This window comes from Rothia sp. HMSC071F11, from assembly GCF_001809115.1.
Taxonomy (GTDB): Bacteria; Actinomycetota; Actinomycetes; order Actinomycetales; family Micrococcaceae; genus Rothia; species Rothia dentocariosa.
Genome location: NZ_KV795741.1, coordinates 141,236 through 191,383 on the forward strand (window position 1 = coordinate 141,236; position 50,148 = coordinate 191,383).

Annotated in this window: 47 protein-coding genes; 27 read left to right on the plus strand and 20 right to left on the minus strand. The window is 53.2% G+C overall.

Features of this window, described 5'->3' with window-relative positions; all coding sequences use genetic code 11:
- From HMPREF2554_RS03670 to HMPREF2554_RS03685, 4 genes are all read right to left on the minus strand, one after another.
- Positions 1-568, minus strand: a 568-nt coding sequence (locus HMPREF2554_RS03670) for a uracil phosphoribosyltransferase (RefSeq protein WP_070554040.1), incomplete at its 3' end; no start/stop codon positions are given.
- An 11-nt stretch (positions 569-579) separates the two neighbouring features.
- The gene (locus HMPREF2554_RS03675) at positions 580-1,296 is read right to left on the minus strand and encodes a hypothetical protein (RefSeq protein ID WP_013397569.1); all 717 of its coding nucleotides are present in this window, start codon (positions 1,294-1,296) and stop codon (positions 580-582) included.
- Between the two features lie 10 nt (positions 1,297-1,306).
- Positions 1,307-1,999, minus strand: a complete 693-nt coding sequence (locus HMPREF2554_RS03680) for a hypothetical protein (RefSeq protein ID WP_013397568.1) — start codon at positions 1,997-1,999, stop codon at positions 1,307-1,309.
- A gap of 730 nt (positions 2,000-2,729) precedes the next feature.
- Complete coding sequence (locus HMPREF2554_RS03685) at positions 2,730-3,218, minus strand: hypothetical protein (protein WP_070554042.1); 489 nt, start codon at positions 3,216-3,218, stop codon at positions 2,730-2,732.
- Between the two features lie 209 nt (positions 3,219-3,427).
- Between HMPREF2554_RS03685 and HMPREF2554_RS03690 the strand changes: the two genes are divergently transcribed.
- The 3 genes from HMPREF2554_RS03690 to HMPREF2554_RS03700 all read left to right on the plus strand — a co-directional run bounded on the left by HMPREF2554_RS03690 (position 3,428) and on the right by HMPREF2554_RS03700 (position 5,239).
- A complete protein-coding gene (locus HMPREF2554_RS03690) occupies positions 3,428-3,859 on the plus strand; it encodes a MarR family winged helix-turn-helix transcriptional regulator (RefSeq protein ID WP_013397566.1) in 432 nt (143 codons plus the stop codon).
- Between the two features lie 28 nt (positions 3,860-3,887).
- Positions 3,888-4,241: a hypothetical protein gene (locus HMPREF2554_RS03695; protein ID WP_013397565.1), complete on the plus strand. Its 354-nt coding sequence runs from the start codon at positions 3,888-3,890 to the stop codon at positions 4,239-4,241.
- A 257-nt stretch (positions 4,242-4,498) separates the two neighbouring features.
- On the plus strand, positions 4,499-5,239 hold the full coding sequence (locus HMPREF2554_RS03700; protein ID WP_004005214.1) for an SDR family NAD(P)-dependent oxidoreductase: 741 nt from the start codon (positions 4,499-4,501) through the stop codon (positions 5,237-5,239).
- Between the two features lie 169 nt (positions 5,240-5,408).
- On the opposite strand, the gene HMPREF2554_RS03705 is transcribed toward HMPREF2554_RS03700, so the two are convergent.
- Positions 5,409-5,756 (minus strand): winged helix-turn-helix transcriptional regulator, encoded by a 348-nt coding sequence (locus HMPREF2554_RS03705; RefSeq protein WP_004005213.1) that lies wholly within the window; start codon positions 5,754-5,756, stop codon positions 5,409-5,411.
- 128 nt (positions 5,757-5,884) lie between these two features.
- Between HMPREF2554_RS03705 and HMPREF2554_RS03710 the strand changes: the two genes are divergently transcribed.
- The 4 genes from HMPREF2554_RS03710 (at position 5,885) to HMPREF2554_RS03725 (ending at position 8,900) form a co-directional block, all read left to right on the plus strand.
- Positions 5,885-6,523 carry a nitroreductase family protein gene (locus HMPREF2554_RS03710; RefSeq protein WP_070554044.1) on the plus strand — a complete coding sequence of 213 codons (639 nt, stop codon included), beginning with the start codon at positions 5,885-5,887 and terminating at the stop codon, positions 6,521-6,523.
- A 169-nt stretch (positions 6,524-6,692) separates the two neighbouring features.
- Entirely contained in the window at positions 6,693-7,397 is a 705-nt protein-coding gene (locus HMPREF2554_RS03715) for an aspartate/glutamate racemase family protein (RefSeq protein ID WP_070554046.1), read from the plus strand.
- Positions 7,398-7,433: 36 nt separating this feature from the next.
- Positions 7,434-7,904, plus strand: coding sequence for a methyltransferase family protein (locus tag HMPREF2554_RS03720; protein ID WP_070554048.1), 471 nt, complete (start codon positions 7,434-7,436; stop codon positions 7,902-7,904).
- Positions 7,905-8,054: 150 nt separating this feature from the next.
- Positions 8,055-8,900: an alpha/beta fold hydrolase gene (locus HMPREF2554_RS03725; RefSeq protein WP_070554050.1), complete on the plus strand. Its 846-nt coding sequence runs from the start codon at positions 8,055-8,057 to the stop codon at positions 8,898-8,900.
- Between the two features lie 215 nt (positions 8,901-9,115).
- Here the strand turns inward: HMPREF2554_RS03725 and HMPREF2554_RS03730 are convergent, their stop codons facing one another.
- The 3 genes from HMPREF2554_RS03730 to HMPREF2554_RS03740 all read right to left on the minus strand — a co-directional run bounded on the left by HMPREF2554_RS03730 (position 9,116) and on the right by HMPREF2554_RS03740 (position 13,866).
- Positions 9,116-10,948, minus strand: coding sequence for a glycoside hydrolase family 13 protein (locus tag HMPREF2554_RS03730; RefSeq protein ID WP_070554053.1), 1,833 nt, complete (start codon positions 10,946-10,948; stop codon positions 9,116-9,118).
- A gap of 131 nt (positions 10,949-11,079) precedes the next feature.
- A complete protein-coding gene (locus tag HMPREF2554_RS03735; RefSeq protein WP_070554055.1) occupies positions 11,080-12,888 on the minus strand; it encodes a glycoside hydrolase family 13 protein in 1,809 nt (602 codons plus the stop codon).
- Positions 12,889-12,972: 84 nt separating this feature from the next.
- Positions 12,973-13,866, minus strand: a complete 894-nt coding sequence (locus HMPREF2554_RS03740) for an endonuclease/exonuclease/phosphatase family protein (protein WP_070554056.1) — start codon at positions 13,864-13,866, stop codon at positions 12,973-12,975.
- Positions 13,867-14,222: 356 nt separating this feature from the next.
- Here HMPREF2554_RS03740 and HMPREF2554_RS03745 point away from each other — a divergent pair, with 356 nt between their 5' ends.
- The 5 genes from HMPREF2554_RS03745 to HMPREF2554_RS03765 all read left to right on the plus strand — a co-directional run bounded on the left by HMPREF2554_RS03745 (position 14,223) and on the right by HMPREF2554_RS03765 (position 21,613).
- Positions 14,223-15,866 (plus strand): alpha-glucoside-specific PTS transporter subunit IIBC, encoded by a 1,644-nt coding sequence (locus HMPREF2554_RS03745; protein ID WP_004005202.1) that lies wholly within the window; start codon positions 14,223-14,225, stop codon positions 15,864-15,866.
- A gap of 95 nt (positions 15,867-15,961) precedes the next feature.
- Positions 15,962-16,861, plus strand: coding sequence for a MurR/RpiR family transcriptional regulator (locus HMPREF2554_RS03750; protein WP_004005201.1), 900 nt, complete (start codon positions 15,962-15,964; stop codon positions 16,859-16,861).
- Positions 16,862-16,864: 3 nt separating this feature from the next.
- A complete protein-coding gene (locus HMPREF2554_RS03755) occupies positions 16,865-17,320 on the plus strand; it encodes a hypothetical protein (protein WP_013397556.1) in 456 nt (151 codons plus the stop codon).
- A 143-nt stretch (positions 17,321-17,463) separates the two neighbouring features.
- The gene (locus HMPREF2554_RS03760) at positions 17,464-21,291 is read left to right on the plus strand and encodes a DEAD/DEAH box helicase (protein ID WP_013397555.1); all 3,828 of its coding nucleotides are present in this window, start codon (positions 17,464-17,466) and stop codon (positions 21,289-21,291) included.
- A gap of 46 nt (positions 21,292-21,337) precedes the next feature.
- Positions 21,338-21,613: a hypothetical protein gene (locus HMPREF2554_RS03765; protein WP_013397554.1), complete on the plus strand. Its 276-nt coding sequence runs from the start codon at positions 21,338-21,340 to the stop codon at positions 21,611-21,613.
- 36 nt (positions 21,614-21,649) lie between these two features.
- Here HMPREF2554_RS03765 and HMPREF2554_RS03770 read toward each other — a convergent pair whose 3' ends face one another.
- On the minus strand, positions 21,650-21,856 hold the full coding sequence (locus HMPREF2554_RS03770; protein WP_004005195.1) for an FmdB family zinc ribbon protein: 207 nt from the start codon (positions 21,854-21,856) through the stop codon (positions 21,650-21,652).
- Positions 21,857-22,007: 151 nt separating this feature from the next.
- Positions 22,008-22,691: a 5-formyltetrahydrofolate cyclo-ligase gene (locus HMPREF2554_RS03775; RefSeq protein WP_013397553.1), complete on the minus strand. Its 684-nt coding sequence runs from the start codon at positions 22,689-22,691 to the stop codon at positions 22,008-22,010.
- Between the two features lie 188 nt (positions 22,692-22,879).
- Here HMPREF2554_RS03775 and galU point away from each other — a divergent pair, with 188 nt between their 5' ends.
- From galU to HMPREF2554_RS03810, 7 genes are all read left to right on the plus strand, one after another.
- Entirely contained in the window at positions 22,880-23,785 is a 906-nt protein-coding gene (gene galU / locus HMPREF2554_RS03780) for a UTP--glucose-1-phosphate uridylyltransferase GalU (protein WP_041321840.1), read from the plus strand.
- Between the two features lie 282 nt (positions 23,786-24,067).
- Positions 24,068-26,371 (plus strand): hypothetical protein, encoded by a 2,304-nt coding sequence (locus HMPREF2554_RS03785; RefSeq protein WP_013397551.1) that lies wholly within the window; start codon positions 24,068-24,070, stop codon positions 26,369-26,371.
- Between the two features lie 491 nt (positions 26,372-26,862).
- On the plus strand, positions 26,863-27,333 hold the full coding sequence (locus tag HMPREF2554_RS03790; RefSeq protein ID WP_013397550.1) for a DedA family protein: 471 nt from the start codon (positions 26,863-26,865) through the stop codon (positions 27,331-27,333).
- Between the two features lie 66 nt (positions 27,334-27,399).
- Positions 27,400-28,389 carry a LysR substrate-binding domain-containing protein gene (locus tag HMPREF2554_RS03795; protein WP_013397549.1) on the plus strand — a complete coding sequence of 330 codons (990 nt, stop codon included), beginning with the start codon at positions 27,400-27,402 and terminating at the stop codon, positions 28,387-28,389.
- Between the two features lie 30 nt (positions 28,390-28,419).
- The gene (locus HMPREF2554_RS03800; protein ID WP_004005189.1) at positions 28,420-28,911 is read left to right on the plus strand and encodes an NUDIX hydrolase; all 492 of its coding nucleotides are present in this window, start codon (positions 28,420-28,422) and stop codon (positions 28,909-28,911) included.
- On the plus strand, positions 28,911-30,023 hold the full coding sequence (locus tag HMPREF2554_RS03805; RefSeq protein WP_239652910.1) for a glycine betaine ABC transporter substrate-binding protein: 1,113 nt from the start codon (positions 28,911-28,913) through the stop codon (positions 30,021-30,023). The genes HMPREF2554_RS03800 and HMPREF2554_RS03805 overlap by 1 nt, the downstream gene beginning before the upstream one ends.
- A 7-nt stretch (positions 30,024-30,030) precedes the next feature.
- Complete coding sequence (locus HMPREF2554_RS03810; protein WP_013397547.1) at positions 30,031-31,254, plus strand: pyridoxal phosphate-dependent aminotransferase; 1,224 nt, start codon at positions 30,031-30,033, stop codon at positions 31,252-31,254.
- Between the two features lie 113 nt (positions 31,255-31,367).
- Here the strand turns inward: HMPREF2554_RS03810 and HMPREF2554_RS03815 are convergent, their stop codons facing one another.
- Both HMPREF2554_RS03815 and xseA read right to left on the minus strand, forming a co-directional pair.
- Complete coding sequence (locus tag HMPREF2554_RS03815; RefSeq protein WP_004005186.1) at positions 31,368-31,649, minus strand: exodeoxyribonuclease VII small subunit; 282 nt, start codon at positions 31,647-31,649, stop codon at positions 31,368-31,370.
- 22 nt (positions 31,650-31,671) lie between these two features.
- The gene (gene xseA / locus HMPREF2554_RS03820; protein ID WP_041321839.1) at positions 31,672-32,982 is read right to left on the minus strand and encodes an exodeoxyribonuclease VII large subunit; all 1,311 of its coding nucleotides are present in this window, start codon (positions 32,980-32,982) and stop codon (positions 31,672-31,674) included.
- A gap of 128 nt (positions 32,983-33,110) precedes the next feature.
- On the opposite strand from xseA, the gene HMPREF2554_RS03825 reads away from it, so the two are divergent.
- Both HMPREF2554_RS03825 and HMPREF2554_RS03830 read left to right on the plus strand, forming a co-directional pair.
- Entirely contained in the window at positions 33,111-34,355 is a 1,245-nt protein-coding gene (locus tag HMPREF2554_RS03825; protein WP_070554057.1) for an MFS transporter, read from the plus strand.
- 27 nt (positions 34,356-34,382) lie between these two features.
- Positions 34,383-35,468, plus strand: coding sequence for a 4-hydroxy-3-methylbut-2-enyl diphosphate reductase (locus HMPREF2554_RS03830; protein WP_070554059.1), 1,086 nt, complete (start codon positions 34,383-34,385; stop codon positions 35,466-35,468).
- Positions 35,469-35,582: 114 nt separating this feature from the next.
- On the opposite strand, the gene HMPREF2554_RS03835 is transcribed toward HMPREF2554_RS03830, so the two are convergent.
- The 4 genes from HMPREF2554_RS03835 to HMPREF2554_RS03850 all read right to left on the minus strand — a co-directional run bounded on the left by HMPREF2554_RS03835 (position 35,583) and on the right by HMPREF2554_RS03850 (position 39,246).
- Positions 35,583-36,215 (minus strand): response regulator transcription factor, encoded by a 633-nt coding sequence (locus HMPREF2554_RS03835; RefSeq protein ID WP_070554060.1) that lies wholly within the window; start codon positions 36,213-36,215, stop codon positions 35,583-35,585.
- Positions 36,208-37,434 carry a sensor histidine kinase gene (locus tag HMPREF2554_RS03840; protein ID WP_070554062.1) on the minus strand — a complete coding sequence of 409 codons (1,227 nt, stop codon included), beginning with the start codon at positions 37,432-37,434 and terminating at the stop codon, positions 36,208-36,210. The genes HMPREF2554_RS03835 and HMPREF2554_RS03840 overlap by 8 nt, the downstream gene beginning before the upstream one ends.
- A 112-nt stretch (positions 37,435-37,546) precedes the next feature.
- The gene (locus HMPREF2554_RS03845) at positions 37,547-38,308 is read right to left on the minus strand and encodes an ABC transporter permease (protein WP_070554064.1); all 762 of its coding nucleotides are present in this window, start codon (positions 38,306-38,308) and stop codon (positions 37,547-37,549) included.
- A 2-nt stretch (positions 38,309-38,310) separates the two neighbouring features.
- A complete protein-coding gene (locus HMPREF2554_RS03850; RefSeq protein WP_070554066.1) occupies positions 38,311-39,246 on the minus strand; it encodes an ABC transporter ATP-binding protein in 936 nt (311 codons plus the stop codon).
- Between the two features lie 340 nt (positions 39,247-39,586).
- On the opposite strand from HMPREF2554_RS03850, the gene ychF reads away from it, so the two are divergent.
- The 3 genes from ychF to HMPREF2554_RS03865 are packed head-to-tail and all read left to right on the plus strand — an operon-like array spanning position 39,587 to position 42,971.
- Positions 39,587-40,672 (plus strand): redox-regulated ATPase YchF, encoded by a 1,086-nt coding sequence (gene ychF / locus HMPREF2554_RS03855; RefSeq protein ID WP_070554069.1) that lies wholly within the window; start codon positions 39,587-39,589, stop codon positions 40,670-40,672.
- 33 nt (positions 40,673-40,705) lie between these two features.
- The gene (locus tag HMPREF2554_RS03860; protein WP_210396010.1) at positions 40,706-41,461 is read left to right on the plus strand and encodes a type II restriction-modification system restriction endonuclease; all 756 of its coding nucleotides are present in this window, start codon (positions 40,706-40,708) and stop codon (positions 41,459-41,461) included.
- The gene (locus tag HMPREF2554_RS03865; protein ID WP_070554071.1) at positions 41,451-42,971 is read left to right on the plus strand and encodes a hypothetical protein; all 1,521 of its coding nucleotides are present in this window, start codon (positions 41,451-41,453) and stop codon (positions 42,969-42,971) included. Before HMPREF2554_RS03860 ends, HMPREF2554_RS03865 begins: the two co-directional genes overlap by 11 nt.
- 50 nt (positions 42,972-43,021) lie before the next feature.
- Here HMPREF2554_RS03865 and HMPREF2554_RS03870 read toward each other — a convergent pair whose 3' ends face one another.
- Both HMPREF2554_RS03870 and HMPREF2554_RS03875 read right to left on the minus strand, forming a co-directional pair.
- Entirely contained in the window at positions 43,022-43,732 is a 711-nt protein-coding gene (locus HMPREF2554_RS03870) for a toll/interleukin-1 receptor domain-containing protein (protein WP_070554074.1), read from the minus strand.
- Between the two features lie 227 nt (positions 43,733-43,959).
- Positions 43,960-44,700, minus strand: a complete 741-nt coding sequence (locus HMPREF2554_RS03875; RefSeq protein WP_070554077.1) for a TIGR02391 family protein — start codon at positions 44,698-44,700, stop codon at positions 43,960-43,962.
- Between the two features lie 159 nt (positions 44,701-44,859).
- Here HMPREF2554_RS03875 and HMPREF2554_RS03880 point away from each other — a divergent pair, with 159 nt between their 5' ends.
- Complete coding sequence (locus tag HMPREF2554_RS03880; protein ID WP_070554078.1) at positions 44,860-45,561, plus strand: type 1 glutamine amidotransferase domain-containing protein; 702 nt, start codon at positions 44,860-44,862, stop codon at positions 45,559-45,561.
- 196 nt (positions 45,562-45,757) lie between these two features.
- On the opposite strand, the gene HMPREF2554_RS03885 is transcribed toward HMPREF2554_RS03880, so the two are convergent.
- Entirely contained in the window at positions 45,758-47,248 is a 1,491-nt protein-coding gene (locus tag HMPREF2554_RS03885) for an ATP-dependent nuclease (protein ID WP_070554079.1), read from the minus strand.
- A 471-nt stretch (positions 47,249-47,719) separates the two neighbouring features.
- Here HMPREF2554_RS03885 and HMPREF2554_RS03890 point away from each other — a divergent pair, with 471 nt between their 5' ends.
- Positions 47,720-48,481: a nuclear transport factor 2 family protein gene (locus HMPREF2554_RS03890; protein WP_070554083.1), complete on the plus strand. Its 762-nt coding sequence runs from the start codon at positions 47,720-47,722 to the stop codon at positions 48,479-48,481.
- 175 nt (positions 48,482-48,656) lie between these two features.
- On the opposite strand, the gene HMPREF2554_RS03895 is transcribed toward HMPREF2554_RS03890, so the two are convergent.
- Positions 48,657-48,869, minus strand: coding sequence for a TOBE domain-containing protein (locus HMPREF2554_RS03895; RefSeq protein ID WP_048751923.1), 213 nt, complete (start codon positions 48,867-48,869; stop codon positions 48,657-48,659).
- Positions 48,870-49,257: 388 nt separating this feature from the next.
- Here HMPREF2554_RS03895 and HMPREF2554_RS03900 point away from each other — a divergent pair, with 388 nt between their 5' ends.
- The gene (locus tag HMPREF2554_RS03900) at positions 49,258-50,025 is read left to right on the plus strand and encodes a protein RtoA (Ratio-A) (protein ID WP_246825991.1); all 768 of its coding nucleotides are present in this window, start codon (positions 49,258-49,260) and stop codon (positions 50,023-50,025) included.
- The last annotated feature ends 123 nt before the right edge of the window (positions 50,026-50,148 follow it).

The window sequence follows — 50,148 nt, forward strand, 5'->3', positions numbered from 1 at the left end:
CTAGCATAAACGGCACATAGGTAACCTCGGAGATTGGGGCAACAATAAGGCCGTAAATATTGGCGCCTCGTATCCACCGAAACTTGACTGATCTCCTAAACCGCATAAACGCGACAACCTGCAAGAAAATGTGGATCATGTAGGGCAGTGCAACAACGGTAGCAATAGCTACAATGGCAAATATAAGATCGCTAAATTCATCGCGTTCAGACACCATAATATAAATGGCTGCTTGGATAAAAATAAACAATAGGACAAGTACAGGAATAATAATCAGAACATTCCTGATAGCCTGTGCTATGAGAAGACTTTTGCGGGTGTTGGGGTCTATATCGAACTGTTTTGGTACGCGCTCATGAGATTCTTCCTTTTTCTTGGTCCCCTGAGGTTCCGAGCCAGCCTGAGGCTCCAAGGACATCTTACCCTCAATACCTTCTAAGCCGTATAGCTGTGTATATTTGGGATCTTGATGGGCATTCTCCGGATTATTGCCCGATGCACTTTGCTTTTCCACGGGAGGCTGCGGATCATTATTATCAGTGGCTGAAAAATTCTTATCGGTGCTCATTGCTGTTCACCCTAATCTTTCTTCTGCGACCTAACATTAACGCGCTGCCAAGGAATTTCTACAATCGGATCTTCATGGTGCTTCTTCAGGGTTTTTAAATCATCCGTTTCGTATATTGCATTCTTGAAACCGGATAAAGTATTATCTGGCGTTGGGCGTTTATCAGTATCCATATTTTTATTATGAGAGGATAGTTTTTTCTTTTTCCAGTTATATATAATCACTGCAATAATAGTGAAAACGCTTATAATCGCCTCAAGAGCGCAGGCACCTAGCAACCACCGTAATGGTTGAATATCGGCACTTGTTACATTTGGAGCCGACATCTCAATCACGAACCATGTATAAAAAGCAGCAATAGGCGCAACAACGAGCAAACTATAGATGTTCGTCCCTAAAAACCATGCGGTTTTGGTTCCCCGAATCATCTTTATACATGCCACAATTTGCAGCAGAATATAAACGATAAAGGGCGAAAAAAGGATGAGTAGAAGAAGAAATCCTTCAAAATCATCAAAATCACTGGCAAGGAGGGAAAATACCACACTCTGGAGAATCATGGTTTCGAGAATTAGCCTAATAATCTGCACAGTTATAAAGCTAGAAAGAAGCAAGTTCCGCTTCTCAGTCGAATCTGCCTCAGATTCTTTCTCTATTTCATGAACGTTTTGAGCCTGGCCTATAGCAAACTCATCATTAACTATCGGAAAATTCTTATCGGTGCTCATGGCGCTCACCCTAATCTTTCTTCTGCGACCTAACGTTAATGTGCTGCCGAGGAACCTTTGCATCCGATTTATCATGGTGATTCTTCAGGGGTTTTAAACCACCATCCGTTTCGTATGCCCCGGAGTTAGAACCTTCCAGAACATCGTCAGATATTCGAGGCTTAGTGACAGTAATCCTTTTGCCTTGAAAATCACGAAGATCATTCCTCTTGATTACGTTCATCACGACGATCATGACGATGCTGATAACAGCTTCAAGAACGCAGGCACCTAGCGACCACCATAATAGTCCAATATCAGCACCTGTTATGTTTGGAGCTGCCACCTGCAGCTCCATCATGAACCACGTATAGAAAGCACCAATAGGCGCAACAATCATCAGGCTATAAATGTTGATTCCTACAACCCAAGCGATCCGAGTTTCTTTCTTTGCCCGTGACCATGCCACAGCCTGCAAAATAAAATGCAAACCAAAAGGCAGGAAAAGAAGGAAACCTCCAAGACCAATAGTGAGCAAAGGGAGTAATGGCAGTACTAATATAAATTCAATGACAGTCCTTATGGTCTGCACAGCTATAAGACTAGGAGGAAACGAGGTCTGCTTCTTGGTCGAATCTGCCTTAGGTTCTTTCTTTATCTCATGAACATCTTGAGCCTGGAGCGTTCCATGCTCAGGTTTTGGAAGGTTCTTATTAGTAGTCATGGCTTCACCCTAAGCTTCTAGCCTGGGTATTCCGTGGAAGCTCCCTGAATATTCTCAAAAAACAATACTTTTTATTTTTTATAAAATAAAAAATGATATTTATCTAAAATAGAGTTTCTAATGCTTTATGGAGGATTATTTATTAGGGCTCCTTTAGATGACAGTAAAAACAGTGGTTCCTACCCCTGCTATACGTATGATGGTGAAAGAAGCGACCAGCCACCAATCACATGCAGGTGGAAACCGTTGCTTTCTTGCCGTCACTGGACTGACCACTGCATAATTCGCAACCGCCCTCAATCGCTTAGTCATACTCTGACTTGGGATACCCCCAAGCAGCTCTCGCCGTCCTTTGTTGACCATGGTGCATCTGAAGAGTATGTTTGTCGGATAAATTAGATCTAATAGTGCTAAAAGCCGCCTGGTATATTCTGGTCTTTCAGGATGCACCGGGTCTTTATATTCTTTGTAAAGGCAGTAACTGTGGTCTATACGTTAACCAGGGTAATCCACCGATCAGGTCGCAAACTTCGGGAGCGCAGATCTTCTTCGGGGTCCGTGCTCCCGCTATAAACTTCCGCTCCCGCTAAGAGAATGCGCCATCATGAAAACACTTTGAGGATAGGGTCGAGAGAATAATTTGAAGCCTGGTGTTTGGAATGTTTGTCGGCATTATTCTCTGCCTATGTCATCGATAATTCCAAACAAACTATTTCCCATATATATATGTTTAGAGATAGTCTGCGCCATCGAGTATTTTGCCGAAGAAATTGAAAACCTTCTCGGCAAACTTTTCGCCGCCATCCGGTTGTTCAGGATTCTTGCGGGAGAGCTTGAAAAGCTTAATTGTTCCCAAGATAGGGAGTGCCGCAAGTGATACTGCCGCAAGAAAGGCAAGAAGTGTGATAATTAGGTTAATAATAAAAATACTAGTAACATGCAGCAGATTAGCGCTAACAGCTACTCCGAGGATAATAAAGATAAGCGCCCAAGGAATCGTAGCTACAAAGCATATCCATGCAACTACACGCAACAAACTTTTGCGGAACCCGCGCGGATTTTCTGGGGCTGAGAACCCATATGCACGATATTTTTCATATGTGTTGGAGAAATTCTGGAACTCAGGCGAAGAGTCTTTAGATGTAGTTTTTTGAGGGGTGTTATTTCGAGTATATTCCGCGGGATGAGTAGTTCTACTGGGGTTTCGGGACGTGCTCATAGTATTTTATATCTTTCATACAATGATGATTTGAATACGGTATAAATAATGTACCAACACGTTCTGAATATATCCTCAATGTACTCTGAGAAATTGCTGATGATAGAAGATAGGCTGTGCTTTTTGCCTTGGTAGCATCTCGCATCAGGCATTGACAACCAGTTGTCATATTTGTAAACTGGTTGCCAAAATTGCCGCTGGAGGAAAAAATGGATGCTTCATTGCTCAGCGAACTCGTGGTGCAGATCTTCCGTGTGAACGGAACACTCACCGCATGGGGAGACCGGTTCGCCGCCGAAAGTGGTCTCACAACTGCGCGCTGGCAAGTATTAGGTGCAATCTCAATGTCGAAAGAACCGAGTACTTCACCGCAAATCGCCGAACGCATGGGAATAACTCGGCAGGGCGTGCAAAAGCAGCTCAACCTCCTGCGGGATGAGGGGCTGGTGATGTCCGTCGAAAACCCTGCGCATAAACGTTCCCCACGGTATTCCTTGACCGAACACGGCGAGCAGAAATTAGCGGAAATCCGAAAACGCTGGCGCCAACAGGTCGAACAATGGAGTGGGTCATATCAGCATGAATCTGTTATTGCCGCTCTTGAGACGCTAGAGGTTTTATCTCAGCATCTTAAGGAATAATACGAAAAGCTACCGGCGGAGGTTTACTATGAATCCCGTTTTGCTAACTATAAATACTATTTCTGCACTCGTAACAATCGCTAGCGCGGTATTGGCTCTGTGCCGCCCCGGGCTTATGGTTCACGCTTCTTCCGTTGACGCTAATACTCGTTTCTACGTATACATGTATGCTGTGCGCGCCATACCAGCCGGAATAGCCGTTCTTATTGCACCCTTCTATTTTCGAGGCGGTGCCGTGGTCCTGCTTCTTGCGACTTTTGCGGTCATACAGGCGGGCGATGCCTTCATCGGCTGGACACGCAAAGAATGGGGCATGGTATTCTTCCCCTCACTCAGCGCGGCAGCCCACACGGTCGTCGCTTTTTCGGTTCCGGGCATATAGGGATAGACCTCAATGAAGGGAAGGATTGTTCGCAGGATATGTGCCCCCCGTGTGCACCGGCTCAGCCAGCGGTACTGGGACGCGGAGCTGTGCATAACAGAAAAAACCTGCTCCGAATGTCCTCTGCCACTCGGTCCTTCTAAGTAAAAACTCTAGGTATTTCTGTCCTCAATCTGTAGTGTTAAAAAGAGCGTTGTATTCCCAAGTACTTCGTGGATTTAGTCATCGAGTAAACATAAAAAACGAGGAGGAACCCCATGAAACGCTTTGAAAACAAGACCATTCTGATTACCGGCGCGAGCAGCGGTATTGGTTTGGCGGGCGCAAAACGCCTGATCGAAGAGGGCGCGCACGTTATCTTTACGGGTCGTACCGAAAGTCATGTGCAGGCTGCAGCAGCCGAGTTGGGCGATCATGCTACCGCCGTTCTGGATGATGTTTCGGACGGCAACACTTTGGAGCGCATCATGCCCGTGGTGGAGCGTGCTGGTGCGTTGGATGGTGTGTGGCTCAATGCCGCATACGCAGCCGGAGGTCCTTTAGAAGAGATGGATCAGGCGACTCTCGATCAGATATTTAAGGTGAATGTGGTGGCACCGATGATCCAAATGGGCGCGCTTTCTCCATATGTGAAAGACGGCGGGTCGGTGCTAGTGACGTCTTCGACGGCGGCTTATGAGGGAGCACCTATAGTCTCTGCCTATGCCGCAACAAAAGCTGCTATTCTGGCGGCGGCGCGCGGGTGGGCCTCCGAGCTTGCACCGCGCAATATTCGGGTGAATAGCCTGGTTCCCGGGCCGATTACGAGCAACCTGAGGTCGGTTCTTCCCGATGAGATGCGTGCCCAATTCGAGGAACGGCTTGCCGAGGCAGTGCTCCTCAAGCGTGTGGGCGATGCGCGTGAAGCCGCCGCGGTCGCGCTATTCCTGCTCTCTGATGAGGCCAGCTATGTGACGGGTAGCTCGTATACGGTAGACGGCGGTCTGATCATGCAGTAGCGCTCTGTTGTTCGGCGGTGCGTGAATACGCGCATAGCTGTCTAGCCCCAGGTAAGCGCTAAAAAGTGCCTTTATGCGAATAAAATGTTTTCTAACGCATTATTCACATAAAGGCATTTTTTGATCGAAAAGTGCGACGAAGATTTTAAGCTAATGAATGTCTATATTTTTACTCAGTTATGCGCGATATGCAGGGTTTCACAATACCTTGATGCCTAGAGTCGTATTCCCATCCCCAATCGCACATGAGTTGTAGCACCGGTAGAAATGTTTGCCCTTCCGTGCTTAGCGTGTATTCCACTCTTGGCGGTACTTCCGCATATACGGTGCGTTCGATGAGTTTATCCTCTTCAAGCTGACGGAGCTGCTCAGTTAGTACTTTGGAACTGATCCCTTCAAGTAGCAGAAGCAGATCGCGGGTGCGTTTTGCCCCACCGCTCAGATGGTAGAGAATGAGGCACTTATATTTGCCTCCAACTAGATTCATTGCCATCTCTATTGCAGAAATTTTTTTCATTAAAAACCTACCGTAAATACTTAAAACTTACCTAAAAGTATGTATAGAACTTATAAGTAAGTTATGTTTTAATGCATTTTTGTACATTATACTGAATTTTGTAATCACCCGAAGAGAAAATGTTACCCATGACTTTGCAAGACCTTATACGTGACCGTCGCTCTACTCGATATTTTGACCCGGCCTGCCTGATAAGCCACGAGGAAATATACCGTCTTATTAATCGTGCTAACCAGGCTCCCAGCAGTAATAATTCGCAGCCGTGGCGGGTTGTGATCGTAACCAAGCAGCATTTACGCGAAAAGCTGTTGCCTATTGCGTATAACCAGCAGCAGATTATGACTGCATCGGCCGTGTTGATTCTGCTGGGTGATCGGCAAGCATACTATGCGGATAATTTGAGTCGAATACATCATGAAGAATATATTGCTGGATGCTTCTCCCAAGAAATCTGTGAGGCTCTGACCCAAGCCGCTATTGAATTTTATGAGCCGCGTAGCGAGCAGGAAATACAGAAATTTTTAGGTTTAGACTGCGGGCTCTGGGCGATGACTTTTATGTTGGCGGCGCAGGAAGTCGGGTGGAATACGGTACCTATGACGGGATATCAGCGTGCAGAATTGCGTGAGATGCTGCGCCTGCCAAGCCGATATCTTGACAATATGATGATTGCTGTAGGCTCCGGAACACGAGAAGGACATCGCACTTTACGGCATGAGGCGGAGCGCGTAACGGTGTGGAATGCCCCTCCCTCAGGGCAACCTTAAGATCTCCGATTTGCCGCCCCGTATATGGTGGGATGCCGCTTTTCTATTCAGAAGTATCTTGCACATTCTATATGCATTTTGAATGCAAAACCTTCTCTATAGACGGGGTTACAGGGCTCACCCTACAATGAGGAATACCCACCAGAAGACAATAAAAGGAGCGTGCACCGTGAAAACCCTAGGCATTATCGGCGGCATGAGCCCTGAGAGCACCGCCCTGTATTACCGAATCATTAACCGTGAAGTCAACCGCCGCCTCGGAGGCAACCACAGCGCCGACATTGTGATGCACAGTGTAGATTTTGAGGAAGTCGTGCGTCTGCAAAAAAGCGGTGACTGGGAAGCCGCCGGGGCTCTACTGGCGGCAAGCGCCACAAAACTTGAGGGTGCGGGTGCGCAGCTGCTGCTGGTGGCCACGAACACCATGCACAAGGTTGCCCCCGCGATAGAGCGCGCCACCACCGTACCGCTACTGCACGTAGTTGACGCCACCGCCACCGCCATCCAAAGGCAGGGGCTGCAGAGGGTGGGGCTGCTGGGCACAACCTTCACCATGAGCGACGGGTTCTACACCGAGCGCATGGCGGCGCAAGGAATCCAGACGATCGTACCAACCGAACCGGAACAAGCAGAGACTAGCCGCATCATCTTTGAGCAGCTGTGCCTGGGTCGTGTGGAGCCTGAAGCCGTGCAGTATCTTCAGCAGGTCATTACAAGGCTGAAGGAACAGAGCGCCCAAGGCGTGATTCTGGGGTGCACCGAACTCTGCCTGGCGGTGGAAGCGGACAAGACCCCGCTGCCGGTCTTTGACAGCACCACCATTCACGCACTCGCGGCAGTAGAGGCAGTGTTAACGCTGCCGCTTACCGCATAAACCCCGCTTCTTGACCGAAATAAATAACTGTTCCCTATGAAAAGACTAGCTGCAGCCCTTGAACATAAAGTTCCGCCGCCACTTATAGGGGCACTGTGCGCCTCACTGATGTGGCTCATCTGCGGGATGCCGCCGCTGACAGGCAGACCACCACTGCTGCTGGTGCCTGCCCTTGCACTGGTTGTACTCGGCCTAACGGTAGACGCGGCGGGGGTGCTGTCATTTAGACGTGCCCGCACCACAGTAAACCCGTTCGCCCCTGAACGCACCGTAAACATTGTCTCCTCCGGAATATACCGTTTAAGCCGCAACCCCATGTACTTGGGCATGGCCTGCATACTTACCGGGTGGGCGGTGTGGCTGTGGCAGGTGCAGGCTGTGCTCGGGGTGGTGCTTTTCGTCGTCTGGATAACGCGTTTCCAGATTATTCCCGAAGAGCGGGTTCTCACCCAGAATTTCGGTACAGAATACCGGCAGTACCGCCAGCGGGTGCGGCGCTGGGTATAGCCCAGCACCTGCCAAAACTGTGTATGGCTGGCTTACGTACATACATCCTGCCAACCGAAACCCTGAATGGTTCGGGGACTCACTATCGTATGTGTGTCTTTTCAGGATAGACTTAATAGCGGTGGGATCTCATGAAAGACGGTGATATGCATGAATCGTATCTCAACCCATTTTCTCGATCTTGAGGGCATTAAAACCGCGTACTACAGTACGGAGGGTGAAGGCACGCCTATCGTGCTCCTTCATGGTGGCGGGGTGGATCATGCCATGCTCTCCTGGAAAACGATCATGCAGACCTGGACCGGGTCTCAGCCTTTAGTTGCCCTGGATCTGCCAGGGTACGGAAACAGCGATAAACCCGAATTAGAGTACTCGCTGAGTTTCTACACAGGCTTCCTCAATGCCTTCCTGGATACTTTGAACGCTCAAAATGTTACCTTGTGTGGCCTTTCAATGGGCGGCGCCATTGCTTTGCAATATGCGCTGCGGTATCCGGAGTATATTGGCAAGCTGGTGCTGGTAGCGCCTTGGGGTGTGTCCGCTTCAGCACCGTATTCACTTATGGGACGGTTGCTGGTGCGTTTGCCGCTCAATCAGGCGGCATATAAAACCTTGCAGAACAGGTGGCTGGCAAAGAACATTATTGCCGGGTCACTGATTGGAAATCGCGAGAAAATTACCCCCGAAATTCTGGATGAGGTGCAAACCGCCGCCCATTCGAAAGATGCGGCACGAGTTTTTCAATCATTTCAGATCAGTGAGCTGTGGGGAGAATATCCGGTCGGGCACCTGATACCGCTTCTGCCACAGATCAAGGTGCCAACCCTATTTATTCAAGGGGATAAGGACCCCGGCGTCAAAGTCGGTGATGTGAAGCAGGCAGCCGCTTCTATGCCGAATACACGGGTCGAAATTTTTGAGCATCATAAGCATTGGGTTCAGAAAGAGAGCCCCGAACGGTTTGTGGATATAGTGCGCGACTTCGTCGAATCGTAACTCTTGTCATACTGAACGAACAGTATAAAAATGAACTCCGGGAAGCGCTTTGAGAACAAGATTTTCTGGTGATCGGCGGGAGCAGCAGTATCGGCTGGACATGCGCAAAACGTCTTTGAACTCTGAATAATGCAGCTTTGGGCGTATTACAAGACCCTAGAGGGTAGGTAATACGCCCAAAGCTGCGTTATTCGGATTGGGAGGGGAGAAGAATTCTACTTCACGATGCGGTAGACCTTCGCTTCGTAGGGGCGTAGGGTGGTGCTCGCATCGGTCAGGGCGCCGGCGTCATCCCGGTAGTTGGAGTGCACCAGTTCGACGGACGCTCCGGCTGCACGCGCATCATCCAGCAGCGAGAAGGTGCGCTCCACCGAATCAGACGTGAAGTTAGAAACCACGAGCAGAGACTGGTTCGCGTCGGTGCCGTCCGGACCGCCGGTACGAGTGTAGGCGTACACCTGCTCATCCTCGGCATGAGGAACCTCAACCGAATCTACGGGCGCGAACGACCCGTACACCATCAAATCTTTGAGCTCACCGCGGCGCAGCTTCGCCAATTCCTGATAGTGGTAGAACACCGAATCCTGATCGTCCAGGGCAGCCTGCGCATTAATCTGCGGGTAGTTCGGGTTCACCTTCAGCCACGGCTCGACTCCCGCGTTCGTGAAACCACCGTTCGCCGAGTCGTCCCATTGCATTGGAGTGCGGGCGTTATCACGACCCTTAATGTAGATAGCGCGCATCGCATCCTCGTGGCTGAGCCGCTGATGATCCACGTGCATATCCTCGTAGAAACGAATCGAATCGCCGTCGCGGTAGTCGTCGATCGACTCGAACCGCACGTTGGTCATCCCCAGTTCCTCACCCTGATAAATATAGGGGGTTCCCTGCATAAAATGTAGGGTGGTTGCCAACTGCTTCGCTGAAAGCACCCGAAATTCGGGGGAATCGTTGCCGAACCGTGAGACCACGCGCGGCTGATCGTGGTTATTCCAGTACAGCGAACCCCACGCCTTGCCCTCAAGTTTCGTCTGCCACTCGTTCAGAATGCGCTTAAGCTCGGTCAGCTTGTACGGCGCGTACGACCACTTGCCGCCCAGCGAACCTTCGGGGTCGTTATCGACGCCCATGTGGTCGAAGTGGAAGAGCATCTGCAGTTCGCCCGCATCGTAGCCCGCCCACAGCTTCGCGTCCTCGGGGCTGGTCGCGCTCGTTTCGCCCACGGTCATCACATCGTACTTCGAGAACGCCTCACGGTTGAGCTCTTTCATCCACGGATGCACCATCGTGCCGTTCGCAATCACAAACGGGATCGACGACGTATGCTTTTCAAAATCAGTGGAAGGGTCATCCGGGAAGCCTTCGGGCTTAGAAATAATGTTGATGGCGTCCAGCCGGAAACCATCCACGCCCTTATCGAGCCACCAGCGCACCATCGCATACAGGTCTTCGCGCACCTTCGGGTTCGCCCAGTTCAGATCGGGCTGTTCCTTGAAGAAAATGTGCAGGTAGAACTGTTGCGTGGCTTCATCCCACTCCCAAGCGGAGCCACCGAATTCGGAAGCCCAGTTATTCGGAGGAATCGGGGCGCCATTCTCGTCAAACCCGTTGGGGTCTTTCCAAATGTAGTAGTCGCGGTACGGGTTATCCTTTGAGGAACGAGACTGCACAAACCACGGATGCTGATCCGAAGTATGGTTCGCCACCAAATCCATCAGAATTTTAATGCCGTGCTCATGTGCGGTCGCCAGCAACTCATCGAAATCTTCCATTGTTCCGAAATCGCTCATAATGTCGAAGTAGTCGGAAATATCGTAGCCGTTATCCACATTCGGCGAATCAAACACGGGGGAGAGCCAGATAACGTTAATGCCCAGTTTCGCCAGGTACGGGATTTTTTCGGTGATGCCGGGCAGGTCGCCGATACCGTCGCCATTGGAGTCGTTGAAGGAACGCGGGTACACCTGGTAGACCACCGCTTCCTTCCACCACTGCCGCCCGGCGTAGGAAGGAACCGCACGCTCTTCAGTCGTGGTTTCACTGCTCATCAGAAGCCTTTCTTTAAGGATTGCGTCGTTCGGCTCAGCGGGAAGACCCGTAAGCCGCATCGCCGCAGGTATATCTGTAAAAATTCTCAGTCAGGGTGTGCCAGCGCGCCACTCGCCGCGCACTCTACGCCCTACCGGTACAGGTACACCTTCGCCTCATAGGGGCGCAGAGTGGTACCTTCGTCCGTGAACTCGCCGTGCTCATTCCGGTAGTTTGAGCTGATCAGCTCGGGTGCTTCTGCCATAGCCGCAAGCTCCTCAAGTTTCAGCACGCCCGGGTTCTTGAGCGCCAAAGAAGCGAGCTGACCGTCTGCATAGGGTAAAGATAGTGTTTCTTGGGTGAAATTAGCAACCACCAGCAGGGCGCGCTCGCCGGATGCGGCGGCAGCATCTTCGGCAGAGTTCACACGCAGGTAGGCATACACCTGCTCATCCTCGGGGTTGAGCACACGGTATTCGCCGGTGAGCACGATGGGGTGCTCTTTGCGCAGATGAATGAGATCGCTGTAGTGATAGAAAATAGAATCATCGTTCGCCAATTCTTCGGCGGCGTTAATGTCGGTATACTGCGGGTTCACCTTCAGCCACGGGGTGCCGGTCGTAAAGCCCGCATTTTCGCTCGCATCCCACTGCATGGGGGTTCGCGCATTATCCCGACCCGAAGCACTGATGTACCGCAGCATATCCTCGGGGCTAACCCGCTGGGACTCCACCACGTATTTACGCCAAGAATCATGGATTTCAAGGTCGTTATAGTCATCTACCGAGTCGAAGAAAACATTGGTCATACCCAGCTCTTCACCCTGATAGATGTACGGCGTTCCCTGCATCATGTGCAGAACCGTGCCGAGCATCTTACCGCTGACCTCACGGAACTCGGGGGAGTCATTGCCGAAACGTGAAACCGTGCGCGGCTGGTCGTGGTTATTCCAGTACAGCGAATTCCATCCGCGACCATGCAGCCCCGTCTGCCAGTGGCTGAGAACCTTCTTCAAATCCACCAGGTTAAAACGAGTATCCGACCATTTGCCGGTAGTGCCGCCTGCGCTGGCATCCACATCCATATGCTCGAACTGGAACACCATCTGCAGTTCGTGGCGGTCAAAACCTGTGTACAGGGCGGCATCTTCCACGCTCACGCAGGGAGTCTCACCCACGGTCATCACCGGGTACTTGCTGAGTACCTCGCGGTTCATCTCGCGCAGGAACTCGTGCACACGCGGACCGTTCGCGGCCACCGCCAGAGAATTATCTAGCCCTCCTGCGGTGACGGCGGGGTCATCCGGGAAGGAAAGATCCATAGAAATCAGGTTGATAACATCCATGCGGAAACCGTCGACGCCCTTATCAAGCCAGAACCGCATAATGTCGTAGACCTCTTCACGTACTTTCGGGTTTTCCCAGTTGAGGTCGGGCTGCTTCACCGAAAAATAGTGCAGATAGAACTGCTGAGTGCCCTCGTCCCATTCCCAAACCGATGGTGAGAAACAGGAAATCCAGTTATTCGGCGGAATCGGGGTGCCGTCTTCAGAAAACCCGGCAGGGTCACGCCACACATAGTAGTCGCGGTACGGGTTATCCTTCGCAGAACGTGCCTGACGGAACCATTCGTGCTCATCCGAAGTGTGGTTCACCACCAAATCCATCATGAGTTTGATGCCGTGCTCATGTGCGGTCGCCAGCAGCTCGTCGAAGTCGGCCATTGTGCCGAACTCGGTCATAATCGCCCGGTAATCCGAAATATCGTAGCCATTATCGTCATTCGGCGAAGCATAGATCGGGGAAAGCCAGATAACATCTATACCCAGCTTCGCCAGATACGGAATTTTTTCGGTGATACCGGGCAGATCGCCGATGCCGTCACCATTGGAGTCGTTGAAGGAACGCGGGTAAATCTGGTACACAACGGGCTGTTGCCACCACTGAATTTCAGTTTTCATGAGCTGTCCTTCCACGGAATACATATCAATTTAAAATCTGAAGGCGGAAACGCGCTAAGCTGCGGCACCCCTAGGATCGCCGCACTATCCGGGCTGTACCTGCGACGGCAGCGGCACGGGGTGCATCCTGGCAGTGGGCTCGAAACTCGACTCGTTAAGCTCCACCAGCACACCACTGTGATCGGAAATCGCCTTAGGAGAATTATCGCGAAATACCACCGCATGCGAAAGTACCTTCACCGCGCGGTCGGCAAACACGAAGTCAATGCGCTTGGCTTCCTCCTGCCCTTCCCACCCGGCAATCTCGCGATGTACGGTGAATTCGCCGTCGGTACGCTCGGCAATCTCACGAGTATCCACCAGGCCGGAAGAAAGCACAAGATCGTACCCTTCGCCACGCACCTGCGCCGCCGTGTTGAAATCGCCGCCCATCAGAACGGGCGCATCCTGACCGCGCTCGGTGAGGGCCTGCGAAAGCCGTGCAAACTCATGTGCGAAAAGCGGTTCGCCCTGAAAATCCCACCACGACATATGGGCGCTTGCACACCATACGGAACCCGCATCAGTACCAACCCGAACCGCGAGAGAAGACCTGCGCTCAACCCGGTCGTAGCTGTACTGCGGGCTCATTACAATAGGCTCGATGCGTTCAATAGGCACGCGAGAAAGCACCGCCACACACTCGTCATACCGATCCCACCCAATATGTGTTTCGGTCAGCGCCCATTCGTACTGAAGCCCTAAATCAGCCAGGAACCGAACCAGCAACAGTGCATAATTATCCTCACGGATAGGAATACCGGCCCCGCCCTGGTACCCCAGTGGCGTATCCACAATAGGGGAGTGCAGGTACTGATTCACCTCCTGCAACGCAATAACATCAACCCGATGGTGGGCAATGAAACGGGCAAGCTCGTGAATTTTAACGATCTGGTGAGGCTCGCACCAGCTGTGAGTGTTAAGAGTAAGAAAACGCATCGTCTCTAGAAATATAAAGGTGAGGGGACAACACGCGGTTCTCGCCCTCTGCACTTCGTGAAAATGTCGGTGGAAAACTACTTTTATATGCTAACCATTTGCATGGTCAATAACGCAGCAAAATACTCACCGGAAACACCAATACTTTTACCCGGTACTGGGACATGTTTCGGGTTCTGAAAAACTATGCCAAAAAACCCGATCAAGGAGGTTTTAGTCCGTAAAAGATGACATGATATTGCTATTAAATAAAACATTGCACCACACGCGCGGGCGCATCGCGCGGTAATTCCTGGCCAACACACGGCAGACACCTAGGCGCCCGCTCACTCTCAACCAGAAAGGGCGTCAGCCTTATGATGGAAAAAATTCAGAGGTTCGGGTCCGCCATGTTGGCGCCCGTGCTTCTTTTCGCCTTCGCTGGCCTAGCGGTCGGTATCGGCACCGTTGCCACCCTCCCAAATATTGTTGGCGATCTCGCGAACGAAGATACCTTCTGGTACCAAGCGTGGACTGTTTGGCTTGACGGCGCATGGACCGTTTTCCGGCAAATAGAGCTCCTTTTCGTGCTGGGTCTGCCGATTGCGCTCGCAAAGACCGCAAACGCTCGTGCCGTCCTCGAAGCCGGAATGGTCTATCTGACCTTCAACTATTTGGTGGCCGGTATGCTGAATTTCTGGGGCCAAGGCGGTTCGGGATTCTTCCAGCTGGATTACAACACCTCTATTTCGCTAGATAACTCGGATTCTTACGGTACCGGCCTGAAAATTATCGCCGGTATTAAGACGATCGATACCGGTATTTTCGGCGCTATCATCATTTCCGCGATCGTGGTGTGGGTCCATAACCGATACTTCGATAAGAAGCTGCCCGACTTCCTCGGTATTTTCCAGGGCACCCAGTTCGTCTACGCGATCTGCTTCTTCCTGATGATGCCCATCGCCTTTATCTTCGCGTGGCTGTGGCCTTACGCTCAGCATGGTATCGCAAGCATGCAGGGCTTCTTCATCGCCTCCGGCGCGTTAGGCGTGTGGATCTACACTTTCTTGGAGCGCATCCTGATTCCAACCGGCCTGCACCACTTCATCTACTCGCCGTTCATGTTCGGTAACGCTGTGACCCCGAACGGTATCGTGAAGGATTGGCCGACCCACATCAGCGAATTTGCCAAGAGCGACAAGCCTCTGCGCGAGCTCTTCCCCGGCGGCGGTTTCGCACTGCACGGTAACTCGAAGATCTTTGCGCCCCTCGGTATCTCTGCCGCCTTCTACACCACGGCACGCCGTGAGAAGCGTAAAGAAGTTCTCGCCCTGCTGATCCCGGTGACCCTCACCGCAATGCTGATCGGTATTACCGAGCCGCTGGAGTTTACCTTCCTGTTCGTGGCACCCCCGCTGTTCGCTGTTCACGCGGTGCTGGCGGCTTCGATGGCGTCGATCATGTACATGCTTGGCCTCTCAGGCAACATGGGCGGTGGCTTGCTTGATAACTTCCTCTTCCTCAACTGGGTTCCGCTGTGGCAGAACCACTGGCCCACCTACCTTATGCAGATCGGCGTGGGTCTGTCCTTCACCGTCATCTACTTCCTGCTCTTCCGATTCCTCATTCTGAAGTTCGATTTCAAGACCCCGGGTCGCGAGGCTGAGGGCGGCGAAACGAAGCTGTACTCGAAAGCCGAATACAAGGCCGCGAAGGCAGCCGAGAAGAAGGGTGCCGCATCCGCAGATGACGCTGGCGATGCAGATCTGTATGCCCCGCGAGCGGCAGGATTCCTCGAACTGCTTGGCGGTGCCGATAACATCACCACGGTGAACAACTGTGCTACTCGCCTGCGTGTCTCGGTGGCGGATGAATCCCTGGTTGATACTTCGGATGCTGCCTTCAAGGATGCCGGAGCCCTCGGTATTGTGCGCAAGGGCAAGGCATTCCAGGTGATTGTGGGTATGGACGTTCCGCAGGTTCGCGAGCGTTTTGAAACCATGGTGAACACCAAAGAGTAAGGTTATATTCACCTTCTAGGGAAACCTACCGAGCTCCTGAATCGAAGACGTTGTAATATTTATGTATTGCGCGTTTTCGATTCAGGAGCTTTTGAGTGGATTTACAAGATGTGGTGAACGCGAACCAACACAGGTTCAGCGATACCGAACGCGATATTTTGGCGTTCATGCTTGAAAACGAAGAATTTGTTGCGGAGGCGACTATCAACTCCCTCGCGCACAAGACCTATACTTCAACCAGCTCCATTATTAGGCTCACCAAGAAGCTCAATTTTTCGGGTTTTGCCGAGCTGAAATACTTCATTAAATCTTCCTTGACGAAATCGGAACCCTATAACCCGCGTTTTATCGAAAGCGGCCGCGAAGATATTTTGCGCACCTACGATTACCTGGAACATATGGAGCTTTCCGGGCTTTTGAGGAAACTTCATACGGCGCGCACAATCTACTGTTTCGGAACCGGGTACGCGCAACGAAACGCGGTACAAGAATTTGCTAAGTCTATGCAGGTCTGCGGCAAATTCTGCCATGTAATTCCTGCACGCAATGAATTTGAAAGCACCATGAGCGCTATGAATCAGGACGATGTCGTGATTCTTGTCTCCTTCTCAGGACAGACTGAAAATATGCGCGAACACGTCAAAATGCTGGCACTGCGGAAAATCCCCATGATCGCAATTACCGCTATTGGCGTGAACTTTATGTCCTCCTACGCCGAGTACTCACTGCACTACCAAACCACCCCCACCCAGTTGAGTACTCAGCGCAAGCCTTACCACTCGTTCGTGGCGCTCTCAGTGCTTTTGGACTATATTGTGCGCCGGTATATAGACCATGTTGAAACCCAACAGCGCGGCAACTCCACCAAAACAGCGCAGGTTCTTGAAAGTTCTGAATTTAGCGCCGAAACCGGGGCACTCGACGTCGCCGATATACGTGCCCAAGCTGGTGCAGTAGCTATTGATCGGCAGCACACAGACCCATCGGAGACCTAGCCCGTGATCGCAATCCTCGAACTTATCAATAATCCGCAGAAAATGCGCCGATACCTTTTCTGGTATCTCATTATCATGCCCCTGGCGCTCTTTGCGTGGATTCTGTTGGGCGCCGCCAACTCCGGCTTGGATTTCAAAGCTGCGATCAATATTCCGTTTTATGCTGTAGCATTTTTGAACGGGTGCCTGTCGATTCTATTCGCGGGACTACTCAAATTTGCTGCGAGCGAGAATGAACACACCGAACGCATGATTGCCTTCTACACCCTGGTGATGCTGGTGTTTGCAGGGAACCTGCCCGGTGCCCTGCTTGCGTTCTTCCTTTGGTGGGCACTGCGCGAGGCTCCTGAGGAACCCTTCGCCCCCAATTATCGATGGGTTTTTATCGCCTCGATGATTTTCTTCGGGCTGGTAACCCTTCTCGTACTTTTCGCAAATATACGCCTCTGGTCGGCATGATAACGGTACGTGAGGAACGCCCGTTCCCCGACCTGATCCGTGGAAAAGCACATCGGATACACGGGAATTAGCTAGAGCCTCCGTATGATGTTATGTAAGATTATCCCCACACTCACCACGAATCATCCAAGGACGAGCACACTGTGAACGAAACCCCGGATACACTGGAGAACACCGCTGCTAAGGAACCCCGCAGCGCCGAATTCCAGCCGGAATACCTGGATCCCAGCTCTCCCGCCTTCGACCCCTCGGGGGGTCTTGAACGCTGGGCGCAGCAGATGGACGTGTATACCGGGCCGGATGCGATGCTCGACTTCAACCAGGTCGATTACGTACACATCAATCTCAGTGACGCTAACCCTTCCGGGCTTGCGCAGCTGTTGGCCGGACGCAAAACACGTCTTTCCACCCTGATTCGCGATAAGTCTCTGCTGGGACATGAGATGCGTGCCGCGCGTACCCTGCGCACCAAAATTTATGAGCTCTCGACCGGGCACGGGCTCGATGCCGGGTATTTTGTGGCGGGCACCGCATCATGGTTATCGCATGCGATGCGCGATGATGCCAAAGCCTCTGAAAAACGGTTTATCGCGCCAATTCTGATGGCGCCGCTGAACCTGACACCGCATCCGACAAGCGATGATTTTGAGCTGCAGCTAGCTGGTTCTGCACGCCTGAACCCCGCTATGGTGCGCCAAATCAAACAGGAATATGAGATCGACCTGGGCACTATGGATGTTGCGCAGCTCGCCAACTCAATGTCACGCCTGGACCCTGAACCCGTGATCGAGCGGATGCGTGCCTCCGCCGGGCGTATTCCAGGGATGACCATAGAATCAAAGTATTTTATCTCAACCTTTGCAGATCTGAAGGAAAGCATGGGGGAGCTGCCGCACACTGCGCATACCCCGCTCGTGCGCGATCTTGCGGCGCTCAAAGTTCCCGGTGCGCAGCCGCGCGAGATGAACGCGCACAACCTGCAGCAGCCCCTCAACCAGCGCGATCCCGCCCAAGAAACGCTGCTGTTCGACGCAGACCCCGTGGCGCAGAATATTATTGATACCGCCGCCAGCGGATTTTCGATGACTGTGACAGCCGCACCCGGAACAGAACCGTTACGCACCGCCGTAAATATCGCCTCAACCCTGATGGGGCGCGGAAAGTCGGTTCTGGTCGTGGGAGAAAAACGTTCGACCCTCGCATCCTTTAGCGAGCTTCTGGGACGCACCGGGCTTAACGATCTGCGCTACGATCTGCTGGCAGAACACACTGCCGAAGATCAGCGAACCGAGTTTATTCGCGCTATCGTGCGTAACGAGAATACCGCAGAGCCTAATTCCACAAACCTTAATCGTGAGCTGATCGAAACCCGCACGGCGCTCACAGATCACACTCATGCACTGACGGCGCGCGACCCACTGTGGCATATTTCTATCAGTGAAGCCTTGCAGCGAGTAGCCGAACTCGCCTCTGAGGAGAGCGCGCCGCAGACCCAGGTGCGTTTTAGCCGTCAGCTGCTTGATACCCTGCAAGACCGTGAAGCCATTACCGCCGATATTGTGCGTTTTGCGGAACTGAACGGGTTTACACGCGCAACCCGCACTTCGCCCTGGCATCGTGCCCGTCTGCTTAACGAAGACGAGGCGGCGGATGCCTATGCCCTCGTCATTACCCTGCGTTCCTCGCTTCTTTCCCTGCGCGAGGCGATGAACGCCATGAACGCGAGCCTGCATCTGCGCCGGGCACGTACTATAGCCGATTGGGATGCGCAGCTTGCTATTCTGATTCGCATTCGGGAAACTCTCAAGCGCTTCCGGGCAGAGGTGTACGACCGTCCGGTGACCGACCTGATTGCGGCTACCGCATCCGGCTCATGGCGACGGGAAAACCGTATCGACATGAGCAGTATGCAGCGTTCGCGCCTGCGTCGAGCGGCAAAAGAGTATATTTTGCCGGGAGTGCATATTGGCGATCTGCATGAACATCTCAAAGTTGTGCAGACCGAGCGCGCCGAGTGGATTCGGCTTCTTGATTCGCCCAGCACCCCGAAGATTCCCGAGAACCTGGATGCTTTGGCGAACGCCCTGCACTCGCTGGGCTCAGAGCTTTCGGGGCTTGAGATCATACTCCCTGATACCGCCGAAGGCGTCGACTTTGTGCATACGGATCTTGACCAGCTCGAAGCCCGCCTGGATGCTCTGCTCAACGACCGCGAAGTGCTCATGAGCTTACCCGAACGTGACGTACTCTTAGGGCGGCTCACGAATGCGGGTCTGAGCGATTTTCTGGACGAGCTGGGTGAGCGTGAGGCAAACGCATCCGAGGTGACATCGGAACTCGAACTTGCGTGGTGGCAGTCCGCGCTTGAAGAGCTTCTGGAGCAGCACGCCGAAAAAATTCTTGACGGCGACGAGCTGCGCGATATTGAGGCTCGGTTCCGCCGCGCGGACTACGCCCATATGTCGAGCGCCCAGGCGCGTTTGTTAGCGCATACGGCACGGTTGTGGACGGAACGTATCGAAGAATTCCACGAGCAGGCTTCGTATCTGAAGAGTCAGCTGCGCGGCCGTGAGTTTGATCTCGAGTCGCTTCTGGTGAATGCCCCGGTCATGGCGCGTACTTTGCTGCCGCTGTGGACTGCCAGTCCGTTTTCGCTGGCGCGCCGGGTTCCCATGTCGATGCGTTTTGATGCGGTTATCCTGCTAGATGCTGAGTCCACCCCGCTGGCGGCTAACCTTCCAGCGATTACGCGCGCGGATCAGGTAATCGCCGTGGGCGATCCTCATGCCGGGTTCCCTGCGCCGTTTATTGTTTCGGCGCCAACTTCGGGTGCACCAGCATCGGATTCTCACCGGTTGGAGAGCACTTTTGGGGCGCTTTCACGTCTGCTTCCGAACCGCACGCTCTCGCTCGTGCATCGTCCCTTTGACCGCGTGCTTTTCGACTACCTGAATCGGGAATTCTATGGGTCTCACCTGCGCGAAATTCCGGTGAGCCCGGCATCCCGCAAGCCCGTGAGCACGCTGAGTATTGAGTATATTGATACGCGCGGGAAGGTGAGCGATAACGCGAACCTGGAATCCCCGAGCGTTGAAGTGGACCGTGTAACCCGTTTGGTGCTTGAGCACGCCTACCGCCGCCCCGAACGTTCTTTGGCGGTGGTGACGGCGAGCCCGAAGCATGCCCAGCGGATTGCCGGGGCGGTGCGCCAAGCCTTGAATACGTACCCGCAGCTTGCCGAGTTTTTCAAGCCCGGTACCGAGTCTTTCCGGGTGGTGGATGTAAACCGTGCGGGGTCGCTGGAACGCGATACCATCATTTTCTCGCTGGGTGTGGGGCGTGCCCGGCTGGGGCAGAGCTCCCATAATCTGGGGCTGCTATCGGGCCCGCACGGTCGTGAAGGCTTCGTAGTGGGACTCACTCGTGCACGGCGGGCCACGCATATTGTTAGCTGCGTGAGTCCAACCGATATGAATGCGCAGAAACTCCACGAGGGTGCGCTGGATCTATACCGGTTGATGCTCGCCTATGAGGAGAACCAGCAGCAGATTGCGGCGCAGACTCCACGCGAGGACGTTCTTGCGTCTAACGCCTGGCTAGAGACTGAGGACGAGCCAACCGACCCGGTAACGCAGGACTGGCTGCTTAACGATGCAGTAGCACGCCTGCGCGAACGCGGCGTTCGGGTGCGGCCCGGCGAAGACGAGATAGCCTTTATCGCGCTGGCACCGCAACAGCTCATTCATACCGAATCTGAACAGGAGAGCGCACAGCGGATGCCGCTCATGGTGGGGTCGGATGTGCTGTTTGATTACACGACCGAGAGCGTGCGTGAGCATACTCGCCTGGTTCCTGAAAGGTTGAGCCGCACGGGCTGGAACTACGTAACCCTTAACACCTTGGAGGTTTTCGCCGATCCCGAGGCAGTGGTGGCGCGTATCCTACGGTATTTGGGTATATATGCAGACTAGGCGCTTCTGCACCCTCCCGGCAGCGCAGAGCTGAAAGGACGAACCTATGGGTGAGTATTCTCCAACACCGAAACCGCGCAGAGGCCATCGACGCGCCAGCGGGGGAGGCGCATTAGCAGGGGACGAGCCGCGCATTGCGGGCGTGAACGCACCGCTTCACGCACATACGCCAACGCCTGCACGCAAAGAGATCTCCGGGAAGTCAGCCGCGAATCGAGGAAACCTACGGCATGCCCGCGGCTCGGCGCAGGAACATTTAACCCCCGAAGAACGTGCCCGTCTAGAGTGGATGCGCGAACAAAAACCCCCGCACTGGGGCTAGTGCCGCAGTACAGGGAGGGAACGATTCTTCGTGTGACTACTCTGCTTGAGATGAGCTTGAGCTGGAACCTTTATCGGTGCTGTAGAACCCGGATCCTTTGAAGACGACGCCCACGGTGTTGAAGCGTTTGCGAAGTGTGTCTTCACCGCATTGCGGGCAGGTGCGCAGGGCGTCCTCGCTGAACGACTGGCGTTTCTCGAAAGCGTGCCCACAGTTTTTGCACTGGTAAACGTAGACCGGCATGGTTCTCCTGAATGACAGATCCTAGGGCAGACGCGAGCGCGGCGGCTGCCGTGTGTTGCGTATAGAGTGTACCGCGAACCTCACCCGGTTTCGACTTGGGTGGCGTGCCGCGCGGGGCTTAGCGCAGGCAGAATGTTCTTAAGTTCTCGGTCTAGAGCGTGGAATCGCCGAGGGGCTCTATGCCGTTCTCGGTCAGCACGCGGGGGAGCACGGCATCCCATTCATCGTAGGGAATGCTTTCGAGCACTTCATGGGAAAACACCACGCCTACGGTGCTCTCACGCAGTTTATCTGCCGAAAGGGCAGGGATGATGCGGTCATAGTAGCCTCCGCCCTGCCCTAGACGGCGGCCGTTGCGTGCATAGGCGAGCGCCGGAACTAGCCGCAGGTCGGCGGCAACAAAAGCCTGGGTGTCATACTCTTCGCCTTCGGGTTCGGCAATGCCCAAGCCGTTGAGCGGATGCTCCACGTGTGGGTCCCAGACAACCCAGGCGAGGGTGCGTGCCGGGCGTACTACGGGCACCAGGATGCGGTGCCCGCGCGCGTGCAGGTCGTGAAGCGCTGCGGTGATAGGCGGTTCGGAGGCGGTGGGCAGGTACGCCGCGATAGTTTGCGCCTGCGCGTCCTTGGGGATCAGCGAAAGAATATGGTCGCGGTATTGCTGTTTCATCTGCTCGTGTTCCGCCGCTGTGCGGGCGTTTTTGACGATCAGGCGTTGCGGGCGAATTTGGGAGCGCAGTATCTGCTTGTCGAGGGCGGTATCTTCGGGAGTTTTGCTGTGGGGCGCATCGTTGCTCTCGTGCGGGGCGGATACGGTGCTGGGCTCGGGTTTCATGGTTCTCCTGGGTGAGTGCGTTCACCATTGCGATAATGTTGTGCAGCGAGTGCGATGCTCGACGATATCTTATAGTGCCTAACCTGCAAAGGTGCAGCGGGGTATTTTTTAAATTCTTGCACGAAGGTACGTGTCAAATTGTAGTATTACAGGCTGTGAAAGAGGGTGCATGAGTTATGCTTATTGGTATGACTAAAGTATCTAAGTCTGTCACTAAGGCTGTTATTCCGGCGGCTGGTCTGGGGACCAGGTTCTTGCCCGCAACGAAGGCGACTCCTAAGGAAATGCTTCCGGTCGTTGATCGCCCCGCAATTCAGTACGTGGTAGAAGAGGCAATCCGCGCCGGCCTGAACGATGTTCTTATGATTACCGGCCGTAACAAGCGTGCGCTTGAAGACCATTTTGACCGTGTTCCGGTCCTAGAAAGTCAGCTGGCCGAGCAGGGTAAAGACGCCCTTCTGAAAGCTGTTGAAGCAACGAATGAGTTGGGTGAACTGCACTATGTGCGCCAGGGCGACCCTAAAGGTCTGGGCCATGCAGTTTTGCGCGGCAAGGTACATGTAGGGGATGAACCCTTCGCGGTTTTGCTGGGCGATGACCTGATCGACGAAAAAGAGGATTTGCTCTCGCGAATGGTCGAGGTTCAGCAGGCTACCGGCGGTTCCGTGATCGCTCTTATGGAGGTTCCCCACGAGTCTATCTCAGCCTACGGTGCCGCTGCTATCGAGGCGGTTGAAGGTCAGGACGGCTACGTGAAGGTCACCGGTCTTGTTGAGAAGCCCGCCCCCGAGGAAGCACCCTCGAACTATGCGGTGATTGGTCGCTACGTGCTCAGCTCGAAGGTATTCGAGGTGCTGGAAAACACGGCTCCGGGTCGCGGCAACGAAATTCAGCTGACCGATGCACTGCAGACTTTGGCAGTCGGCACCGGCGAAGGTGAGGGCGTATACGGTGTGGTCTTCAAGGGGCGCCGCTTCGATACGGGGGATAAGCTCTCGTATCTGAAGGCAAACGTTATTCTTGCTTCCGAACGCGAAGATCTCGGCCCTGAACTTCGTGAATGGCTGAAAGAATTTGCCGATAAGAACTGCTAATCACTCTTTGCATAATCTCTAGTCCTATCAGGGGCGATAGTTCGGTTTTATGACCTGCTGTCGCCCCTGATTCATTTACATAATGTTCGACTGTGTTCGATAGTATTTATACATGCACGGGAAATGTGCTGAGCGCATATTTTCTAGAAGAGCCCTGAATATTCCAGGTTTCTTTGGTATATTTTCGCACGGTATACGTAGATGAATGCGAACACTGTCCTGTACTAGGTAAGATGAAAAGTCCTAGGTTTTATAAATGTTAGCTTGAAGGGATAGATACACATGACGATTTTGAGCACGTCGGGTGTTCTCGTAGTTTTAGCGGTCGTCATGCTGTTGTGGTTTATACCGCGGAATATGCGTCGTGCATCCGCCGCAGACACCCCCGAACAGACGGTTGTAAACCCACATTCCATGACTGATGATGTTCTGACCTCGCATTCCATTCTTTTTTCTGAGGAGTCCGCAGTGCCCGGTTCTGACCCCAAGAAATCCAACGCCGCGAGCGGAAACGTGCCCCCGCTCAGTGAAGAAGAGACGAGCGCCGCGCTCTCCGATCTGCGCGAAGCCTCGCCGGTCGAACCTTTTACCAGCCCTGTGCCCGTTTTAGAACAGAAACCTTGGTTGCCGGAACGCCTGCATCGCCTAGGAACCCTGCGCCTGACCCTGCTCGGTATCGGCGCGCTGGTGGCACTTATTCTGATTTTCTCGCTGATTCTCTCCCTCATGGGGTGGCTGCCGTGGAGCGCCCCCACGGTTTCCTTCGTGGCGCTCGCGGGGATCGGCGGTGCCCTCTACTACCTGGGGCAGCCCAAGGATGGGCACGAAGAACCTGATGCGGCGTATCCCGAAACCTCCGGACATAATGCGCTGCCCATCGAGGGTGAGGCTACCGAAGAGGAATTCGCGCAGGATGAGGCACACGAGCTAGACGTCGAGGAACCTGAAGAAACCTCACCGAGTCGTTCTTCCAAGGCCAGCAGGTGGGGTTCGCTACGCTGGAACTCGGGGCGTGCATCCCGCAAATCTACGCTGGAGGAAGAGTCTTCAGAACAGGGTGTTCCCGCAGACCATGCGCCACAGATCGGTGCCGATGAATTCGCAGCAGAGCCTCACGAGCTGAGCGAAGAGCCGGTGCATGAGGAATACGTCGAATACGCTGAATCGTACTCAGCTGAGGATGCGCAGCAGCACTTTTCCGGTACTTCGCACGCCCGCAGGCTTCCGGCGCAGTTGCACCCTAAGTACCCTCCGCAGCAGGCCCCCGAACCCGTTCTGTACGACGATGACCAGGGTGCAAGCCACGAAGCTTCATACGAGCAAGCTCCTTCCGCACACGCGTTTTCAGCATCGGCGGCGGAGGAGGCTCCCGCACAGGATGTTTTTGTGCAGCCGAAGAACCTGCACCGCGCGCCCGCACCCCAGCCCGAGGCGCAGCGGCACGAGACCCGTTTTGTCGGGTCTGCATCTGCTCAGGGGCAGACCCCGCGCCGTCCGGCACGCATTCCGGGAACGCATCTGCGCCCGCTGGAACGCACGAGTGAACTTTTCGATCAGGAAGTTCAGACCACTCCAACCGGGCAAATCCCGGTGACTCCCGCACCCGGAAATACTGTGAATGCTCCACAACGCGAAGGTGCTGCGCCTAGGAACGGATTCTTAGAATCGGCTCCCGCGAATACAAACCAGACTCAGGGGTATTCCGCGCCCTCTGGTATGAGTAATACTTCTGCTCAGGATGCGGCGTTTGGCTCCGGCATGCAGGATCGCGCGGATGACTCTGCACATTCCGCGCCGTATCGTAGTGCAGCACATAATCCATACCTTGCGCAGCCGCAGAATACCGCGCAAAATCCGTATGCTGCGCCAGCTCAGGGCTACGGTACGCACCAGGGCCAGGGTGTGGGGCAACATCAGCAGGGTATGCAGCAAAACCAAAACGCAGGTCAGAACCGGCAGGCGGCTCAGACAGGCTTAGGACAGCAGAGCCTCGGCGAACAGCAGGGATACGGTCAGCGCAGCTTTGCACCGCAAAACCAGAAGCACCAGACCTCCACGGCTCAGCATACGAACGCTCAGAATTCCGGGCCTGGATTTGCGCCTTCGCGCTCTGTAGCGGAGGAGAAGAATCTTCCTCCTGCAGGGTTCACCCCGCAGGGAGCTATCCGCCCCATGAACCAGGAACCTCCGCGGTCGCAGCGTCCGATGGGAACCACCACAGGCTCAGGTGCGCAGAATTCACGCTTCCAGCAAGGACCGGCGACCGGTTCTGTTCCGGTAGGAGGCGGGTCTGGGTTTACGAATACGAGCCAATTCGATGTTCCGGTTCCACTTGATCTCGACGATTCTGAGTTCGAGCCTCTCGATATTATTCCGGTCGTGGATGAACCCGGCGAGCGTTCGGGCTCCTCCTCGAACGCATCCGCGTCCTATAAGCGGGGGAACATGCCGGGGACAGGAGCATCTTTCACCGGGGTATCACAGAAAACATGGACCCCCACCCAGCTTCCGAAGCCGCTGAGTTCTTTGCATCAGAAGAAGCCCAATGGAAGTGATGGCGGCCCGAATAACGGAGAGCAGAAGTAGCGGTTCGCTGGATCTCTAGATTAATTTCTGCAACAGAGTAAAAAGGCTCCCCATACATCTGGGGAGCCTTTTTACGTGCCTTGGGAAAAGAATGAAGCGAGTAATTCAGTAAGGATGCTTTTGCATAGGGAAAGGAGGAGGTTCCATCTGGAACCTCCTCCTTCGCATCACACACAGGAAGAAAAGTCTTCAAAACCGTATCTAGGAGGCCTTCCCACAAGGCGTATCCTATTTGGTAATAAAAATATAACCTAATTTCGAGGTGTCTGCCAACCGCAAATCCTGGAAAAATAGCGACACTCTGTCAGTATATTTAGGGTTACCTAACCGAAAACCCCGTGTTTACGGGGATAGACCCCAAATAATAGGGTGCAGAAAAAAATTTAAATTTTTTTGATTGCGGGACCATGTGCACTACGTAGAACCTCAAAGCAACATATGTACACCCTCAGCTGATGAGTACCATACCCAAAACATGAGAGAATGAGGGGGTGAAAGAATGGTTTGCGGCTCTGCCTCTCGAACTTGCTGTCGTCATCATGTGGGGCATCGGTATTTTGCGCACCAGCATCGTCTACGCCCTGGGCTACCTTGCCGCCACGGGAAGCGCGCGCCTAGAGCGCATCCGTAACGCCATGCAGACCCCGCTCTACACACGAGCCACCGCCATGATCAACCGGTGGGGAGCCTACGCCGTGCCGCTGTGTTTTCTGACGGTCGGACTGCAGACCGCCGTCATCATTACCACGGGGTTCACGAAAATGCCGATGCGCCGCTGGCTGCCCGGCATGCTTCTGGGCACCCTGATATGGGCGATTATCTACGTCACTATCGGGTTTGCCCTCCTCGCCGCCTTCGGATTTGAGCCGTGGATGGTGCCACTCATCTTTGTCGCGCTTATTCTGATCAGCCTGACAGCCTCAAAGATTCGCACCTATATCGCTGATAAGCGGCAGTCTTAGCCCGTTTTTACCCTATATTCCACGGATACACCCCGCGTATCCCGCCCGCTGTGCTAGCGTGGTGGCATGAGTGAAAACAGCACCAACGCACGGGCAGAGGAAAAAGCAAGAGCCGACGAGCTTCCGCACCATATCGCAAATCTTCTCTACACTCCGCAGGCCCTACCAGCCCAGGTGCTTGAACGCTCTGAGTTGCGCATTGCATATGTGCCGGGAATTATGCCCGGAAAATGGTTCACCCGCTGGCATGAGCGTTACGGCGACCGCGCGCCCCTGGCTGAAATTCCGGTGGGGGAGGGGTTGGGAATTCAGGCCCTTACCATAGAGCTTTCCACCTCCCAAAGCGCAGAACCGCTTGCACACATGGCGATTGTGCGCCCCAACCACGAACCGCGCAGCAGAGACACAGACGAGTACCACAGCATCAGGCTGTATGAGGAAATACCCGTGCTGATCATGCCCAGCGACCACGTGCTCACAGTGCTTGACGAGGTGAGCTTTGAAGACCTCGCCGAAGAATTTCTGCTTCACGACCCCGCCGATTACCCCGCCTGGGCTGAAGCCTCCAACACATGGCGCGCCGAAAACCCAAGGTTCCTGCCCGAATTTACCGGCGATCGTGAGGCTCTTGAGCTCGTTGCCGCAGGAATTGGCCTGTACATTGCACCCATGTCCGTGGCGCGATTCTACCATCGCAAAGACCTTACCTATCGCCCGATGCGCGGCCTTGAACCCTACCCGGTGACCCTCACCTGGAGGCGGGCACCGGTGGCGCATCCGCGTCCCGAAAGAGAAGAAACTCTGATCCAGGACTTTATCGGTATTGTGCGCGGGCGAACCGCATCCAGCGAGCGAGGAAGTGAGACGAAGCAGAGCCGCGCTAAGCGCATTGCTGATGAGAAAGCAAAGACGAAAGCGAAAAACCGTGCCGCCAATGCCCGCCGTGAGGCTCGTGATCGGAAGAAATCGAACGCCAAAAAGAGCGGAAACCTCCGAGAATATGCCCGTCACAACGCTCAAGCCGTCCGTGCGCGGCGTGCAGGAAAGAAACGCTAAAGCGGTAAACTTAACATCATGGCATTGGTAATGGAAACCCGTCCCGCAGCCTACGCGGTCATTATCGAGCAGGGCAAACTGCTCATGACCCGCTGGGTGCCCGAGGATCGCGCCCAAAGTCCGCTCTGGTCGCTGCCCGGCGGAGGCATGGAACCGGGCGAGCAGGCCGACGAAACCGCCCTGCGAGAAACCCTCGAAGAAACTGGGTACAGCGTTGCCATCGAAGATATTTTGGGCGTGCACGCCGGGCATTTTCCCGCGCGTAACGGGCTCTCCGACAGTACGCTGCCGTTCTGCGCCCTGCGCATCGTCTACCGCGCCCACGTGGTCACCGGCGAGCTGCGCGCCGAAGAGAACGGTTCTTCCGACAGCGCCTGCTGGGTGCCTATCGCTGAACTCGATACCCTGCGCTACGGCACCCTCATCGACGAGGTCGCATCCATGATGGGCTTTCAAAATGCCGCCGCTTGGTCGCGTGAATACCAAGAATTTCTTGCCGACGAGAACGCGAGGAAAATCTAGTGCATTACCCAAACCGCCCCGCGCCTACCCGCCGCACCATGATAAGCGCCTTAGCCCTAGCTCCGCTTCTTGCCGCCTGCTCGTCAGAGGACGATAAACCGAAAGTGGATCCTTCAGCATCAAGCTACGGAACCCTGCGCGTGGGCATCGGTGCCCTGCGCGAGATGCGGGCGGTCGCATACCTGTACGCTCAGGCGCTTCGCAACGTGGGATATAACGTTGAAGTCGTCACCAACGAAGACAGCCGCAGCAAATTTCTGGATGCGCTCAAACAGACCGAAGCGAACACCCCCGAACCAGACACGCTTGACCTTGTTATTGATTACAGCGGCGATTTGCTGCTGCATCTTACGAACGACGGCAAACTTAGCCCCGCACAAATTCAGGCGGAACGCCAGGCTGCCAGTGCCAGCGCATCTGCGGCGAGTGCCGGGGTCACACTACCGCCCACCCCCACCAACACGCCTTCGCATGATGCGTCCGCCTCCGAAGGTGCAACCGCAAGCCCCAGCGGGGCCATTAACGCGCGCGCACTGAATATTACCGATACTGTTGCCGCTATTAACCGTGTGCTCCCCGAACACCTGGAACTTCTAGACGTTGCTAATGCCCAAAACCGCGATGTTCTCGTGACCACTCGCCAGAACGAAGTGCAGCATAAACTTCGTAGCCTCGCCAACCTTGCGGATGTAAAAGCTACCCTAAGTTTTGCTCTCACCAGCGGATACACCAGCAGCAACTACGGCGTTGCAAGCCTCAAAACCGTCTACAAATACACGGTCGAAAACCCTATTCTCAACGAAAATTCGGCAGAACGGGTGAGTATGCTCAGCAAAGACACCGCGCAGGTGGTCCTTTTGCACAGCGCAGACCCGGCGATTGAGGATAACCGCTTCACAACTCTCGAAGACCCACAGACTACGCAGCTGAACCAACAACTTCTTCCGATTGCGCGTCGTAACCTGCCAGATAGTGCACGCGAAGCTATAAACCGCGTATCATCTACATTAGATACGGGAAACCTATCGTTCTTGCTTCGTCTTACGAGCGGTACTAACCCCATCGCTGACGACGAGGCCGCGAAATTCTTATTAGAGCATCCAAGGAAGTAATGTAACTATGACGAAGTACCGTCAGTCCTCAAAGCTGAACAACGTCCTCTACGATATTCGCGGACCTATTCTCGAAGAAGCCAACCGCATGGAAGCGCTTGGCCACCGCATCCTCAAACTCAATATTGGTAACCCCGCTCCCTTCGGATTTGAAGCGCCGGATGCGATCATGATGGATATCATCCGCCACCTGCCTGTCACACAGGGTTATTCCGATTCCCACGGCCTGTACTCGGCGCGTACCGCCATCGTGCAGTACTACCAGAATCGCGGGATTCTCGACCTTGACACCAACGATATATATCTGGGCAACGGCGTTTCGGAACTGATCCCTATGACCCTGCAGGCGCTATGCGAACCGGGCGATGAAATTCTGGTTCCGATGCCCGACTACCCGCTGTGGACCGCCTCCACCACGCTCGCAGGCGGCAACCCCGTGCATTACCTGTGCGACGAAGAGAACAACTGGTACCCGGATATTGAAGACATTAAGTCGAAGATTACTGAGCGCACCAGGGGCATTGTGGTTATTAACCCCAACAACCCCACCGGTGCCGTGTACTCCCGCGAGATTCTGCAGCAGATTGCTGATGTGGCGCGCGAACATGAGCTCGTGGTCTTTGCCGACGAAATCTACGAGAAGATCACCTACGAAGGCGCCGAGGCTATCAACATGGCCACCATCACCGGTGATGATGTGCTCTGCATGACCTTCTCGGGGCTTTCCAAAGCATACCGCGTCTGCGGTTACCGCGCCGGATGGCTCGCCATTACCGGGCCAAAAGAGGACGCTAAAAACTATATCGAGGGCATTACCCTGCTTGCGTCGATGCGCTTGTGTTCCAACGTGCCCGCCCAGCATGCAATTCAGACCGCACTCGGCGGCTACCAGTCCATTGACGAACTCGTTGCCCCCGGCGGGCGTCTCTACGAGCAGCGCACCCTGGCGTATCGTATGCTCAACGAAATCGACGGCATTACCTGTGAACAGGCCGATGGCGCGCTCTACCTGTTCCCCAAAATTGATACCGAAAAGTTCAACATCAAGAGCGACGAACAGTTCATGCTTGACCTGCTCAAAGATCAGAAAATTCTCTTCAGCCACGGCAGCGCCTTCAACTGGCATAAGCCCGACCACTTCCGCCTGGTTTTCCTGCCGGATGTGCAGACCCTCAAGAGCGCGCTTGAGCGGCTGGGTAACTTCATGGCGGATTACAAACAAAAGAATTAGCGGGGTTTGCTAGGCGGTTTTCCCGCGCTAGTTCGCGCCCATTCCTACTGCTCTTGATGTGTTATCAAACGGATTTTTTCACGCCTGGTAACGCATCAAGAGCTTTTTACGCCTTAGTCTTCGGACTCGGAGCCCTCAGACTCAGCTTCTTCACCCGTTGCATCCTGAGTGTTACGCACCGCGTGCAGGCGTTCCCGGGCGCCTTCAAGCCAGGCTTCACACCGGGAAGCTAACGCCTCACCGCGTTCCCACAGGGCTATCGAAGACTCCAAATTTGAGGTGCCAGATTCTAGCTGCCGCACCACATTCTCAAGCTCGGAGCGCGCCTGCTCATAGCTTAGGGTCTCGACGGGAGCACCCAGCTCTTCCGTATGAAAACTAATATTCTCAGACAATGTTGTACCTTCCACCAGAGAGTTATAAATCAAGATTTGAGTCGTAGGTTTTGACCACACTGACCTCGGCGCCGCCCACCGCTGCGCGCATCGTCAGCTTGTCATGAGCCGATAGAGCCGTGGCATCACGCACCAGATCACCATCGGCACGCTGCACAATCGTGTACCCGCGCTTGAGCGTTTCTACGGGCGAGAGTGCCCGCACCCGCGCAATCGTATGCGAAATCGCGTCCCGTTCGCGCGCCACACGGTACTCCACCGAACGGGCGGCTCGCTCCCGCAGCCGAAAAATATCCTCACTGCGCCACCCTAAATCCGTCTCCGGCTGGGTCAGCACCGGGCGCTCATGCAGCTGCCGAATATACTGCTCCTGATAGTTCAGGTAGCCCAAAACCGCGCGGTCGGCACGCGCTCGCGCCTCACGAATAACCGCCAGCTCCTCGGCGACATCAGGCACAATACGCTTACCCGCATCGGTGGGGGTAGAGGCGCGAACATCCGCGACGGCATCCAGAATTGGGCTGTCTGCCTCATGCCCAATTGCCGAAACGACCGGAGTCTGCGCCGCCGCCACGGCACGTACCAGAGCCTCATCAGAGAACGAGAGCAGATCCTCAAACGAACCGCCTCCGCGGGCAATCACAATCACATCAACCTCAGGATGCGCATCCAACTCACTCAGCGCCGCCATCACCTCGCTCGCCGAGCCTTCGCCCTGCACTTTCACGTTCCGTACCTCAAACTGCACTCCGGGCCAGCGCAGCGAAGCATTGCGAATCACGTCTTTTTCGGCATCGGAATCACGCCCGGTAATCAGTCCTACACGATGCGGCAGCAACGGGAGCGGCTTCTTGCGAGCATCCGCAAACAGCCCCTCAGCGGCCAGCTTTTCACGTAGTATTTGCAGCTGTTCGTGCAGGTTACCCGTGCCCACCGCATAGATACGCCGCCCAATCAGGGAGAGCCGACCGTTCTTCCACAGGCTGGGCTTCGCTAAGGTCACCACCCGCGCGCCAACCTTCACATCCGAACCCAGGCCGCGCCCCGCCTGACCGAACAGGGCGAGCGTAAACGAAAAATCTTCCTGCAGATCCTTCAGCTCGATAAAAACGTTCCCGCCGCGCCCGTTGAGGGAAGCAACCTGCGCCTCAACCCACAGCTGCGGAACCTTATCGATATAGTTCTTCATATTCTGAGCCAAAAGCGCCAGAGGCCAAGGATTCTGCGGTGTAGTCTCCTGCGACTTTGCAGGAAGCTGCCGCTCAGCCGCAGGCGGCACAATCGGGGGAGCCGAGTGCGGGTATTCATGGTGCGCTGCCGAAAAATCAGTCATAACCCCATTCTCTCCCACAGCCTGCGATTTTGCCCATCTTTCGGTCATGTGCGTACTCTTCACGTCACAGTTTCCGCTGAGGGCACACTCATTCAACCTTTTCTGCCGAACCCGGTAATCTGTAACCTATGGGTGCACATGACGACCCCCAACCCCACGAACCCAAGCGCACGATCAAACTTGAGGTTCCAGAGGACTCACCAGACACCACCCGCGTATTGCCCGAACCTCCGCGCGATGACTACCGGGTTATCTCCAGCGAACCGCATGATCTTGAGGGCGCGGATGAAACCACCACGCTCTTATCTGCCCCCGAGATAAACCAGCAGACGCGAGTGCTCAACGAGTCCTTTGATGCGCTGCGCCCGCACAGCGAAACCCCGGAACCGACGGGTGCTCCCGTAGCCAACCTGGCGAATCAGAAACCGCAGCGGCATGTGCTAGAACCCACCAGCGTCTCAAAGCTGCGGTACGCTCTGGCGATTCTTGCTGCATCCTTGAGTATTCTGTGCGCGCTAACGGGTTCGGTTGCCAGCTGGGTCAATCAAAACCTCATCAGCCAATCCGGGTTCAACCAGCTCAGCACCCAGCTGGTGGAAGACCAAGACTTTCAAAAACGAATTGCCGATGCCGCTGTCACCGATGTTATGAACTCTGATGCGGTCAAGCGAGTCTTCCCCGAATCCGGCAATAACTTTCTCACACAGATTCTGAGCACAAGCCGCGGCGAGGTGAAAAAACGCCTGAGCGAGAATGCACAGAGGCTCACTGGAACCTCCGAATACCGCACCATGTGGCGGCAGGTTGCGGCGGATACGCACACCTACAACCTGGCGCATCCTGATGATCCAGCCGCGCTCGACATCAGCGCCTTCTATCGTGAGCTTGATGCGCGTGTGGGCAGCATCGGCATATACGACCCCGATATTTCATCCTGGGGGAAACACCTGATATCTATCGACCGTGACGGAAACCCCGTGCAGCATGCGGTGCAGCGGATGCAGTGGGTTGGAAGTATGTCCGGGGCACTGATCGTAGCAAGTATTATCGGTCTGGTGATCGCCCTGATTCTGCTTCCGCGCGGACGCTTTGTGCTTCTGACCTGTACGTTCTTGATTCTTGCGGCGGGCTTGTGGATTCTGAGTGCGGTCATGGCGCAGCAAACCCCGCAGACACTTGGGCTCAGTACCGACAGCACGGTGGGAACTGTTTTCTTGGACGGTCTGGTGAATACGGCGCGCCCCATGCTGACAGGTCATCTGAATTCGCTCGCAAGTTACAGTGCATGGGCGGCCGTGGTCTCGCTTCTGGGCGGTATTCTTGCCAAACTCATTGCGCTCACTGCGAGCGGCACCACAGTACGCACACACTAGAGGAACAAACAACGTAGGATAGTAGTCATGTCCACTGAAACCATTTCCCTCGGTCTGCCGCCGCTGCCGCGCACCCGCCGAAGCCGCGCCGATATTGAGGCTGCAACCCCCGTCACGAGTGCCAAAAAGGTACTGCTGGCCACCCCACGCGGATACTGCGCCGGCGTTGATCGTGCCGTGATCGCCGTTGAGAAGGCTCTCGAACACTACGGTGCCCCGGTGTACGTGCGCAAACAGATTGTGCACAACCGTCACGTGGTGGAAACTCTCGAACAGCAGGGTGCCATTTTTGTGGATGAAGTGGACGAAGTACCCGAAGGGTCCGTAACCGTATTTTCGGCGCACGGAGTTTCCCCGGCGGTTGTATCTGCCGCGGGGGAGAGGCAGCTGAACACGATTGATGCGACCTGCCCGCTGGTGAATAAAGTGCACCGTGAGGCTGTTCGCTTCGCAAAACAGGACTACGATATTCTGCTCATTGGGCATACGGGGCACGAAGAAGTCGAAGGTACCGCCGGTGAAGCACCCGAACATATTCAGATCGTGAATTCGCCTGACGAAGTGGACTCGGTTACCGTGCGCGACCCCGAGAAGGTCGTCTGGATTTCACAGACCACCCTCTCCGTGGACGAAACCCTAGAAACCGTGGCGCGGCTGCGCGAACGGTTCCCCTCCCTTCAAGACCCACCTTCAGACGATATTTGCTACGCAACCTCAAACCGTCAGGGTGCTATCAAAGAGATCGCCCCGCAGTCAGATTTAGTGATCGTGGTCGGGTCTGCGAACTCTTCAAACTCTGTGCGACTTAAGGAAGTCGCGCTAGAGTACGGTGCCAAACGCGCCGAACGTGTGGACTTTGCACATCAGGTGGATGAATCCTGGTTTGAGGGTGTGGCGACCGTAGGGCTGACTTCTGGCGCATCGGTGCCCGAGGTGCTGGTGCAGGAGGTACTGACGCTGCTGGCTGAATACGGGTACGAGAACATCGAAGAGGTAGAAACCGCGAAGGAAGACATTCTCTTCTCCCTGCCCAAAGAGCTGCGCGCCGCCCTGAAAAATGACGAAAACACAGGTCGTCAGCTGGGAGGCCGCGGGGCAAAACCCACGCGATAGTTCGCGCCTTACACGAACTTACAATTCCGGGAGCGTTTTCTTCATTCGGGAGCACTTTAACTGCTCCCGAATGAAGAAAACGCTCCCGGATTAGCGGTACAACCGCAGGAAGCCCTAAAGCCAACCGTTATCGGCGGCTATACGTATTGCCTCCTGCCGGTTCGAGGCGTTAAGCTTCGCCATCGCAGAAGACAGATGATTACGCACCGTACCGGGGGAGAGGAACAGCTGCTCACCAATAGCGCGCGCCGTAGCACCATGACCGGCAACCCGCAGAATTTCGGTCTCACGCTCGGTCAGCGGAGACTCCCCATACGCCAAAGACTCTGCCGCCAGCGCCGGATCCACCACATGCATACCCGCATGAACACGCCGAATACCCTCCGCCAGCTGGGATGCGCTTGTATCCTTCACCATAAACCCGCTCGCCCCGGCGGAGAGAGCACGCCGCAGGTACCCCGGTCTGCCGAAGGTCGTCACAATGAGCGAACGTACCGGCTCGCCGGTGAGCGTCACCAGCTTCGCATCCCGAATCGCAGCTGCCACATCAATACCGCTGGAGAGATCAGAACCGGGCATCTCGATATCGAGAAGCACCACATCCGGGTGATACCGGTTGATCGCGGGAAGAACCTCATCGCCGCCGCCAACCTGCGCGACCACCTCAATATCGTGCTCAAGCCCCAACAGCGCGGCCAGCGCCTCACGCACAAGCTGCTGGTCATCGGCGAGCATAATCTTAATCATCTGTATCTCCCGAAGGCTCAATCTCGGCGGTATTACCGTCCATACTAACCCGAACCCGCGTGCCCCGAACGTCCGCCGCCCCAGAACCGGCAGGATGCGCCCGCAGCCAGTGCGCCGGAGCATCCTCAACAATAAGGGTTCCGCCCGCAGACTCCACACGACTCTTCATGCCCTTGATACCACTTCCAGCGGCGTACTCGGCAGGAATACCCACCCCATTATCAAGAACTTCAAGCCCGGTATTACTCAACCGCACCTCACAGAACCCAGCCTGCGAATGCCGCACAATATTCGTTACAGCCTCACGCAGCACCCACGAAAAAAGCGAAGAATTCACCCCAACCACTGAGAGAGCACGTTCCGCATCGGGCAGTTTCGCGGCGATCGACGCCGTCTGCAAGGCACGCGCCGACGCCTGAATCTCGCCCGAAAAATCCGGGATGCGCAGCCGCGTGACCGTCGAACGAACCTCCGCCAGCGAAGACCGAGAAAGCTGGGCGATAGCTTCAAGCTCCGCATCGGCACGGTCAGGGTCAGCATGCAGAAGTTTACGCGCCAAATCGGCCTTAAGCGTGATCACGGTCAGAGAATGCCCGAGCACGTCATGTACATCGCGGGCGATGCGCTCGCGCTCGCTGACCATGTCAAGCTTGGCCTGGGTTTTGTCGGCGTTTTTACTCAGCTGGATTAGGTAGGAGAACGCCATAATCCCGATCATAGGGATTCCCAGCGATAAGGTTAGACGGGATTTATCCGCAAAATTGATAGGAAACCCGTCAGAGAACATATAAATTATCCAGGAAACCGCCGCTATGGCGAAGGCACCGCGAATCCGCGTGCTGTAGGGAATGTCCTCGGTAAAAGTCCACAGTGCCACAAAATAGATGGTGAACCCGATGAGTACATCTGCCGGTGGAATGGCGGCTATCAGCATTACGCCACATACGGGCACGAGGAGAAGGATCGTCCAGAGAAGCAACCGCCTGAAATATGATGACGCCGGAAGAATCCAGGGAACCGTATACGCGGCAACATCTATGATCGAAAAAACGGCCAGGCAGATAATGACGTACACATGCTTCCACACCGGAGCGTTAGGCTCTAAAAGGCCGTCGTAGATGTACCCCAGATATACGAGCCAAGGTGCGGAGAATCCTAGGCTAATCCAGTCGATAGTGCGGTTTTCAGGTGTTTTATTGCGGGGTTTTAGCGGTGTCATATGCTCCTCCTGGACTCTAGTATAAAGACGACTTTGTGCGTAGCGCAGAGGGCGCATCCGGCGGTATGAATACCGGATGCGCCCAATACCTAGCAGCCGTTGTCGTGAAGATTTAGCGCCGCGTGGTTCGCCGCATAAGGAGCATGGTCGCCAGAATGAACAGCGCGCCCCAGGCTGCGAAGTTAACAACGCCGTACCAGAGTGGTTCGATCATGTTCCAGTCGGGGCCGCTGCCGTTGATAATCGTGAGCCCTTGAGTGAAGGGATAGCGGGAGATTTCGGCGGCACCGTACAGCGGAGTGAACCGGGCGTAGGGCATAAGGTCTTTGGTGAGCGGGGCAAAGAGCGTGCCGAAGAACGAGAACACCACCAAAACGCCGTTGGCAATACCTACTGCGCTTTCGCTGGGTACCAGAAGCCCGATGGCCAGCCCGAAGAACCCGAAGACCATAGCGCATAGTATGCTAAGCGCGGCGCAGGCGATCTGCTGATTCAGCGGCATATCGATTCCGGTAAGGCGGGCAGCAATGTTCACTGCTATGACGGGTACCGCCGCCATAACGAACGCCACACAGCATTTGGAAAACAGATATTTACCGGTATTCATGGGGGTGAGGGCTAGCTGCCTGCCCCATCCGGCCACGTTTTCGACCACGGTCAGGCCGCTGACCGATACGGTGCTGCTGATAGCGCCGTAGAGTGCCATGCCGATCATGACATAGGCGGAGGCGTTACCGTCTGCGACTTTGACCTTTGCGTAGTCTTGCAGGGCCCCGAAGAGCATATAGAGCCCCACCGGCAGGATGATCGTGTAAAACACGGAAGACGGCGACAATACCGACCGGCGAATTTCGTAGAGTGTGTAACGTAGCATGTCTAGGACTCCTTTGTGGCGCTAGATGCGGCTGATTCGGTGTCTGAGGTGAGGAGCATGAAGGATTCGTCCATGGATGGTTTGACGATTTCAAGGTCACTCACAGTCTGCGTGTTGAGCAGAAGCCGCACGAAATCTTCGGCATCCGAGACGTTCAGCCGGTGGCGGTATTTGCCGTTTTCCTGGGTAATTTCGACCTGCTGATGCGGTAGATCGTCAAAGGTGAGGGGCGCATCCGCTAGGAAGCTCACGTGCCGGTACCCGGTAAGGTCACGGATTTCTTCGGACGTGCCATCGGCAATAATGGTGCCGTCGCGCATGAGCACAATGCGCTGTGCAAAGTTCTGCGCCTCTTCCAGGTAATGGGTTGCGAAAATAATGGTTTTGCCGGTTTCGGCGAGTTTATCCATGCGTTCCCAGAAGGTGCGGCGGGCGGTAACGTCCATGCCGGTGGTGGGCTCATCCAGAATGAGGATATTGGGATCATGCATGGTGGCGATAGCGAACCGGATGCGCTGCTGCTGCCCGCCGGAGCATTTGCCGACTTTGCGATGCGCCAGCTCGGTCAGGTCTGCGCTGGCAAGCACCTTATCAATGTCGATACGGGTGGGATAGAGCGTAGCAAGCATTTCGAGGGTTTGCCGCACGGTCAGGTCTTTGAGGAGCCCACCGGTTTGCAGAACAGCCCCAATATCGCCGCGCTGCACCGCTTTTTTGGGGGAGATACCTTGCACGGTGAGGGTTCCTCGCGCCGGTTCGGTCAGCCCCAAAATCATATCAATGAGAGTGGTTTTGCCCGCCCCGTTTGGGCCGAGCAGGGCTATGATTTCGCCCTTGCTGATGGTGAGGTCGAGATTATCGACGGCAGTGAGGGTGCCGCCTGGAACCCGGAAAACCTGGGTCAGATTCTCTGCCTGAATAACTGTTGTCGTGTTCATACCTCTAGTACACCAGCTTGTACCGGGTGCTATAAGTGCGTGCTGTCATGACATACCTATGACAGGTGTCATGGTTTTTGGATGCGCCGCCTCGGCGGTGTTCTATTTTGTTCTATTTTGCGAGTTATTGTGTATTTTGCGGTTATTTAAGTTGCCCAATACAACATAAACCCCAAAATAGCGGGGTAGGGCGGGCGTGTATCCGGCGGGGAAGGAATCTGAACCTCACCCTTCAGCGCAGAGTAACCGCCCGCGCGGTAGAATGTTAATTGTCTGTGCCTGCGCCTGGTATCACTCGGGGGTGTGGGCGAATTATCGTCGTCATTATGAAGGATTTTCTGTGGCTCTGACTATCGGCATTGTCGGTCTTCCTAACGTGGGCAAGTCCACCCTGTTCAACGCGCTCACCCGCAACACGGTGCTGGCGGCTAACTACCCGTTCGCTACGATTGAGCCGAATATTGGTGTGGTGAACCTGCCGGATGCCCGCCTGAACCGGCTCGCCGAGATTTTCGGGTCTGAGCGTATCCTGCCCGCAACCGTCTCGTTCGTTGATATTGCGGGTATCGTGAAGGGTGCCTCTGAGGGTGAGGGGCTGGGGAATAAGTTCCTGGCTAATATTCGTGAGGCGCACGCGATCGCGCAGGTGGTGCGCGCGTTTGATGACCCGGATGTGATTCATGTGGACGGTAAGGTTGATCCTGCCTCTGACATGGAGACTATCAATACCGAGCTGATTCTGGCGGATTTGCAGACTTTGGAGAATGCGATTCCGCGTCTTGAGAAGGCCGTGAAGATTAAGAAGGGCGATGCCGCCCAGCTGGCAACTTACAAGCAGGCACAAAAGATTCTTGAGGACGGAAACACGATTTTCTCACGTGCGGCTGCCGAGAAGCTTGAGATGGCGCATTTGAAGGAGCTGAACCTGCTGACCGCCAAGCCTTTCATCTACGTGTTTAACGCGGATGATGGTGTGCTGGCTTCTGAAGAGAAGCAGGCTCAGCTGCGTGAGTTGGTGGCCCCGGCGGAGGCTGTTTTCTTGGATGCGAAACTTGAGGCTGACATGGTGGAGCTTTCCGAGGAGGAGGCCCGCGAGATGCTGGAAATGAGCGGTCAGGACGAATCGGGCCTGGATAAGCTGGCTCGCGTGGGCTTCTCAACCCTGGGGCTGCAGACCTATCTGACGGCTGGTCCGAAGGAATCACGCGCCTGGACGATCTATAAGGGCGACACTGCACCGCAGGCGGCGGGCGTGATCCACTCCGATTTTGAGCGCGGCTTCATCAAGGCTGAGGTTGTCTCCTTCGATGACCTGGATGCGGCAGGCTCCATGAACGAGGCAAAAGCCCGCGGCAAAGTCCGCATGGAAGGCAAAGACTACATCATGGCAGATGGTGATGTGGTTGAGTTTAGGTTTAATGTTTAAACACGAGAGTTATTTTGTTGAAAGGAAAAAATGATGAATACCGAAGGTAACCCGAATCTCGTTGTACCCGTCAGTGAGCATGATGATTCTCAGACTGCGCTTCCTTCATTGACGATAGAGCTTTTTAGGACGGCTGCGCGTGAATTTTCAACGGCACTCTCGGCGACACCACTTCCTGATCTGTATGGTATTACCGATGGTAAAGCTGTTGGTACAAAAGTCGAGTCCATGTTTAAAGAGCATCTACTTGCCCGCTACGACCTGAAAGTAGGTAACGCAGCCAACGGACTGGATTTTCCGTCACTGAACCTCGACCTTAAAGTGACTTCAATCAAACAGCCGCAATCATCTTGCCCCTTTCGTTCCGCCACCCAAAAGATATATGGGCTCGGTTATAGTTTGCTTGTGATTGTTTACTCGAAAAGAGACGTAGATGCAGAGCATGTTGCTTATCTGGATATTGAGAATGTTGTATATATCGATAAAGAGCGCACTGGAGACTTCACCCTAACCAAGATGATTCGAGAAATTATTGAGGGTGCTGAGTCGCAACCTGGAGGAGTAGAAGCAGTAATTGACGATCTCGATGCGCTTCTACAGGATAAAGCAATTCCGCTCGATGAAGTTAGTCGGCGTCAGCTGGCTGAACAACTTGCGTACAATATGCCAGAGCAGGGTTTTTTGACGATTTCAAACGCTCTCCAATGGCGGCTACAATACGCACGCGCAATTGCTGCAGCAACCGCAAAAACTATTATGCCTGAAGTTGAGGATCTTCATGCCAAATAACGAGTTTGGTGACTTTCAGACTCCAATTGTATTAGCTACACAGTGTCTCAAGACTCTTAAACTTCCGTCTCACGCACGTATTTTGGAGCCTACCTGTGGAGCTGGATCCTTTCTGCAAGCTGCCGCAGATATTGCCCCTCGATCAGAGCGAATGGGGGTTGAAATCAACCCTGATTATGCAAAAAAAGCATCTGCATGGGGTAAGGTTCAACATAGGAATGTCTTCGAACTTGAACTATCCTCACCCATTTGGGGAAATACCGATGCGCCGCTTTTTATAATAGGTAACCCACCTTGGGTAACTTCAGCGGAGTTGAGGCGTATGAATTCGCGAAATTTACCACCTAAAGAGAACTTTAAAGGAGCCAAAGGCCTTGAAGCGATTCTTGGCTCGTCGAATTTTGACGTAAGTGAATTTATTATCCTTAAGGCTCTTCGCGAAAATGCCCGACAGACTCTAACGCTGGGTATGCTTTGTAAAACTCAGGTTGTTCGTAACGTCATTGAGTATGCTGCTAGGACAGGGCTCTCGATTTTTGACGCTGCAATCTATCGAATTGATGCAATGCATTGGTTTGGTGCTGGTGTAGATGCATGTTGGTTCACATTAAAGATGTGCCCAAACGCCAAAGCCGACTATACGGTGAAGATTTTTGACGATATTTTTGATGAAGGTGCAACAAGCTCTGCGCGCTTTGGTATTGTGGACTCTCGGTTGGTTTCTGATGTAGATCAGTACCTTTGCGTTCGTGAAGCTGATGGTAAGTCTCCATACGAATGGAGGTCAGGTCTGAAACACGACGCTTCAAAGGTCTTTGAACTAATTGCTTGCCCGCAGCCTACAACCAGGTCCGGTGTTACTTTGGATCTTGAACCGGAATATATTTTTCCATTTCTAAAAAGTACGGATATATTCCGTGGCAGGCATAAACAGCTGAATAAATGGGTAATTGTGCCTCAGATGGAATTTGGTGCTGAGACATCCTATCTACGATATTCGGCACCAAAGCTATGGAACTATTTAATGGCTAATTCTGAAGTTTTAGATGGGCGTAAATCGTCTATTTATAGGAACCAGCCTCGGTTCTCAGTTTTCGGGCATGGTGCGTATACATTTGCGCCCTACAAGGTAGTTATATCCGGCTTGCATAAAGAGCCTGTATTCCGACTCGTTACTCCGATCGAGAATCGTCCTGTGGTTGTCGATGATACTTGTTATATGTTGCCGTTTGATGATCCAACCGAAGCGCTAATCGTAACCACTATATTGAATAGTCCTGAGTGTCTCGCACTGATAAATTCTCTAGTGTTTCGTGATTCGAAGAGGCCAATAACAAAGAAACTCCTTGCTCGTGTCGACCTTAATTGTTTACCTGTGGAACCACTAGAAATTATTAAAAGGGCGCAGGAATTGGCGAATGATGTAGGACTACCGTTTGACGTTGACCGAGGTCTTGGTATGATTGGTCACCTAGGTAGTGTTGAAGCTACAATGGGGGCACTCTTCTGAGCCATCCTTTTGAGCATTGATCGTAGAGCGGTCGACGCAATACTTGAAGGTTAAGTATCGAATGCTTCCGTAGAAACAAGCTCACGTATTTTGTTTGCAATCTGATCCATCGTATCTGTAGCTGTATCTAGTCCGCTTCGAGATGCTAGGAGTGGACTTTCTTCACGAAGATCATCGTAGGTTATGCCATGCACTATCGGTACAAGAAGATCGCGTGCAAGTAAGGCTGAGAGCTCCTTGTCAGCTACTCCTTCAGCCTGAATCCTCTTGATAAAGTTAGCTGTAACTAATACAATTCCTGCACGCGATTTAGCTAGTCCTCGGTCAATTTCCCGCATCATGTTTGTGCCTAATTGCAAATTCTTCTCGCTGAACCACACTGAAACTCCGGCCTGCTCCAGCGCCTTGTTAAGGTCAACAGCGATTTCGCGTCGATCATCCCATGCATGGCATAAAAATATATCGTACCGATCACCTTGATTACTTCGTTGTTCGATTGATACACGGATCGGGGTGAGTGCTCTTACTTCCTCTGCTGTATAACTAGCTGTAGAAGAAGGGGGAGACCATCTGGGACGGCGTGTAGACCCGGAGATAGATCTTGTGCTCGACAATGAGACTTTTGAAATCGAAGCCTGGGGTATTCCCAAGTATTGGAGATAATTGGGACTGTAACCATATGATCTACCGCCACACGCTGGGCAGTTCGCTGCGCCACTTGCGGTTCGGTGTCCTATGATAGGTGCTGTACATTGTGCCATACCTCAATTTTACTTGAAAATCTTTGTCTAGTCATAGCATGTGGTCAGGTATTGTGCGGGTATTTCGATGTTCAGCGTGTGTAGAGAGCTGTTTCGCTGGAGGCACCCGTAGATCCAGAAATTAGCTCGCTCATCAAGGAAACACTCTCTAATAGGATACGCCCTACGGGGAAGGCCGGGCATACTGTTATGCTTGGGAGAGCTCCCATGAAGAAACCTTCTATAATTTACGAATGTGTATCCCACTTTATTACAGCGCTGTCATCAACAAACCGAGCTAACACACTGACGACAGCAAGCTGTTCAAGAGCTATATGCTCCTCTAATTCATCAAGTGGATCGTGACTTGCAGGGTTGCGGATTGCTGCGTATAGTCCTTCGGCGAGACTAGCGATACCCCTACGAATTGAGCTTGCTGTCTTGCCACCATCATCATTTGCGGGGCGCAGGCGAGCTTTACCTGGTTTGGGGTCATCGTTGCTGTAACATTGCCAAAAGAGGTCTTTCTCGCTGACGTCACGTCGGCCAACCTTGTTTTGAGTCTCAGCATTTAGCTTCGTTGCTGCTGCTTGTACAGCCGCCCTGTAATGTCCAGATTGCCATAATGACCGTGCAGATTCCCATACCCATGGGTGTAGTGCCGCTGCGCTAATCTGAGGGGCGTTATCACCAAGTTTCTCAGCGATCTCTTCACGATGCTCGATCTCAGACACAGCGCGAAGTGCTGCCTGGCGATGTACCTGCCATCTACTATTATCTCGTTTTTCTAGATAGTTTCGCCATGTGGGGATAACTCTATCCAGAATCTGTTCGATTACCTGAGCAATCTTGATGATCTCGTCGGTTTTACCTCTAGTTACACGATCATCACCGAGATATAAAACGTCCCCAGGTGTGTGCGGAGGGGAAACCAATTCTGTAAGGTTAATAAATGATTGTAGTTCAGCAAGAGCCCAGTTGTAATCCATGTTTTGATTTTAACAAAGGTCTTAGGGCTGTTTAGCAAGATCACCATTCAGGTGTCTCCAAGATACCTAATAAAGCCTGTAGTGTAGATGGGCGTGGTTCTGCGAGCAGCATGCAGGCGCCACCCCATAACATGCCCACACCCCAGCTAATATAGGCTTATGGCTAAAAGAATCTTGCACATCGTGACGAATGCGGGTCAGTACAATAATGGTGACCCGACGGGGCTGTGGCTTTCTGGGCTGACGACCGCTTGGGATAGGTTTGAGCAGAGGGGTTTCGAGCAGGACATCGCTAGTCCACGTGGGGGAGACGTCCCCTTAGACCCTCGATCGTTGAAATTCCCGTTCCGCAATGAGAGCGCAAATTCCTGGCTGAATAACCCGGAACGTATGGCGCTTCTGAAAAGCACCCTCCCCATCCGATCTATAGACCCGAACACTTACGATGCTATATGTCTAGCCGGTGGGCATGGCGCCATGTTCGACTTCACGCATAACTCCGAGCTGCACAACCTCATCGCCAGTGTATACGAGCGGGGCGCGATCGTCGCATCCGTGGGGCACGGGTACTGCGGAATCCTCAATGTACGTCTGAGTGATGGAAGCTATCTGGTGAACGGCAAAATACTGACCGGTCCCTCCTGGAAGGAAGAGAAACTCGCTTTAGTGTCTCGGAAGGTACCCTACAATGCTGAAGAGCTAGCAAAAGAACGCGGGGCGGACTATATTCGCTGGAAGAGGCCTTACAGGAGCTCAGTGGCAGCGACTAACGGACTGGTTACGGGGCATAACAACTCCTCATCAGGTAATCTAGTTGCTTCTTCTGTGTGTGAAGAACTCGCTCGGCTTTCCAAGGCATAAAGGTGTGATGGGCTCTGAATTCCTAGGCCGCTGAGTTTGCATTGCCAAGTATTTTTTTAGTAGGGCTTAGTCCTTGAAGTTAGAACAAATCCGCATGAATAACCCTCAATGCGCTATCTGCACAGAAGCTGATAAGGGGTGGGTTGATTTATTTACAACATTTTGAATAAGTCGCCCACCCCTAATAGATATAATTCTATTTTTTCTTCGATATCCATGTATGAATTGCAGATTCTAGTTCTTGAATTGCTAAAGATAGCTGCTCATTAGTGTATCGTTTATTAAGATTATTTTCTGGATGGTGCACTGAATTCCTAACATAAACTGATATTGGGATATTGCGACTTATACCTGGTTTCCGATTATCGTTCCATTGTAGTGAGCTATTTGCACCCAGCTGCTGTAAGTGATCTACAATTTCTTTTTCACCAGCATGGCTTTTCTGTAAGCAAAGTGTTTGAAAATGTCCATATAACTCGTCCATAAACTCGATGCTGGGAATCCCAAAAGCGTAGTAGTTAATTGCATTCCAAGATACATAAGGTAGCCTGCAGGTATTTAAATCTTCGTGTGTTTGGATACGTTGGGAGTCAGAATTATGTTTAACCACTAGCATGCATGAATCTTTTGGGTTGTATCCTTGAAGCATGTAGGGGGAGTGGGTGATTAGAAAGACTTGCTGAGTGTTGGAAATTTTACGTATTGCCTCTGCCAAATTTAGCTGAGCTTTTGGGTGGAGCCATGTTTCTGGTTCATCAAGACCAAAGATCATTCTTCGGTCATCACTAAGCCCTTTTTGTCCTAGCCTTGCGCTATATACCTGCAACAGAGCAAGCATAAAAGCCCGCTGCAAGCCAGTACCTTTGTTTTCTATGATCGTTTCATCTTCTCCATTTCTGCCACGAGATATCATAACGTGCCCAGACTTTAGTAAAGATACTGGCTCTGGTATCTCGAATGAGAAACGTGTTTGTGCGTCTCCATACTGTGTAGTTAGAATCTGTGAAAGGTCATCTGAAATTTCACTCAGGGCATTCTGAACTGTGCCCTCTCCTTTGTTCTCAAAAAGGGCTTGGTGTGCCTCGGCAAATTTTATCCAGGGGTTTTTAGAATGAATATCGGTTATAGCATTAGAGATTAACTTTCCTAAGGTCTTCGAAGATCCCATATCCACATGAGTATCGGGTGCGTCATCGGCATAAATAAAATTTAAATCAAGTAATGCTTTGAATTTTGCATCAATTCCAGTAGGATTTTCAAACTGTTCAGTTTCAGGATTCCAAAATGCAATTTTTCTAGACGTAATCGTTATATCTCTTTTGCCTTGCTGTATGGTCTCTTCATGCGATTGACGACGTGCACGTAAAATCTTAAATTTTGTATCTTCGCTGTTTGTGTATGAGGCCTCGTGTAGATATTTATTTAATTGAGAAAAATCTCCGGTTTCAAGTGTTTCTTCTAGATCGTCACCAGCGATATCAACAATTACTTTAGAACTTTCAGTATTATTGCTATAAATCTTATTGCTATCACTGGTTCCATTACGTAGATAGTCTAGTGCAAACATAATGCTTGATTTTCCAGCATTATTTTCGCCGACAAAGTAGTTAAGACCTGGGGAGAGATAAATTTCTGTTGTATCAGAGAAACAACGGATATTTTCCATTTCAATGCGCTTAATGTACATGTTGACTCCTTGTAAGTCGATAGTGATCATCATGACTGTTGATGAATCCACTAGAGTAAAAAGTGAGTGGGTAGGAGTGAAACTACCTAAGAGGATATTATCTTATTTCTCCCCCTAATGGTTTAATATACTAAAATATTACGTTAAGGTTGCTATATAGTTTTACTAAAACTAAAGAATTGGTTTTCTGACAAGTTATCCCACCCCAAGCCTCTCAGTGAAGCTCATATGGGAGGGGCCTTTTGTTTATACATTTCTTGGTGGGTGCCGGTTCGGTGGTCATAACACTAAACCCCTGCACACCGGTACCGCGCGAATATTGCCCATCGGCAAGCAATCCCGATAGAATACCTGATACCACGACCGGTTCCGCCTGCTACTGTGATAGTTAGGTTCAGGGCCGGTCTTCACCTTATGCAGGCGCCTAACCGCGCATCGGTAAATACAGCACAGGCAACCCAGGAGAACACCATGTCAGCTCAGCTTGAGAATGCACGTAACCTGTACCTGCGGGGTATCCGTGACGGCGAGATCGCAGAAGTACACGCCAACTATATGGGCGAGAGCTACACGCAGCACTCAACCGGCGTGCGCGACGGCAAAGAAGGCTTCCAACAATTCTTCGAGGACTTCTTCAAACGCAACCCCAAGCGTGACATCCAGATTGTGCGCGCCCTAGAGGACGGCGAGTTCGTGTTCCTGCACGTGCATCAGAACCTCAATGATGGGCAGGCGCAGTGGGTGACCGCCGATATTTTCCGTGCCGACGAACAGGGGCGCATTATCGAACACTGGGATGTGATTGACGCCTACCCAGTGGACGGCGCTCAGCCTGACCCTATCTTCGGCGACTTTGAGCTAGACCTCACCGCGCCCGCCGAAGACAACAAGAAAACGGTGCGCCTGTTCCTCACCGAGGTTATGCAAAATGGCGACTACGACCGCCTGAACAGCTACGTCGATGAAGGGCTAATCCAGCATAACCAGAGCATCGGGCAGGGGAGTGGTGCATACCTGAACTATCTGCGTGACAATAACGTCCACTACGATTTTGTGTTCAACGTACTTTCTCAAGGCGATTATGTGGTGGCGTATTCCCAAGCCGATATTGCCGGAGAAAAGTATGCGCTCTTCGATATTTTCCGTCTCAAAGACGGCAAAATCGTGGAGCACTGGGACAATAAAGAAATTGTGCCGCCCCGTTCAGAGCTCGTGAACTGGGGTAAATTCTAGGTTTGATTTTCACCCATATTATCAATGCCAGCTTGTGGCCTAGTCTGCACATCTTAGAAGATAAAAATCTAAAAAGCTCGATCCCGGTACGGTTATCGTAAACTATACCGGGATCGAGCTTTGCTTCTTTCGTGTTGCCCGGTGCCGGGAGCACTCGGGCGCATAGGGGAGAGGATTAGTCCTCAACACCAACCATGACGTTGGATGCTTTAATAATGGCGGTAGCGGGCTTGCCAACCTGCAGCCCAAGCTCCTCAATAGCGGCGTTGGTAATCGAGGAAGAAACAATCAGACCGGGAGCGATCTCAATCTTTACAATGCCGTTGGTAGCGCCTTCGATAATCTCAACAATGGTGCCAGTGAGCTGGTTACGGGCAGAAAGCTTCATGCTCGGTTCCTTCCATAGTAAACGAATATCCCCTACATGTTACATGTCTTAGCTTTTGCAAGCATCTTCCTATGCGGGTAGTAACTCTCAAGCCCCAGGGCTTACGCCAATTCCTGCGGTGCGAAGCCGGGGTAATACCTAGATAGACCTGATTCAAGCACATATAGTTCATATATAAAATATTTAATATTTCTTATTGTAAGAAGCTTGGAGAAAGATTTATTTTAATTTTATAATACATATCTATTCTTTATTATGTAATATATCCACTTATTTACACCCTGTTATAAAAAATATTTGCAAAATCTGGAAAATTCCTGACAATACATGTGAGCTATGCGACGGTTAAAACACCAGCTGATATTTATCAGGAGAAAGGATGCGAATTATGACTACCACGAAGGTACCTGTATATGTATCCCTGGCTGTTGCTGGAATTATGGCTTTGAGCGCCTGCGGCTCAAATAGCTCTAATGATGCTTCGAATTCTTCCCCATCGTCTTCATCGTCAACAACAGCCTCCAAGACAGCTAACGCCAGTGGATCCGGCACTGTGAATAGTGGCGGTGGAACTTCCGCGAACTCCGGTTCAAGCGCTAACGGCGGCGCAGCAAATTCTGGTGCTGAAGGCGGCACCGGGACGGATCAAAACTCCGGCACTGGCGCACAGAGTGGCAGTGTAACCGGCGCCGATGCCAACGGCGGAGCACAAGCGAACCAGGGCACTGGAGCCCAAGGCGGTGCCCAGCAGCAACAGGCCGATTCTGGAGGGTCGAATGCTGCGAATGATGAACACAATGTCACGAAAAACCCCAACGCATTGACCCCTGGCGAATACGTAATTCACCGCGAAGCTTCCTGGGACTACGTTGATACCACGGGTTCTCGGTATCATGTCGACGGCGACGGTGGCTGGACGAGCGTTGGGGAAGACGGTACCAGTACCGTTGCGGCGGATGGTTCTTGGACTAAGAACTATGCCGACGGGCACACGGTAGCCCGGGTAGAGGCTGACGGAACCTACCGGGTTACCTATGACGGTCAGCTTTCCCCCGAGATACCCAGTAATGCTGTCCCGGTGTCTCCTGGAAAACTCCCTGACCCGAAGGCAGTCCCGGCAGTAAACCCGGTACAGCCCACTAGGCCGGGCATGTAATAACCAGCAGGGACACTTTCGCAAAGTGCTTTGCGCGAAACGGGTGCGCATCCTCAGGTATTGAGGATGCGCACCCTATTGTGTGCACGGCGTACACATCCGCTGAATTTTTTTGGGGGGGGG

Bases quoted from the DNA above. Each gene is read 5' to 3' on its own strand.
- HMPREF2554_RS03775 (WP_013397553.1), bottom strand. From the start codon at position 22,691: ATGAAACCCGAGCCCAGCACCGTATCCGCCCCGCACGAGAGCAACGAT.
- HMPREF2554_RS03880 (WP_070554078.1), top strand. From the start codon at position 44,860: ATGGCTAAAAGAATCTTGCACATCGTGACGAATGCGGGTCAGTACAAT.
- HMPREF2554_RS03685 (WP_070554042.1), bottom strand. From the start codon at position 3,218: ATGAGCACGTCCCGAAACCCCAGTAGAACTACTCATCCCGCGGAATAT.
- HMPREF2554_RS03770 (WP_004005195.1), bottom strand. From the start codon at position 21,856: ATGCCGGTCTACGTTTACCAGTGCAAAAACTGTGGGCACGCTTTCGAG.
- HMPREF2554_RS03810 (WP_013397547.1), top strand. From the start codon at position 30,031: ATGACGAAGTACCGTCAGTCCTCAAAGCTGAACAACGTCCTCTACGAT.
- HMPREF2554_RS03840 (WP_070554062.1), bottom strand. From the start codon at position 37,434: ATGACACCGCTAAAACCCCGCAATAAAACACCTGAAAACCGCACTATC.
- HMPREF2554_RS03730 (WP_070554053.1), bottom strand. From the start codon at position 10,948: ATGAGCAGTGAAACCACGACTGAAGAGCGTGCGGTTCCTTCCTACGCC.
- HMPREF2554_RS03725 (WP_070554050.1), top strand. From the start codon at position 8,055: ATGAATCGTATCTCAACCCATTTTCTCGATCTTGAGGGCATTAAAACC.
- HMPREF2554_RS03690 (WP_013397566.1), top strand. From the start codon at position 3,428: ATGGATGCTTCATTGCTCAGCGAACTCGTGGTGCAGATCTTCCGTGTG.
- HMPREF2554_RS03870 (WP_070554074.1), bottom strand. From the start codon at position 43,732: ATGGCACAATGTACAGCACCTATCATAGGACACCGAACCGCAAGTGGC.
- HMPREF2554_RS03885 (WP_070554079.1), bottom strand. From the start codon at position 47,248: ATGTACATTAAGCGCATTGAAATGGAAAATATCCGTTGTTTCTCTGAT.
- HMPREF2554_RS03680 (WP_013397568.1), bottom strand. From the start codon at position 1,999: ATGACTACTAATAAGAACCTTCCAAAACCTGAGCATGGAACGCTCCAG.
- HMPREF2554_RS03735 (WP_070554055.1), bottom strand. From the start codon at position 12,888: ATGAAAACTGAAATTCAGTGGTGGCAACAGCCCGTTGTGTACCAGATT.
- HMPREF2554_RS03875 (WP_070554077.1), bottom strand. From the start codon at position 44,700: ATGGATTACAACTGGGCTCTTGCTGAACTACAATCATTTATTAACCTT.
- HMPREF2554_RS03830 (WP_070554059.1), top strand. From the start codon at position 34,383: ATGTCCACTGAAACCATTTCCCTCGGTCTGCCGCCGCTGCCGCGCACC.
- HMPREF2554_RS03900 (WP_246825991.1), top strand. From the start codon at position 49,258: ATGACTACCACGAAGGTACCTGTATATGTATCCCTGGCTGTTGCTGGA.
- HMPREF2554_RS03740 (WP_070554056.1), bottom strand. From the start codon at position 13,866: ATGCGTTTTCTTACTCTTAACACTCACAGCTGGTGCGAGCCTCACCAG.
- HMPREF2554_RS03705 (WP_004005213.1), bottom strand. From the start codon at position 5,756: ATGAAAAAAATTTCTGCAATAGAGATGGCAATGAATCTAGTTGGAGGC.
- HMPREF2554_RS03860 (WP_210396010.1), top strand. From the start codon at position 40,706: ATGAATACCGAAGGTAACCCGAATCTCGTTGTACCCGTCAGTGAGCAT.
- HMPREF2554_RS03835 (WP_070554060.1), bottom strand. From the start codon at position 36,215: ATGATTAAGATTATGCTCGCCGATGACCAGCAGCTTGTGCGTGAGGCG.
- HMPREF2554_RS03765 (WP_013397554.1), top strand. From the start codon at position 21,338: ATGGGTGAGTATTCTCCAACACCGAAACCGCGCAGAGGCCATCGACGC.
- HMPREF2554_RS03785 (WP_013397551.1), top strand. From the start codon at position 24,068: ATGACGATTTTGAGCACGTCGGGTGTTCTCGTAGTTTTAGCGGTCGTC.
- galU (WP_041321840.1), top strand. From the start codon at position 22,880: ATGACTAAAGTATCTAAGTCTGTCACTAAGGCTGTTATTCCGGCGGCT.
- HMPREF2554_RS03675 (WP_013397569.1), bottom strand. From the start codon at position 1,296: ATGAGCACCGATAAGAATTTTCCGATAGTTAATGATGAGTTTGCTATA.
- HMPREF2554_RS03700 (WP_004005214.1), top strand. From the start codon at position 4,499: ATGAAACGCTTTGAAAACAAGACCATTCTGATTACCGGCGCGAGCAGC.
- HMPREF2554_RS03850 (WP_070554066.1), bottom strand. From the start codon at position 39,246: ATGAACACGACAACAGTTATTCAGGCAGAGAATCTGACCCAGGTTTTC.
- HMPREF2554_RS03825 (WP_070554057.1), top strand. From the start codon at position 33,111: ATGGGTGCACATGACGACCCCCAACCCCACGAACCCAAGCGCACGATC.
- HMPREF2554_RS03845 (WP_070554064.1), bottom strand. From the start codon at position 38,308: ATGCTACGTTACACACTCTACGAAATTCGCCGGTCGGTATTGTCGCCG.
- HMPREF2554_RS03745 (WP_004005202.1), top strand. From the start codon at position 14,223: ATGATGGAAAAAATTCAGAGGTTCGGGTCCGCCATGTTGGCGCCCGTG.
- HMPREF2554_RS03795 (WP_013397549.1), top strand. From the start codon at position 27,400: ATGAGTGAAAACAGCACCAACGCACGGGCAGAGGAAAAAGCAAGAGCC.
- HMPREF2554_RS03695 (WP_013397565.1), top strand. From the start codon at position 3,888: ATGAATCCCGTTTTGCTAACTATAAATACTATTTCTGCACTCGTAACA.
- HMPREF2554_RS03895 (WP_048751923.1), bottom strand. From the start codon at position 48,869: ATGAAGCTTTCTGCCCGTAACCAGCTCACTGGCACCATTGTTGAGATT.
- xseA (WP_041321839.1), bottom strand. From the start codon at position 32,982: ATGACTGATTTTTCGGCAGCGCACCATGAATACCCGCACTCGGCTCCC.
- HMPREF2554_RS03865 (WP_070554071.1), top strand. From the start codon at position 41,451: ATGCCAAATAACGAGTTTGGTGACTTTCAGACTCCAATTGTATTAGCT.
- HMPREF2554_RS03800 (WP_004005189.1), top strand. From the start codon at position 28,420: ATGGAAACCCGTCCCGCAGCCTACGCGGTCATTATCGAGCAGGGCAAA.
- HMPREF2554_RS03720 (WP_070554048.1), top strand. From the start codon at position 7,434: ATGAAAAGACTAGCTGCAGCCCTTGAACATAAAGTTCCGCCGCCACTT.
- HMPREF2554_RS03710 (WP_070554044.1), top strand. From the start codon at position 5,885: ATGACTTTGCAAGACCTTATACGTGACCGTCGCTCTACTCGATATTTT.
- HMPREF2554_RS03890 (WP_070554083.1), top strand. From the start codon at position 47,720: ATGTCAGCTCAGCTTGAGAATGCACGTAACCTGTACCTGCGGGGTATC.